Source organism: Candidatus Baltobacteraceae bacterium, from assembly GCA_036559195.1.
Taxonomy (GTDB): domain Bacteria; phylum Vulcanimicrobiota; class Vulcanimicrobiia; order Vulcanimicrobiales; family Vulcanimicrobiaceae; genus JALYTZ01.
On record DATBTN010000058.1, the window covers coordinates 1 to 57,671 of the forward strand.

The window sequence follows — 57,671 nt, forward strand, 5'->3', positions numbered from 1 at the left end:
TCGTCTCCCCCGCAATGCAAGCTTTCGCCCCGAGGAGAGACTGTGCCCAATACGCGCGAGGACGAGCAACGTATCAACGCGATCCGTTTTCTATCGGTGGATGCCGTGCAAAAGGCGAAATCCGGGCATCCCGGCATGCCGCTGGGGGCGGCGGCGACCGCCTTCACGCTCTGGAGCAAGCACCTGCGGTTCAACCCGAAGGATCCGGCCTGGTTCGATCGGGACCGGTTCGTGCTCAGCGCCGGCCATGCGTCGGCGATGCTCTATTCGCTGCTCTACCTAACCGGCTACGATCTCTCGATGGACGATTTGAAATCGTTCCGTCAACTCGGCAGCAAGACGCCCGGCCACCCCGAGGCGCATCACACGCCGGGGGTCGAGGTGACGACCGGGCCGCTCGGACAGGGCTTCGCCAACGCCGTCGGCCTGGCTATCGCCGAGGCGCATTTGGGTGCCGTCTACAACACGGGCGCGCAGCGGATCGTCGACCACCACACCTACGTGATGTGCAGCGACGGCGACATGATGGAAGGGATATCCAACGAAGCCGCGTCGCTCGCGGGTCATCTGCAGCTGGGCAAGCTGATCGCGCTCTACGACGATAACAAAGTGACGCTTGCCGCCGACACCGGGGTCACCTTTACCGAGGATGTCGGCTTGCGCTTCGAGGCGTTGGGCTGGCACATCGCACACATCCCCGACGGCAACGACGTCGCGGCGATCGACGCTGCGATAACGGCCGCCAAGGCGGTCGCGGATAAGCCCTCGCTGATTCTCGTTCGCACGCACATCGGCTACGGCTCGCCGGAGCAAGACTCGTTCAAGGCCCACGGCGAACCGCTCGGTCCCGAGAACGTGAAGAAAACCAAAGAGCGCCTCGGCTGGCCGCTCGAACCCGACTTTTACGTGCCCGACGACGTGCTCGCGTGGTATCGCACGTTCGTCGATCGCGGCGCGGAACTGCAGAACGATTGGAAGAAGACGTTCGATGCCTGGAAGGCCGGCAACACCGAAGCCGCCGCGCAACTCGAACGCGCCCTCGCGAAGCAGCCGCCGGCGCAGATTGCGTGGCCGGTCTTTACCAAAGAGAACGGCGACAACATCGCCACGCGCGATGCCGGCGGTATCGCGATCAACGCGATCGCCAAGGCCGCGCCCGAACTCGTCGGGGGTTCGGCGGATCTCGATTCGTCTACGAAAACCTATCTCAAGGACTTTGGCGACTTCCAACCCGGAACGTATGCCGGGCGCAACATTCACTACGGCGTGCGCGAGCATGCGATGGCCGCGATAAATACCGGTCTCGCGCTACACGGCGCGCTCTTGCCGTTCGGCGCGACCTTCTTGAACTTTCTCGATTACATGAAGGGCGCGGTCCGTTTGGCCGCGCTCAATAAGGTGCGCTGCTACTACGTTCTCACGCACGACTCCGTCTTTCTTGGCGAGGATGGGCCGACGCACCAGCCGATCGAACATCTCGCACACATGCGCGCGACGCCGAATCTCATGGTCGTCCGTCCGGCCGATTCGGTCGAAACGCTCGAAGCGTGGAAGCTTATGCTTGCGGCGCAGGGCGGCCCGTGGGCGCTGATCTTGAGCCGGCAGAAACTGCCGTTTCTGGGCGAGCGCACGTTCGATATGCGCAACGGCGCCTACACGCTCGTCGACACCGACGCGACCCCGGATCTCATCTTGATCGCCACCGGCTCCGAAGTCTCGCTTGCCGTGCGAGCCGCCGAGCTGCTCGCCAAACGCGGAATGAAGACGCGGGTTGTTTCGATGCCGTGCTGGGAGCTCTTCGCGGCGGCTTCGCAATCGTACCGCGATAGCGTCTTGCCGCCCGCCGTCACCGCGCGGATGTCGATCGAAGCCGCCGCAACCTTCGGCTGGCGGGAGTGGGTCGGCGATCGCGGCTATACCTACGGCATCGATCATTTCGGAACATCCGCGCCCGCCGCCGATATCGTTCGAGAGTACGGATTCACGCCCGAGCACATCGCGCAGGTCGCGCAAGACCACTTCGCTACTGCCGCCCAACACTAGGAGAATGCGTTCATGAGTAACCAATTGCAGCAATTGCTCGAAGCCGGCCAGAGCGTATGGCTCGACAACCTGCGGCGCAGCATGTTCGCTTCGGGTGAGCTGCAGGGCCTCATCGACCGAGGCCTGCGCGGCATGACGTCCAATCCGACGATCTTCGAAAAAGCGATCGGCACCGGCAACGACTACGACGAACAGCTGAAATCGCTGATCGGCAAACAGCACGATGCGAACACGCTCTTCTGGGAGCTCGCGATCGCCGACATTCAAAACGCGTGCGACCTTTTCAAACCGGTCTACGACGGAAGCGGCGGAAACGACGGATTCGTCAGTCTCGAGGTCTCGCCGTTGCTCGCGCACGACACGCAGGGCACGATCGACATGGCCAAAGATCTCTGGAAACGCGTCAACCGCGCGAATCTCATGGTGAAGATCCCGGGAACCAACGAGGGCGTACCGGCGATCGAAGCGTGCATCGCCGAGGGCATCAACATCAACGTGACGCTGATCTTCTCGATCGAAATGTACGAGAAGACCTCACAGGCCTACATTCGCGGCCTGCAGCGCCGTCTCGAAAAGGGGCAGCCGATCGACCGCATTCGATCGGTCAACAGCGTCTTCGTGAGCCGTATCGATACGGCGATCGATAAGATTCTTCAAGACCGCATCGACAAGGGCGAGAAGAATCTCGTTTCGCTGCTGGGCAAAACCGGCGTGGCGAACTTGAGACTCACCTATCAGAAATTCCTCGAACTCTTCGAGGGTGCCGGGTTTGCGGCCGTCAAGAGCAAGGGCGGACACGTGCAGCGCCCGCTCTGGGCCTCGACGTCGACCAAAAACCCCAGCTATCCCGATCTGATGTACGTGGAACCGGTCGTCGGCAAAGAGACCGTCAACACGATGCCCCCGAATACGCTCGCGGCGCTGCTCGATCACGGCAGCGTCGTACCGGAGACGGTCTTGCGCGATTTGGATGACGCTCGCGCGACGATCAAGCATCTGCAGGACGCGAAGATCTCGCTTTTCGACGTCACCCACAAGCTGCAGGTCGAAGGCGTCGCTTCGTTCAGCGACTCGTTCGCGGCGCTGCTCGGCGCGATCGTCTACAAACAGAAGCAGCTCAGCTCGGGGCAAAAACGGGTTGCGCTCTCACTCGGCACCTACGAGGAACCGTTTTCCAGCGCGCTCGAGACGTTGGCGAAGAACGATTTTCTGAAAAAGCTCTGGGCCAAAGATCCGAGCCCGTGGTCGAGCGACCCGCAGCATGCCGAGATCATCAAGCACGCACTCGGATGGCTCGAGATCCCGCAGCATATGCTGGAAAGCGTCCCCAATCTTCAGCATTTCGCGAACGACGTCGCGTCCCAGTTCTCGCATGCGGTCGTACTCGGAATGGGCGGCAGTTCGCTCGCCCCCGACATCATGCGCCTAACCTTCGGAAAGATCGACGGGCATCCCCAACTCCACGTGCTCGACTCGACCGACCCCGCGCAGATTCGCGATATCGAAGGGGCGATCGATCTGGCGCGTACGCTGTTTATCGTAGCGAGCAAGAGCGGTACTACGACCGAACCCGACGCGTTCTACCGGTATTTCCACGCGGAGGTCACCAAGGCGGTTGGCTCGGCGCACGCCGGCTCGCACTTCGTCGCCATTACCGATCCCGGAACGGCGCTCGAAGCCGAAGCGCAAGCGCAAGGCTTCCGCGCGACGTTCGTCAACGATCCGAACATCGGCGGGCGATATTCGGCCCTCTCCTTCTTCGGCATGGTTCCGGCGGCCGTCGCCGGCTACGACATCAACCTATTGCTCGATCGCGGACTTGGAGCGATGCACGCGAACGACAAGTCCGTCACGCCCGCCGACGCACCGGGCGCCCGATTCGGTGCCGCCATCGGCGCGCTCGCAACGCACGGTCGCGATAAGCTTACGATCGTTACGCATCCCTCGGTTCGCGCGTTCGGCGCCTGGGCCGAGCAGCTCGTCGCCGAATCCACCGGCAAAATGGGCAAGGGTATTCTGCCCGTCGAGGGCGAGCGGCTCGGCGAGCCGGAGGTCTACGGCGACGATCGCGTATTCGTCTACGTCGGTGCCAATCTCCCGAAGGCCGAAGCCGAGACCGACACAAAATTGCGCGCGATCGAAAAAGCCGGACATCCGGTGATTCGTCTAGCCATGAACGACGCCTACGATGTCGGCGAGCAGTTCTTCCTCTGGGAGATCGCGGTAGCCGCGGCGGGATCGATCCTGCAGATCGATGCATTCGATCAGCCGAACGTGCAAGAATCCAAAGACAACACCAAAGCGCTGCTTAAAGAATACGCCGGTAACGGCAAAATCCACGAGCCTGTAGCCGACGTCGACGGCGAACTCTTCGATATCACGTTTATGAGCGGCAGCTCCGAAGCTGGCAGCACCGATCTCACGGCCGCTCTCGTCGAATTGGTCGCGCAGATTCGGCCTCACGACTACGTCGCGTTTTGCGCGTATATCGATCGCAATGCGAAGCACGCCGAATCGATCGATCGCGCGCGGCTCGCCATTCGCGATGCCAAACGCATCGCAACCACCGTCGGCTTCGGACCGCGCTTCCTGCACTCGACGGGGCAGGAACACAAAGGCGGACCGGCTACCGGCGTTTTTATCCAAATCACCGGCGACTCGCCGTTCGATCTGCCGATCCCCGGCATGAACGTCGGATTCCGAACGCTCATCGCGGCGCAGGCGCTCGGCGATCTGCAGTCGCTCGATAAGCGCAACCGGCGCGGCGTGCGCGTGCATCTCAAGGGCGACGTCGACAAGGCGCTGCACGCATTGGTCGCGTCAATCGAAGACGCGCTTTCGCTTAAAGTTTAAAAGGAGATCCATGCAACTCGGAATGGTCGGACTCGGGCGCATGGGCGCGAACATGACGACGCGCCTGCAGCAAGGCGGCCACAGCGTCGTCGTCTACGATCGTAGCGCCGATGCCGTAAAAACCGCCGCTTCGGGCGGGGCGACCGGCGCGCAGTCGCTGGCCGACTTGTGCGGGAAGCTCAACGGTTCGCCCAAGGTCGTCTGGATTATGGTGCCCTCAGGCAAACCGACCGACGAAACGATCGACGCGCTGATCGCGCTGCTCGGCCAAGGCGATATCATCATCGATGGCGGCAACACGAACTACAAGGAAGGTCTCGCAGCCTACGAACGGTGCAAGGCCAAGGGCGTCAGCCTCGTCGACGCGGGAACCAGCGGGGGCGTTTGGGGACTCAAAGAGGGGTACTGTTTGATGGTCGGCGGCGACGACGCTGCGGTAAAAAGCTGCGAGCCGATCTTTCTAACGCTCGCACCCGAGAACGGCTACGCGCACGTCGGGCCCGCGGGTGCCGGACACTACTCGAAGATGGTGCACAACGGCGTCGAGTACGGACTCTTGCAAGCCTACGGCGAAGGATTCGAGCTGCTCGAAACGTCGCCGTACACCTACGATCTCAAACAGCTCGCCGAACTCTGGCGTCACGGCAGCGTCGTGCGCTCGTGGCTGCTCGATCTCGCCGTACTCGCGTTCGATGAGGATCCGGGCCTCGAAAAAATTCGCGGGTACGTCGACGATAACGGTGAGGGGCGCTGGACGGTGCAAGCCGCGATCGAGCAGAGCGTGCCGGCACCGGTCATCACGCTCTCGCTTATGGCACGCTTCGCATCGCGTCAAGACGAATCGTTTAGTGCGAAGGTGATCGCGGCGCTGCGAAATCAGTTCGGCGGACACGCGGTTAAGGCCGAGAAGTAATCGTGGCGGCCACCTCAACCAAAACAAAGAACGGCAAGAGCGACGGCGCGCAGCCCAAACCTGCGGCGCCGGCCGTCAACCCGCTGCGCGCGGGGCTCGATTCCGGGCGAATCAACGATCCGTGCACGATCGTCTTTTTCGGAGCGAGCGGCGACCTGTTCAAGCGGATGCTCATGCCGGCGATCTATAACCTGCGCGTCGAAGACATCTTGCCGACGAATTTCAGTCTGATCGGCTTCGCACGCAGCGAATACACCGACGACGAGTTTCGCGCGTACTGCAAGCAAGCAGTCGACGAGTTTTCACACTCCGGCAAGGCCAACCCGTCGCTCTGGAACGACATGGCCAAGCGTATCTCGTACATGGCCGCGGATTTCAGCGATACGTCGCACTTCGAAGCGCTCAAGAAACGACTCGACGAAAGCGCCGAGCAACTCGGGACCGGCGGAAACGTGCTCTTCTATCTCGCCACGCCGCCGGCGGTCTTTCCGCAGATCATCGACCAGCTCAAACGCGCGAAACTCGATCCAAAGAACAATGCCAAGGGCTGGACGCGCATCATCGTCGAGAAGCCGTTCGGTACGGATCTCGCATCCGCGCAAGCGCTGCAGGCCGAGGTCGAAAAAGTTTTCGACGAAGGCCAGGTGTACCGCATCGACCACTATTTGGGCAAAGAACCCGTGCAGGATATCATGGCCCTGCGTTTTGCCAACACGATCTTCGAGCCGATCTGGAATCGTAACTACATCCAATCGATCCAAATTACGGCGGCCGAGACGCTCGGCGTCGAACTGCGCGGCGGATATTACGACAACGCCGGCGCGCTGCGCGACATGATTCAGAACCACGTCATGAACCTGCTCGCGCTCGTTTCGATGGAGCCGCCGGCAAGCTCCGACGCCGACGCCATCCGAAACGAAAAATTCAAGGTGTTCTCGGCGATCGAACCGCCCACGCCTGAATCGGTCTTCACCATGAGCGTTCGCGGGCAATACGACGCCGGCACCATCGACGGCGAGCCCGTTCCCGCCTATCGCACGGAGCGAGACGTCAAACCGTCCTCCAATACCGAGACGTTCGCTACCCTCAAACTCTACGTCAACAATTGGCGCTGGGCAGGGGTGCCGTTCTATCTGCGCAGCGGCAAGCGTCTGTCGCGCAAGGTTTCGGAGATCGCCATTACCTTCAACTCGATCCCGCACAAGCTTTTCGGCGAGAAGAGCGATACGATCGAGCAGAACGAACTGGTCATCAAGATCCAACCCGACGAGGGCGTCTCGATTCGCTTCAACGGCAAGGTGCCGGGTCCGAAGAACCACATTCGCAGCGTGACGATGGACTTTAACTACGGCACCGGTTTCGGCGTTGCTTCGGCGCCGGCGTACGAACGGCTAATCGGCGACGCGATGCGCGGCGATGCGACGCTCTTCACGCGCTGGGACGCCGTGCAGCGGGCGTGGGAGATCGTCATGCCGATTCTCGAGGTCTGGACCTCGATCAAAGATCGCACCTTCCCCAATTATCGGGCCGGCACCGAAGGTCCGGCGGCCGCGCACGACCTTAATCCGAATTGGCGCCCGCTGTGAGCCTCGACGTCGGCGCCATCCTCGACGAACTCGCCAAGGATCGCAAAGAACGCATCGGCGTATCCGCCACCTCGCTCAACTTGGTCGCCTTCGTCGAGGATCCGCAACTGCTGGGCTGGCTTAAGGAGCGTACCGGAACCATCGCCCAACGTCATCCGTCGCGCACGCTGCTGCTCGATGCGACGCACGCCGATTCGGCTCGCAGCGTTTACTCGGCGGTAAAAGAGATCGACGATACGGTACTCACGCAGACCGAGCAAATCGAACTCGGCGTGCGGGATTTCGCTGCCGAAGAACTCGGGTCGATCGTCCGCGCGCTCACCGTTCCCAACGTGCAGACCATCCTGTGCTGGGCGGGAGCGCACATCGCGGGCGAGAGCCGTTTTACGGAGTTAACCCGGCTTGCCGACAGCGTGCTGCTCGATAGCTCGCGGGGCGACAAAACCGCCGGCACGCTTCGCGAACTGACGCAGTGGATGGCCGGCGGCTCGCATCGAGCCGTGCGCGATCTCGCCTACATGCGGCTCGCACCGTGGCAGGATATGATCGCGCAGTTCTTCGACGATGCCGATCTCGCGAGCGAGTTGCCGTCGATCGAGCGCGTCGCGATTACCTCGGGCTCCGATGCCGAAGCCTACTATTTGATCGGCTGGCTCGCGAGCCGCCTGCAGTGGAATCCATGTGGAGCGCACGAGTTCTGCAACGCGCGAGGGGAGAAGATCGGCGTTTCGTTCCGCCACCAGGGCGAAGCCCGACGGGTCGTACGCATCGTCCTGGAAAGCGCGCACTCGACCTTCACGGCGGCGCTGCAAAAAGGCACGTCGGATGTCGTCTGTTTGAGCGTCGACGGTAAGAAAGCTCGCCCGCAGCGCTGCGCGCCGATTCACGACGTCGACGTGGTTTCCTTGATGGAGCAGGCGATTCTCACGCCGGCCGGCGGCGAGCTGTTTGCCGCATCGCTCGAAGCCGCACGCGCGCTGCTCGAAGCGCAGAGCCCCGCATCGTGAGCGACTTTCCGGACAACGTCCATGTGTACGCCAATCCCGACAAGCTGGCGGCGGCGCTCGCCGATCGTTTCGTCAACTGCGCGCAGACGGCAATTACGGAACGCGGAACGTTTCACGTCGCGCTCGCCGGCGGCACGACGCCCAAAGCGGCGTACGCGCTGCTCGCTCAAGAGCCGCGCCGCACGGCAGTCAATTGGAACGACGTTTTCGTGTTCTTCGGAGACGAGCGGTGCGTGCCGCCCACCGATGAAGCCTCGAACTATCGGATGGCGATGGACACGTTTCTGCACGCCGTCAACATCCCCGGACACAACGTGCATCGCATGCGCGGCGAAGACGAGCCGGCGGCCGCCGCACGAGCCTATTCGCAACTGCTGCGCGAGGACTTGGGTGAACCGCCCCGCTTCGATCTGATTATGCTCGGAATGGGTCCCGACGGCCACACCGCCTCGCTCTTTCCCGGAACCGATCCGCTGACCGACGACGCGCAACTCGTGCGCGCTCCGTACGTCGAAACGGCTGCGATGTCGCGGCTTACGATAACGCCGCGCGTTATTAACGCGGCGCGCGACGTCGCGATCGCCGCCGAGGGCCAAGCAAAAGCCGCGATCCTCGCGGCCGTTCTGCGTGGAGTCCACGATCCGACGACCTACCCGATCCAAATCGTCGCGCCGCTCGAGGGCCGCCTCGACTGGTTAGTGGACGCCGCTGCCGCCAGCGCTCTGACCTAGCGCCCCTCGCGACGGGCTCGTCCTTCGACAGGCTCAGGATGACAGATAGGGGAGCTGAGCTTGTCGAAGCGTGGTGGCGGATGGATTAAAGGTCTTTTTCTAGCGTTCGATCCTACGTATTGCCGGCGTCGCGGACGTCGCGCTTGGCGTGGTCGAGTCCGGCCTGCACGTTGTGCTTTACCTCGTTCGCTGACGATTCGATCTTTTGCCCCGTCGTCATAGTCTCGCCGGACTCCGTGCGCCGCTCGTGTTCGGCTGCGGCCTGCGTTTTATGCGCGCTCTCCGAAACCGTATCCCGAACGTCCTTGGCGGCATCGCCGATCGTGTCGGCGGCCTTGGCTAGGTCATTTTTAATGTCCATCGTGCGCAGGGTGTACCCGCGCGCGAGGAGCTTGAAACCCGGGTTTGCCTAGGCGAGCGTTCCGCGTAGCGGGCGCGTGTTCCAGCGCTCCAACTCGCGCGAATACAGCACGGCGCTGCGCTCCTGGAGCTTCTGCTGGTTGATCTTCGAGACGCGTAGCCGTACCTCGGCGGTGCTCTTGCGTTTCATGGATTGAGTGCTCCCTCTCCCACCGTTGTGAGATTGACGTTGTTGGCGCTTAAAATTTCGCCGGTCGATCGTTCGAGTTCGACGACGGCTTTGTTGAGGTCGGTCTGAGCCTGCAGCTCGCGGCCGCGATTGTCGGCTACTTCCAACTGCCGCTGCAAAATAAGAAACGTGGTCGAAGCGCCGTTGCGGAACCGGCGCTGCTCGCTCGCAAGTACGGCTTCGGATGCCGCACGCGCGGACCGCGCGGCGATGAGACGGTACTGCGCGCTCTTGAAAGCCTGCAGCGCGTCGCGTACCTCGACGGTCACGCGCTGCACGATGCTGGCCTCCTGCAACTGCGTCGTTCGTTCGCGCTCTCGCGCGATCGCCAGATCGGCCTTGCCCGTCCGATCGCCGATCGGTATCGTGAGCCGCACGCCGGCGTTGTATACCGGGAACTTATTGCTCGTGAGATTCTTGATCGATTGATCGAGCGACCCGACGAGATACCCCGGGACCGGCGTGTTCGAGGGCATCAACGTGGGAATTTGCTGATTTGCCGGCAGCTGCTTGTCGACCGCCGCGATTAACGCGTCGATGGCCATCACCTGCTGCGCGCTACTCTGCGCGAACGGGCTCGCATTAGGATCGGTCGGCGTTCCGGCGAAGCCGTTGCTCGTATAGCCGAGCTGCAGGTCGACTTGCGGTTTGACTTGATTCTCGGCATACGCTAGATCAACGTTGGCAGAGCGCCGAGCGTCGGCAATCTGCGCCATTTCGGGACGATTTTTTAACGCTTGGGTAACCAGATCGGCAAGCGCCGGCTCCCGGGGAAGCTGCAGAACGGGGGTCGTCGGGACCAGATTGGCGCTCCAAATCGGATCGGCCGGATTCGCGAGCGTGAGTTCCTTGAGCTGGTTCTGCAGACTCGCCACGCTCTGCAATGCCGAAAAGACGTTATCTTGAAAAACGTTGACCTGGGTGTTCGACTGCACCACGTCGATCGGCGCGTTTACGCCGACCTTGGCGAGGCGCGCGTTGCTGCGCGATTGCACGAGCGCCTCTTTGAGCGCTTCTTCCTGTATCGCGACGTTGCGCCAGGCGGCAACCAAGTTCCAATACGCGTCCTGTACTTGCGCGACCGTCGTCGAAACCGATTGCAGGGTCTGGGCGTCGGTCATGTCGGCGTTGATTTTTGCCAGTTCGATGGACCGCGTGGTCGCATTTATCCCGCGATTCTTCGCTAACGGCTGCGTGAAGTTAACGGAAAATATCGTGGGATACGTCGGGTTGAACGCATTGATCGTCGTGTTGTCCTCGACGCGCTTACCCGAGACTTGGACTTGGTACTGCTGACCGCCGCGGAGCTGACCTTCGACGCCGCCTTGGAGTTGGATCGACTTCTGCACGATCGGCCCGAAGTTCGGCCCGGCAAAGAACGCGTTCTGCGGCGCCTGCGAAACGTAACTATACTGCGGCTGCACCGAAAGGCGCACGTCGTATGCGCCCCGCGCGGCGGCGATTTGGTAATTCGCGATGCGCCGGTTCGCTTGCGATACCGCCAGGTCGGGATTGTGCGCGAGCGCCATCGCGACGGCGTTGTCGAGCGTGATGCCGACGAATTGCTTCTGCGTGACCCCGACGAGATCGGCCGAGGGCGTTTCGAGATTCGGCGCCGCGTAGCCGGCGGCGACGTTCGGAACGTTCGGAAGAATCGGTATCGGCGGCGGCGGCGGCAAGCCGCCTTGCTGAATCGCCTTGGCCGCCGGCGAGGCTTGCGGGCGCGGCGTCGCGCGCGGAGCCGGCGTCTTCTGCTGCGCGCTCGCGGGTGCGGCAAACGCCGCCCCACACGCGATCGATGCGAAGAGTGCGATGGCACGACGATTCACGAAAGCTCCAATCATTTAACGGATACCGAGGCTGAGCCGATGCGCGGACGGCGCATCAGAAGGACGAGCGGCGCCAAAACGATCGTGATGACGGCCGTCAAGCGCGACGTGTCCGCATACGATAGTGCGAGCGCCTGTTGCGCCACCAACCCCGCTAAATCACGAATCGCGCGCAGCGAGTGTTCCCCGCCGTTGGCTGCCAAGAATTGAACGACCGGGTGCGCGTGCAAGGTGATGCCGGCCGAGAGCGCGTCTTGGTGCCGGGAGACGCCGCGCACGAGCACGGTGACGAGAACGGCCGTAGCGATGCTGCCGCCGACTTGGCGCGCGAGATTGAAGAACGCGGAAGTGGCCGCGACCTCCTTTGCGGGCACGGCATTGAGCACGGCCATCGAAAGCGGAACGAAGATCTGCGAGAGTCCGAGGCCGCTGATGACGAGCGACCAAAAGAACGTCCAGAAACCGGCCGTCGTGGTCGTTACGCTCGCGAGCATCCAATTTGAGATCGCTAAGAGCACGAAGCCCGAAAAGATCATCCACCGAACATCGACCTTCCCGCGGCTAGCGAGGACCGCCGTGAACGGTGTCAGCAGCGCGATCGCGACGCCGCGAATGAGCATCGTCTCGCCCGACATCGTGGCCGTGAAACCCAGCGAGTTCTGCACGTACTGCGGCAGAATCAGCACCGAGCCGTAGAGACTCACGCCGAGCACGGCTCCGAGCAGACTTCCCGCGACCACCGCGCGGTGGCGCAGCACGTGCAGATCGACGACCGGTATCTTCGAGCGCAGCGTCCAGATGACGAACGCGATGAGGCCGCCGGCGGCTAGCGCGGCGAAGAGTCGAATGTTCGGATCGGCGAACCAGTCGTATTGCTGCCCTTGATCGAGCACGTATTGCATCGATCCCAAGCCGGTCGCAAGCAGTCCCAATCCGATCCAATCGAGCTTCTTATTCTTCTGCGCCGGCGCCGGGTTACGCAGGACCAAATAGACGGCGAGCGCCGCGACGATACCGATCGGGATGTTGATGAAGAACGCCCAGCGCCAGGAGAGATTGTCGGTGATGATCCCGCCCAATAGCGGCCCGAGCGTCGGACCCACGATCACGCCGAGCGAAAAGATCCCCTGCGCTTTGCCTTGTTCGGCGAGCGGATACGTTTCGCGCAGAATCGCCTGCGAGGTGGAGATCAAACCGCCGCCGCCGACGCCTTGAACGATGCGCCAGAAGACCAGCGCCTCGAAACTGCCCGCAAAGCCGCACATGGTCGACGCGAACGTGAAGAGCGCGATCGAAGCGAGATAGTATGCGCGGCGCCCGAACCGGTCTTGCAGCCACGGGGTGATTGGAATGATCACGACGTTGGCGATGATGTACCCCGTCACGATCCAGGCGCCCTGATCGACGGCCACGCCGAAATTGCCCTGGATATTCGGCAGCGCTACGTTCACGATCGTGGTATCGACGATCTCGAGCATCGTCGCGGTTATGACCGCCAACGTCACGACGGTCCGGCGCCACCCGTATTCGATGACGTTGGACTCGAAGACCGAACGCACGCTAGCGGACTCGCACCGAGGCTTCGACGGACATTCCCGGACGCATCGGGTATTTGCTAAAGTCGACGCCGGCAAAGCCAATCTTTACCGGGATGCGCTGCGTGACTTTGACGAAGTTGCCGGTGGAGTTTTGTGCGGGAACCAACGCGTACGTGTTCTGCGACGCGGGATTGATCGAGAGAACCTTCCCGTCGAAGGTTTGGCCCTTGTAGGCATCGACTTTGATGTCTACCTGCTGGCCCGCGCGCATCGATCCGACTTGCGTTTCCTTGAAGTTTGCCGTCACGAAGACCTCGTCCGGAATCAGCGTCAGCAACGACAATCCCGACTGCACGGTCTGACCGACTTCCACGTTCTTCTCTCCGACGTAGCCGTCGATCGGAGCGTAGATTTTCGTGTACGTTACGTTTTGCTTGGCGATGTCGAGGGCCGCGCGCGCGGCGCTGATCAACGCCGGCGCTTGGGCTTGGCTGAGTTTTCCCTGCGCCGTTTGAAGGCCGCCCTGGGCGGCGCCGACGCCGGCTACCGAAGCCGAGACCTTGGATTGCGCGGCGTTAAGGTTCGCTTGCGCCACGTTGATCGAATCGAGGGCGCTGCGATACTGCGACGCGGCCGCGGCTTCCGCCGAGCGGGCGGCGTCGAGTTGCTGCGCCGGGAGATCGCCGGTCGAAACGAGCGACTGCGTGCGCCGTAGATCCGCCTGCGCTTTGGCAAGCGACGCCTGCGCCGCGGGCAACTCCGCTTGCGCCGCGCGCACTTGCGCGACGGCCGCATCTACACCGGCCTGCGAAGCCGGCACTTGCGCCTGAGCGCCGCTGATCTGCGCTTGCGCCTGCGTTATGCCGCCCGAGCCTTGCGTTACGCCGGCCCGTTGATTCTCGAGCGCGACTTGAAAGTTCGCTTCGGCCTGCGTCACTTTGGCCTGTTCGTCGGTGCTATCGAGCACGATGAGCAGTTGCCCCTTACGCACGGGTTGATCGGTCGCGACCAAGATCCGCTCGACGCGTTCGCCGATCTTGCTCGTGACGTCCACGGTGTTGGCGTCCACACGCGCGTCGTCGGTCGATTGGTGAGCGCGTGCGTAGACAAAATACTTGACGCCGAAGATCAACAAAGCGATCACCGCGATTGCCACCACCAGGAGGCCGATCGAACGCACGACCGGATTTGCGGTCTTGGCCGGAACCTCGTCTTGGGGCGGCGCTCCGTGCCCGGTGCCGTTCGAGGTCGCCCCCGTCGTCGCCGGTTTTTGGACCTCGCGCGAATCCGTCACTTGCTTCGTACTCCGTTCAGAAAGACCCCGATTTGAAATCGCGTAAGCTCGTCGGGGTCGATCGGATATTGATCCTTAAATTTCTTGCGCCCCAGCACCCGCGAAAAGATCATTCCCATAAAGAATCGCGCGAGCCAAATCGGGTTTCCGCGCAGCTCGCCGGTCTGGACGCGCCGCGACATATATTCGACGATGACTTCGTGAATGGCGTGCGGTGCGCGCCACGCCTGATCCGAGACGCCGTCCTCTTCGTCTTCTTCGGAGAGCGACATGACGATCAGATCGCGCACGTTCTCCATGCGCTCGGTCAGCGCGCGAGCGATCGCGGCCAGATCCTCGTCGATATCTCCGGAAAGCTTGCTGACGAGCCCCTGGAGTTCTACCGCGCCGCAGAAGTGCTTCGTGCACTCCATAATGAGCGCGTCCTTATTTCCGAAATGTCGAAAGAGCGTCGCTTCGTTCACCGCGGCCCGTTCGGCGATCTCGCGGGTCGTCGTCCCGCGGCGCCCCTTACGGGAGAAGAGTTCGCGGGTGGCCCACAGGATGCGCTCGCGTGTCTCCTCGGGAGAGGTCGAACGGCCCGGATCGGGTTTTGAAACGCGTTCTGTTTCGAGCATTATTTCCTTTCGAAGACCGCGTCGTCGACGGCGACGTTGGTGTGATACTGCACGTAGTTGGCGTCGGCGACTGCCCGCACGTGCGGAATATGAATATCGGCGTGCTGGGACGCAATCACGCTGTACTGTCCCTCGGTCTTAAACGTCTGCGTCATGACGATCAGGCCGCCGTTGGTGTAGTGCCATTCCATCTGCGCGACCTGATAGGTGGCCGGATCGACGTACGCGAGCGTGTAATCGAGCTGGCTGCTATGGATCTTCTTCGTGAGGCGCAATGCGATCATCGGTCGTCCGCCGAGCGCGCGGACGCCGTCGATGCTAAGCCGCTGATCCTTCTCCCACGACGCCGGATCGCCGATGTCGGCGAAGAGTTTCTGGAAGCCTTTCGCGTAGCTCGGAACGCGATCGAAGACCACTTCGTAGTTATTCGGACGCTTGAAGTACGACGTTCCATCGAGCTTCGGCGAGAGGAACGGAAAATTCAACATCCGCACGTCAACGTGAACGCGGGCTTGAAACGAACGCAGCGACGGATTGCGCGCGAGCATTTTTTCAACCACCGCATGACCGTCGGTTGCGGTGGATTGTGCGCCGGCCGGGAGCGCGACCAGAACCGCGGCGGCGATCAGGAGGGCCGACGCGAGGCGCCGGATCATGCCGCCACCCCGGTGGGCCGGACCGCAATCGTAAAGACGCGATCGAGGGCGGTAACGGCGAGCGTCCTTTTAAGATCCTCGCGAGTCACGTGCAATGCGATCTCGCCGCCGGCGTCGCGGACTCGCCGGAGGATGGTAATCAAGCCTCTGATGGCCTCGACGTCCAGCGACGGCAAGCCGTCGAGGTCGAGCAGGAGGCGGGCTCCGTCGGATTCGTGGGCCGCGACGAGAGCCCGCTGAAAGGCTTCGATCGGCGCGAGGCGGGGATGTTTGTATGAAAAAACGTGGCTATCCATGGCGATTCTGCTGCCCTACTACTCACAAAAAGCGGGTGTTTCGGCTGCAAGTGGGTACTTGCACGCAGATGGTAGCATACCGCCGAGGGCTATGCAAGTACTTACATGCATTGCGCAACCGAGCGAGCGGGCGGCAACCGAAGGCCGCACTCCGGCGAGCGGGAATATCGCTCGCGTGTTGACCCAAGAAACCGTCCTCGCCGCCGCCGCCGATGCGGGCCTCACGCCGTGCTCGATCGTCGTGCGCCGCCTCGATTCGGGCGAAGGCCCGGATATCTCGATCGAACCGCAGCGCTACCTGTACCCGGCGAGCATGCTCAAGGTTCCGCTCGCGCTCGCAACGCTCGCACTCGTCCAATCGGGCGATCTGCGCCTCGACCAACCCTTCGAGGTAACGCACGCGAACATGACGGCTAACGACAAACCGTCGCCGATGGTGCCCGGCTACGCGGCGCCACTTCGCGAAATCGTGGAACTTGCGATCACGATCTCCGACAACGTTGCGACCAACATGCTCTACGATATCGTCGGGCGCGAGCGCGCGACGGCGATCGTGCAGCAGCGTTTCGGACTTACCACTACCTCGTTTGCCCGGAAACTCTCGGGAAGCGAGCCGCTGATTCACGATGCGGAGTGGGACGGCGAACGGCGCAACCGGCATAACGCCGGGGATGCCGCCCGCCTCTACGAACTGATCGCACGCGACCGGGTGCCGTTCGCACACCTGCTGCGCGAAACGTTAGCCCGCCAGCAGTTCAACAATAAGCTCAGCGCGGGGCTGCTTCCCGGCGATCGTTTCGCGCACAAAACGGGCGATACCGACGAAGTCACGCACGACGGCGGAATCCTCGATACGTTCTTGGGCGCGTCCTACGCGATCGTCGTGTATGCCGGCCTGGAGGCGACCGACTCCAACAACGCCCGATTCGGCCCGTTCATGAACCAAATCCGGGCGCTGTTGTAAGGGTACCGGCCGTTACGGCGTCGGCGTGGGGTTCGCGTATTCCGATCCGGCCGAGGATTTTCCGCGATGATGGCCCATGGCGCCGGCGGAGCCGGCGAGATGGTAGCCCGCTGCCGTAGCGGCCGACGGACACATGTACTGGCCGTGCGCGGTCTTACCGTAATACGGATCTCCGGCTTCGTGATAGGCCTTTGACTTGAGGTTCACCCAAACCGGTTTGACCGCGCCGCAGTTGAGCGCGGCGGCGTTCATGGCGCCGCCGGTCGTCGGGGCCATCGCGCCGGCGGTCGACGGGGCTTGCGCGGAATTGGTGGTCGTGTAGGTCGAGCTGGTCGTCTTCTTACCGCCGCATCCGCTCAGCACGACTGTGGCGAGCATCGCGACGGCCGCAATGCGGGAAATCGTAGTCGTATTCACTGCCAGGCCCTCCTTAGTGTAAGGTCAACATCTCAGTCAAAGCCGAAAGTTCCTGCGCCGCGCGCCGCGCGAGCGCGCTGCGTTCGCCGGTCCAGACGAGCGCGCCGCGCACGAAGGTCTGCCGAACCCACGCCGATTCCGCACGATACACCAATCCGCTGCACGCGGGCGACCATGGGTCGAGTCCGCGCGCGTCGAGCACTGCGTAGTCGGCGTGGAACCCCGGCGCAAGATCGCCGGCGCGAACGCCGAGCGCGCGCGCCCCCTGAGCGGTTCCCAAATCGAAGGCGGCCGCGGCGCCCAGCGCGCTTCCGTCGAGGTGCGCGATCTTCTGCAAGAGTGTCGCCGCGCGCATCTCGTCGAGAATCGACGGTTTCACGTCGGCGTCGGTCCCGAGTCCCATCGTGACGCCCAGCGCCTGCAGACCGGTCACGTCGCAGATGCCGTCGCCTAAGTACTGGTTGGTCATCGGATTGTGTACGACGCGGGTCCCGCGCGCCGCAAGCAATCGCTTCTCGTCGGCGGTTAAGTAAATCGCGTGAATCGCGACCAGCCGATCGTCGAGCACGCCGAGCCGATCGAGCAGCACGATCGGCGTGGCACCAAACCGCTCGAGCGTTTGCGCACCTTCGTACGCAGCCTCGGCAACGTGCAGGTGCACGAGCACGTCCCGCTCTCGCGCGAATGACATCGCGGCGCGAATCATCTCGTGCGATGCGGCGTGCAGCGAATGCGGCGCGACGCAGATATCGACGTCTGGATGCGCGTCCATCAGCGTTCGCGTGCGGGAGGCCGCTTCGTCGATCGTCTCGCGAAACGCCGGAGGCGCGTAGTCGGCGTCCATCCACGTGCGCGCGAAGACGATGCGAATACCCGTATCCGCTGCGGCCCGCAGCGCGGCCTCCGCGCGATCGTTGCCCATGCCGTTGAGATAGAAGAATTCAGCGACCGTGGTGATACCGGCTGCCAGCATCTCGTCGAAGGCCGCTACGAAGGTCCAGTAGATCTGTTCGGGCGTCAGCGACGGAACGACCTTGTAGAGCGCGTCGCTGCGCCAGCGATCGAACGGCAGATCGTCCGCCCAACCGCGCAGTAATATCTGATAGGCGTGGCTATGTCCGTTGATAAAGCCCGGCACGACGATCGCGTCCTCACCGTGATCGTGCTGCAGGGCATCCCCGAACCGCGCGTGCAGTTCGCCGTAGCTCCCAGTCGCAACGATCGTGCCGCCCTCGATTGCAAACGCGAAGTCGCGCCGCTCGACGCCGCCAACGAGCGCCCGCGCGCAACGAACGAGATCCTTCGTCATGGTGTCATGCAACGAGCTTTCCGCGGCGGACGACGGCGGCGGCGAGGTTGCCGCCGAATTGCCAGCCGAACTCGTCGAGCGACGCGATTTGCAGGACGACGAAATCGGCGGTCGCGCCGGCGCGCAGAACCCCGGCGTCGACGCGCAGCGAACGGGCTGCGGCTCGCGTTACGGCGTAGAGTGCTTCCGCCGCCGTTAGTCCGAAGAGTTTTCGCCCGAAATATGCGACGGTCTGCAGATTGAAGCAAGGCGACGTGCCGGGATTGTAATCGCTGGCGAGCGCGACCTCGCCGCCGGCATCGAGCAGGGCGCGAACGGGCGCGCTTTGCGGTAGATCGAGATAGGCGATCGTCGCGGGGCAGGCGACGGTCACGATCTCGCGCGCGACGATCGCACGCACGTCTTCGTCGCGGATGTAGTTGCAATGATCGACGGCATCGACGCCGAGCGACGCGGCCATCTCGGCGGCGCCGCCGAAGGCCATCTCGTCGCAATGCACGCGCAGCCGCAGGCCGTGGGCGCGCGCCGCCTCGAGGTAGCGCCGCGTCTGCTCCGGCGAGAACCAGCCGGGCTCGCAAAACGCGTCGGCATAGACGGCGCCGTGCGCGCGCGCTACCGGCAGACATTGGTCGATCAAATAGTCGACGAACTCGACCTCGGTACGAAACTCCGGCGGCAGCGCATGCGCGCCCAAGAACGTGGCGATCAGGCGGGGCAGCCCAGCTTCGTCGGCGTGCGCCGCGATCAATGCGAGCAATTCGTTCTCGCCGGGGGCGTGCAGCGCGTACCCGGTCTTGGTCTCGAGCGTCGTCGTTCCGTGCGCGAGCATCAGCCGCAGACGCGATGCGATCGTCTTCCAAAACGCCTGCGGACGCTCGAGCGCTTTGCGCGTTTGCTCCACGGTGTAAAGCATGCCGAGCGGCGCCCGCTCGCCGCGTTGGCGCGCCGCGAAATCCGGTTCGCGATCGCCGGCGAAGAGCGGGTGCGCGTGCGCGTCCACGAAGCCCGGTACGATCGTGCATGCGCCGAAATCCAGCGTCTCGACATCGCGCTCGCTCGACGCTCGCGCCTCGATCTCGGCGCGCGCACCCAGCGCGAGGATCGTCTCGCCGCGCATCAGGATCGCGCCGTCCTCGATGCGGCCGAGCCGCTCAAACGTGACGCCGCTCTGCGCGGCGTCGGTATCGCAGGAGAGAATCGTCCGCACGCGGACGAGCGTCAGAGCCGCCAATCGATACCCGTTTCGTCGGCGGTTTCGATCGCGATCTCGTATCCGGCATCGGCGTGCCGCACGACGCCCATGCCGCAATCGGTTGCGAGCACGCATTCGAGCCGCTCGCGAGCAAGCTCGCTGCCGTCGGCGACCACGACCATGCCCGCGTGCAGACTGTAGCCGATACCGACGCCGCCGCCGTGATGGAACGAGACCCAGCTCGCGCCGGCGGCCGTGTTGAGCAGCGCGTTGAGGATGGGCCAATCTGCAATCGCGTCGCTGCCGTCCTTCATCGACTCCGTCTCGCGATACGGCGACGCGACGCTTCCGGTATCGAGATGATCGCGCCCGATGACGATCGGCGCCTGAAGTTCGCCGTTCTTAACGAGTTCGTTGAAACGCAGTCCCGCTTTCGCGCGATCGCCGAAACCCAGCCAGCAGATGCGCGCCGGCAGTCCTTGGAAGGCAACGCGTTCGCGTGCGAGTTCGATCCAGCGTTTGAGTTTTTCGTCGTGCGGAAAGAGCGCCAAAAGCTCGTCGTCGCAGCGTTGGATATCGGCCGGATCGCCCGAGAGCGCTGCGAAGCGAAACGGGCCAGAGCCTTTGCAAAAGAGCGGTCGTATAAACGCCGGCACGAAGCCTGGAAAGTCGAACGCCCGTTCGACGCCCGCGCGTTGCGCCATCGCGCGAATGTTGTTGCCGTAGTCGAAGACGACCGCGCCGGCATCGAGAAACCGCAGCATGGCGTTGACGTGATCGGCAACCGTCGCGAAGGCTCGGCGCTCGTACTCCTGCGGATCGCGCACGCGCAACGCAGCGGCCTCATCGAGCGAGAGTCCCGCCGGCACGTACCCGTTGATCATGTCGTGCGCGGAGGTTTGGTCCGTCACCGCATCCGGATGCAGACCCGCGGCGAACAACGCCGGGAATTCGGTGCCCGCGTTGCCTTCGTATCCGATCGAGCGCGCGGTTCCGCTCTTGCGCGCCGCTTCCACTTCGCGCAGCGCGCTTTCGCGCGAATCGACGACGACGTCGAGGTAACGCAACTCTCGACGGCGTTCCAAACGCGCGCGATCGACGTCGACTACGAGCGACACGCCCTCGTTCATGGTAATCGCGAGCGGCTGCGCCCCGCCCATGCCGCCGATTCCCGCGGTTAGACAGACGCGTCCTTTGAGCGATCCGCCGAAGTGTTGGCGGGCTAGCTCCGCAAACGTCTCGTAGGTGCCTTGCAGGATACCTTGCGTTCCGATGTAGATCCACGAGCCGGCCGTCATCTGGCCGTACATGATCAAGCCTTGCGCCTCGAGCTCGCGAAACGTCTTCCAATCGGCCCACTTCGGAACGAGGTTCGAGTTCGCGATCAGCACGCGCGGCGCGCGCGCGTGCGTTTTCCACACGGCGACGGGCTTGCCGCTCTGCACGATCATCGTCTCGTCGTTTTTCAAACGTTTGAGCGTGCGAACGATCGCGTCGAACGCCTCCCACGAACGCGCCGCGCGTCCGTTGCCGCCGTAGACGACTAAGTCGTCGGGACGCTCCGCGACGTCGGGATCGAGATTGTTCTCGAGCATGCGCAGCGCCGCTTCCTGCTCCCATCCCAAGCACGCGAGCGTCGTGCCGCGCGCGGCACGTACGGTACGAGGGCCGGCAACCGCGCTCACGCCGCACCTCCGACCAGCGGCGTACCGATCGCGCTCTCGGCGGCTCGCACGAGCGCACCGGAACGGATGAGCGCCCGCGCGGCTTCGATATCGGGGGCCGGCGAGCGGTCGTCCGTCCATGGCGCGATCCGTGCGCGAGCGACGCCGTAGGCGGCGCCGGTCCCCACGCCCGATGCGAGCGGACGGCGAAAATCGGTCGCGACCAGCGCGCCTAGCAACTCGCACGCCAGCGATGCTTCGACGTTGGTAAGCACGCGATCCAGGTTGGTAGCGGCGGTCATGCCCATGCTGACGTGATCCTCTTGTCCGGCCGAGGTTGGAATCGAATCGACCGAGTTGGGCCACGCGAGCCCCTTGTTCTCCGATACGATCGCCGCGGACGTGTATTGCACGATCATCAATCCCGATTGCAATCCGGAGCGTCCGGTCAAGAAGAGCGGCAACCCGCGTTCTTCGGCGTTGAGCAGCAGATAGAGCCGGCGTTCGCTGATTCCACCGATCTCCGCGAGCGCGATCTTCAGCAGGTCGCACGAGAGCGAGACCGGCTGACCGTGAAAATTGCCGCCGGTGAGAAATTCGTCGTCGTCGGGAAAGACCAGCGGGTTGTCGGTAACGGAGATCGCCTCGATCTCGATTACCCGGCGCGCGTGCGCCGCCGCGTCGCGCACGGCGCCGTGAACGACGGGGATGCAGCGATACGAATACGGGTCCTGCACGCGGCCGCAGTCGCGATGCGACTCCATGATTTGCGAGCCTTGGAGCAGCGCGCGCAGATTGTCGGCGACGCGCACTTGTCCGGGATGCGGACGCAGCGCGTTGATACGACGGTCGAAGACCCGATCGGTTCCCAAGAACGCCTCAAGGGACATCGCGCCGATAATATCTGCATTTGCAAGCAGACGTTCGGCTCGCAGCAGCGCGAGCGAGGCGATGCCCGTCATCACCTCGGTCCCATTAACGAGCGCTAGCCCTTCCTTCGCCCCGAGTTCGATTGGCGTTAGTCCGGCGAGCTCGAGCGCACGCGCGCTCGGCATACGCTCGTCGCGATAATACGCTTCGCCCTCACCGATGAGCGTCAGCGTCATGTGCGCGAGTGGTGCGAGATCGCCGCTCGCGCCGACCGAACCTTGGCGCGGAACGACCGGCGTGATGCCGTGATTGAGTATCGCGATCAGGAGATCGAGCGTCGACTCGCGGATCCCCGAATGGCCGGCGGCGAGCGAACTGACGCGCAGCACGCCGGCCGCACGAACGAAGGCCTCGGCGAGCGGTTCGCCGGTCCCGGCGGCGTGACTGCGCACGAGATTGACCTGCAGTGCGGCGGCGTCTTCGGGTGCGACCATAACGTTAGCCAGGCGGCCGAACCCGGTCGTTATCCCATAGATCGCGTCGCCGTTGCCGAATTTTTCATCGACGACTCGGCGCGCGTTAGCGACCCGTTTGCGAGCCTCCGGCGTGACGCGAACCTGCGCGCCGCCCTCGGCGATGTCGCGGATCGTTTCGAGCGCGAGGTGCTTGCCGTCGAGATCGACGGTGGGAAGAGCCGTGGTCGTCATAGACGGATACTTCCGGCCACGGGGTTGGTCGCCTTTCTTCGATCAGGGCCAGTTCGGGCGCACAGGCTTCGCAAGCGGCGGAGCGGCTTGAATGACGATCTGTTCGCGATCGCGCAGGACGATCGCCCGTGGATCCGCTCCGTGCCAGGGACGTCCGTTGACCACGATCGACAGGCGCGCGCCGCGCGCGGCGCGGACCGCACCCGCCCGGGTCCAACTCAATTGCGGGCCCCAGATGTCGAAGAACTCGCCAAGCGTGAACGCACGTTTGACCGGCGACTCGATATGAATGATCCCATTGGCCGAGTGCGTGTGCACCCAATACAGGCAGCCCGCATCGACCGGGATGCCGATGGCGGCCGGAATCTCGAGCGGGCGGCCGTGGTTGAAGATTTGCAGATCGGCATGGACGTGCTGCGCCGCACCCTCCGACGCGTCGCACCGAATCCCGTCGACCGGCGCGCCGCCGAACATGCTTTGCGCGACGATCGCCGCAATTCCTAAGAGCAACTGGAGCTTCATCGCAACCTCGTCAATGGTGGAAAATGGGGATAAGCGCGGGCCGCGCTGTGCATAAAAAGACTTTCTTGTGGAAACCCTGTGGGTTGCGCGAGCGCCCCCTTGAAACGTGTTTTTCGCGGTGCTACCATGCAATCACTTCGAGTCAATCAATCGAGAACATTCGAAGTGCGATGAACCTACCGTCGCGATTGGGCCATGTTGACGATGCAGTCGCACGTCGGCGATCCGAGTGGAACGATCGAACCGTCCGTGGGTGTCAGTAGGGCTTCTTCACCGGAGCCAAACAGGCCGAGACGAGATGCGTGAGTATGTATGTCAAGGGCCGTCGGTTTTACCGGCGGCCCCTGATGTTTTCCGGGAGCCTCGTCCTCTTCTCTAAAGATGAGACGGCTCACTAACGGGGAACGTCCTTTGGAACGATGCACGGCGCTCCAACGTCAACCGGCGGCGACCCTATTCTCGATGTCGAGAAAGAGCGTCTCGCGGCCGTTCGGCGATACGCCGTCCTCGATACGCCGCCCGACGGGGCCTTCGATCGCGTCACGGCGTTAGCGGCACAATTCTTCAACGTGTCGATTGCGCTGGTCACGATCGTCGACGAAGATCGGATCTGGTTTAAATCGCGCTACGGGCTCGACGACGTCTCCGAAATTCCGCGCGACCCCGGCCTCTGCGCCTCGGCGATCTGCCGCGACGAGCCCTACATCGTCGAACGCGCACTCGAAGATCCGCGAACGCTTGCCAACCCGCTGGTTGCCGGAGAATTCGGGCTGCGGTTTTACGCGGCCGTTCCGCTCAAGACGGTTGACGGCTTCAATCTCGGTACCCTCTGCATCATCGATCGGGCGCCGCGCGAGATGCGCCGTCGCGAAGAGATCGAAGCACTCGAAACGTTCGCCAAAATCGTCACCGATCAGCTGGAGATTCGTCTCGCCGCCATCCGCACGGTTGCGGCCGAGCGTGCGGTATATCGACACGTGGCAGATACATTGCAGAGGGCCTTGCTTCCCGAATCGATGCCCGCGATTGCGAACGTTGAAATCGACGCCGTCTATCAAGCCGCGGCTACGGAGGCCGCCGTGGGTGGAGATTGGTACGACGCCTTCGCTTTGAACGGGCGCGAAATCGTCCTCTCGATCGGCGACGTCGAGGGGCACGGACTGGAGTCCGCGGTCGTCATGGGAAAAGTACGGCACGCCCTGCGCAGCCTTGCCTACAAAGAGTCATCGCCGTTCGGCCTGCTTCGCGATCTCGATGCCTTTCTGCGTCGTGAAAACCCGCACGTTATGGTCACGGCCTTCATCGCGCTGCTCGACGCGGCGACCGGCACGCTCTCGTATGCGAATGCGGGCCATCCGCCGCCGTTTCTGCGCCGCGCGAACGGCGAGATCGGCACGCTGGAAATCGGGGGCTTGCCGCTGGGGATGCGCGAGGCCAACGAACCCGCGCAACGGCGAATCATCCTCACCTCGGGCGACCTGCTCGTGCTGTATACCGACGGGCTCACGGAATCTAGCCGCGACCTCACCGCCGGCGAGCAGCGCGTGCGCGATCGGCTTGGCGCCGCGGACATGGCCGCGGATGCGACGCCCGCCCAGAGTCTCGCTTCTTCCATCATTCCGAACGGCTCGCACGACGACGCCGCAATTCTCGCCGTGCGGTTTACCGGCCGGAGCGCCTAACCCGTTACTTTCGCGTGAGTTCGTATTTGCTTGCGACTTCGGAGAGCAGCATGCGCACGCGATCGCGCAGCGCCGCCGGCGCGAGAATCTCCGCCTGCGCGCCCCAGCCAAGGACCCAACGGGCCAGCTCGTCCGCATCGGCGACGCGATACGCAATCTCGACCGATCCGTCGGGTCGCCGATCGATCGCGCGGTCGGCGACGACCCGCGCCGCGACCGCAGCCTTCGCCACGCGGGGGGCGAAGCGCACGAGCACTTCGATCGTCGCATCGCTATGCAAGACGCCGCTGATCGACGCCGCAGCGTACGATTCCACGTTGAAACTCGCCGGCTTTACGAACGTCTGCGCGAGCATCGTGAGTTCGCTGACGTTATCGACGGCAAACGTTCGCTTATCGCGCCGCGCGTGATCGTAGGCAACGCAGTAGACGCGGCCGGCGCTGACGATAAATCCATAGGGATCGGCGCTGCGTTTGGTGCGCGTTCCCTCTTTGTCGTTATAGGTGAAGCTCACACTGCGCGCGCTTCGTTCGGCCGACGAAAGCAGCGCGAACGCGCGCTCGCCCTGTTCGTCGAGGCGGATCTCACCCAGCCGGAAGGCCACGGGCGAGGGCGCATCCACGCGCTCCTTGACGCCGCGCCCCGACGAACCGACGAGTTTGGCGGTCACTTCGTCCACATAGGTCCCGATCGCGCCGCCCAGACTCGCGCTGATCGCTCGTAATGCCACCAGACCGAAGAGTTCGCTGCTGTTGAGCTCCAAGCGCTTGAGGCTGTAGCCCTCGGCGAAGCGATAGGTATTGGTCGAGCGATCGAAATACCACGGAAAGCCCGCATCGGCGAGAATTGCCAGATAGCGGCGCAGGCTGCGCGTGCTCGGGCGTCGATCCCCGTCGGCGATGCGGTCCTTGAGATCCTCGAATGAAAACCGGCCCTCGTCGATCGCATTTAATAGGCGGACTAGCAGAACGATCTTCGGCTCATTCGTCCGTTCTATGGCCGTATCTCCGCAAGGAAAAGACAGAAGATTGTATACACCTAGACCCTATTGTGCCAAACCGATGGCGTCAGCGCCATCAAAACGGCATCAAAACACCGGGGCGGCCACCGGTTTAGGGAAGCACCCATCCGGCGCACCGATCGGCGGGGCCGTCGTGGCCGGTGGAGTGGCCGTCACGCCCACCTCGACCGGGTAGCTCGAACCGCCGTCGGTCATGGTCAGAACGGTGCTTGCCCGATGCTCGCCCGGACCTAGCGGTGGCAGAGCGGCGATCAAATAGCGATTGGGAACCCGCGTGCACCCGACTTCGTGCAGCGTTCCATCGACCAGAAAGCTGCTGCGCAGCACGCCTCCTTGCGGCGTTTCGTAGAGATAGAGCGAGACGGGCGCGGCAGTTGGGTTGTCCAACGTCAGGTCGATCCGGTGCAGCACGCCGTAATCGCCGTAGTCGTGCCCGGGCGCGTTCGGATCGGCGCTCGGCGGCGTCGTCGCGCCGTACCGCGCGAACACATCCTGGCCGCCGGCCCGATAGGTGAGCTGGTCGACCCCGTACCCGGCGAGCGCGAAGACGCCGGTGCGGTGATGGCCGTCGCCGGGAAGCTGCGGCTGGTCGAGGTACGGCGCAATCTGCGAGACCGGGGGAGTGAAGCCGGCCGGCAGCGGCGGTACCGCGAGCACCGTAACGGTCACCGCGCCGCCGCTCATCACGCGCAGATCGACGTTTCCGGCTACGCCGTCGAGACGCTGCATCTTCAAGTCGTGCACGAGATACGGTTCGGTCTGCGGAAGATCGACGATCGTGCCTTCGTTCTGAGGTTTCGTTAGAAGAAAATTCTTCGTGACCGCGTGCCCGACGCTTAGCACGTCGATGTTCGGCCCCGCCGTCGAGTCGATCACCTGCACCGATGTCGGGTCTTGAGAAACACCGGAAAGAACGAGCAGCAGATCGTGCGGATCCCCGCCATTCTCATGGTAGTAGTACAGCCGAGTCGGCGTACCCGGCGCGATGCGGCCGCGGTAGAGCACGCCGGCGGCGTCGACCTTCTCCGGATCGTCGTCGTAAAACAACACCGGCGGCGCAAAACCCGATGCGACGATATTTTCCACCGAAACGTTGGTCGTGCCGCTCGCGTCGTAGTACGCATCGCCGCCGGGAATTTGGACGGGCACCGCGATCGCCGCGACCGAGCCCGGCGGCAGGCTCGGCGGGAGCGCGTACCCCGCAAATTGCGCCGTCAGACCCGGCTGCACGAGCGTTGCGCGCCCGAGCGCCTGCGCGATTTGCGTTTGCAGCCATGCCGGATCGAGCGGATCGCCCGTCACCTTGAGCGTGACCGACGAGGCGATCGTTCCCGCGTCGTACGCGTTGCGCACCGGAAGATCGATCGCCGCACCGGCAGCGTCGCTGACGTGCAGTGTCGCGCGACCGGTCTGTTGCGTGCCTTGCAGCGTAATCGTGTGGTTCGTCTGATCCACGTTTGCCGTTGCCACGGCCGCATCGAGCGTCGCGCTTAGCGCACCCGTCGCATTCGAAATCGCGACGACGACCGGCGGCTGCCGCAAGCCCGCAGGGTGAAGATTCGCCAATGCCGGTTGTGCGATCAACACCGACGGCGATGCGAGCGGCGAGGGAGCCGGCGACGGCGACGCTTGCGCCGGCGTCGCTTGTGCGAGTGAAAGGACGAATGCGAGAGAGAACATCGTGGGCAGGTTCGTTTCGGCGGTCGAGAAAACCGCCGGGGATGGCACGCTACTTCGAAGACTTTGCGATCGGCGATTCGTTCGATACGGCGAGCGCGACGATCGGCGCGGACGATCTGCTTGCATTCGCTCGCACGTTCGATCCGCAGCCGTTTCATCTCGATGCGGCGGCCGCGGCGAACGGACCGTTCGGCGAACTGGTGACGAGCGGTTGGCACACGGCTGCGGTAACGATGCGCTTGCTCGTTGAAAGCCGCGTGCTCGATGCGACCGGAATCGTCGGCCTCGGTATCGACGAACTTCGCTGGCTCGCGCCGGTGCGCCCCGGCGATACGCTGCGCGCGCGCATGGAAGTCGCGTCAAAAACGCCCTCGAGCAGCGGAAAGCGGCGCGGTGTGATGCGCGTACGCATTACCGTCCGCAATCAGCGCGACGAGCCGGTTCTAAGCGAGATCGCGATTCTCACGGTCGCCGGGCGACCGATCGCGTAGGACTCCACGCGACTCGCTGTGGTATCGTAGCCTCATGACCGAATCGCCCGACGGCATCGCCGTCGAGATCCTCGCACAGATTGCCGGCGCCGGCCGGTTTGCCGCAACCCGCGGATGGGTGCCGGCAACCGGCGGCAATTTCTCGTGCCGGATCGACGAACGTTCGATTGCGATCACGCGCTCGGGTGCCCCGAAAGACGCGCTGACCGCGGCCGACATCGTACGCGTCCCGCTCGACGGGCCGCTGCCGCCGGGGATCTCCGCGGAGTCGCCGCTGCACCTCGCGCGTTACCGTTCGCGGGCCGCGATCGGGGCGGTGCTGCACGTCCATTCGGTCGCGAGCACGGTGCTCTCGCGGCTGCACGCCGATGAAGGCGAGGTCTCGTTGTACGGCTACGAAATGCACAAAGCGCTCGAAGGCTTCGCGACGCACGAAAGTTCGGTCCGCATCCCGATCTTCGGCAACCGCCAGGATACGGCGGCGCTCGCCGAAGCGATCGAGCGGCGGCTCGGGAATCGCAACGAGACGCCCGGGTATCTGCTCGCCGGGCATGGGCTGTACGTCTGGGGCGCGAGCATGACCGATGCGAGGCGTCATCTCGAGGGGCTCGAATTTTTGCTGGAATGCCACTTGGAAGAACGGAGATTGACACGATGACGTTGACGGCGACTACGACGCGACTTCGCGTTTACGACGAATCGGACGCATCGAAAACGCTGCTCGAGACGACCGACGGCGACGAGATAGCGCGCAGCTTGCAGGCGATCGGCGTGCGCTTCGAACGCTGGGCCGCCGACGCGGAGCTTCCGCCGGGGGCGAGCCACGACGCCGTCATAGCGGCGTATCAACGTTCGGTCGATCGCCTAAAGGCCGAGTGCGGCTATCGGGCCGTCGACGTCATCCGCCTCGAACGCGGCACGCCCGATACCGAACCCATGCGGATGAAATTCCTCAAAGAACACCAGCATTCGGAGGACGAGGTTCGCTTCTTCGTTGAGGGCAGAGGCGCGTTCTATCTGCGAGCCGGCGGCAACGTCTTTCAAACGATCTGCGTGCGCGGCGATCTCATCAGCGTTCCCGCCGGCACCAAGCACTGGTTCGATATGGGAGCGGATCCGCAGTTCACGGCCATCCGGCTCTTCACCAACGCCGACGGCTGGGTCGCGCAGTTTACCGGCGACCCGATCGCGGAGCGTTTTCCCCGCCTCGACGCGTGACCGAGGTCTTTCGCGCGCGCGCAGTTCTTACCGATATCGAGGGCACGACCGGGTCGATCGCGTTCGTGAAGGACGTGCTCTTTCCGTATGCCGATTCGCATCTCGACGATTACGTCGCGCGCAACGCCGGCGACCGGGCCGTTGCGGAGGTGCTGCGCGACGCCGCGCTCGAGGCCCGCATCGATCCGAACGAGCGCGACGCCGTACTCGCACAACTGCACGAATGGATCGCGCGAGACGCAAAAATCTCACCGCTCAAAACGCTGGAAGGTTTTATCTGGGCCGACGGCTATCGCGGCGGCGAGTTGCGCGGTCATATCTACGACGACGCCGCCCAAGCCTTGCGCGCGTGGCACGCGCGGGGATTAGCGCTCTACGCGTACTCCTCGGGATCCATCGCGGCGCAAGAGTTGATCTTCGCGTACAGCGTGGCCGGCGATCTGCGAGCGCTCTTTAGCGGGTTCTTCGATACGACCAGCGGCAGCAAACGCGAGCCTGCGTCCTACGCCGGCATCGCTCGCGCGATCGATCTCGCGCCGGCAGAGGTCCTCTTTCTCTCGGACAGCGCCGCCGAACTCGACGCCGCGCAAGGCGCAGGCATGCAGGCCGTTCAACTCGCCCGCCCCGAGGACGGAACGCACCCAAGCCCAACACATCGCTCGGTTACGTCCTTCGCGCAACTCCTACTCGCCGATCCGGCGCATTAACAAGGCACGCGCTTTTATTACGGCGAGCCGATCGAAGCACAAGTTCGCCGCCCTTCGACAAGCTCAGGATGACAAGAGCGCATCCTTGTCATGCTGAGCCTGTCGAAGCATGAGCCTGTCGTCCTTCGACAAGCTCAGGATGACATGGGGGCGCATCCTTGTCATGCTGAGCCTGTCGAAGCATGAGCTTGTCGAAGCATGAGCCTGTCGTCCTTCGACAAGCTCAGGATGACATGGGGGCGCCGCATCCTTTTTTTGTCATGCTGACAAGGGGGCGCCGCATCCGTTTTTGTCATGCTGAGCGGGGGGCGCACCCTCTTTTGTCAGGGTTAGGTTGTGGCGTGTTCGGTTGGCGGGGGGGCGGGGGGTGGTGGGACGGACGGGATTTTGCTGAATTTGAGTTTCTCCGGGTTGTCCGGATTGATTTCGGCGAGGATGTGATCGCCGGCTCCGAAGCGGCCGCGCAGCATCTCTTCGGCGAGTTCGTCTTCCACTTCGCGCTGAATCGCGCGACGCAGCGGACGCGCACCGTATTGCGGATCCCAGCCTTTTTTCGCCAAGAGCACCTTCGCGTCTTCGGTGACTTCGAGATACATCTCCTGAGCGCGCACTTCGCGCGTGACCTTCGCGAGTTCCAGGCTGACGATCTCTTCGATCTGCGGACGTGTGAGTTGATGGAAGACCACGACTTCGTCTACGCGGTTGAGGAACTCCGGCCGGAACGTGTGCTTGACTTCCTCTAGCACCTTGTTCTTCATCCGCTCGTAGCCTTTGGACTCGTCTTCTTCGGTGTTCTTTTGCGTTCGGAAGCCAATGTCGGTCATCGTCGTCATGCCGGTCGCGCCGACGTTGCTCGTCATGACGATCACGCAGTTTTTGAAATCGACTTGGCGGCCTTGCGAATCGGTCAAGCGCCCGTCGTCGAGGACTTGCAAGAGCAGGTTGAAGACGTCGGGATGCGCTTTCTCGATTTCGTCGAGCAGTACGACGGCGTAGGGACGGCGGCGCACCGCTTCGGTGAGCTGACCGCCCTCTTCATACCCGACGTAACCCGGAGGGGCTCCGACCAAGCGCGAGACCGCGTACTTCTCCATGTACTCCGACATATCGATGCGAATCATCGATTCCGAATCGTCGAACAAGAACTCCGCGACGCTGCGCGCCACTTCGGTCTTGCCGACACCGGTTGGACCCAGGAAGATGAACGATCCGATCGGGCGGCTCGGACTCTTCAAACCCGCTCGCGCCCGGCGGATCGCGCGCGTGATGACTTCGATCGCTTCGTCCTGGCCGATCACGCGTTTGTGCAGAGACTCCTTCATGTTGAGAAGCTTCTCGGTTTCGGCCTGCGCCAAGCGGCTGACGGGAATCTTCGTCCACGAAGAGACGATATGCGCGATATCTTCCTCGGTGACTTTGAGTACGCGGTCGCTCTGCGCGCGTTTGTCTTGCCACTCTTGCTCGAGACGCGACTTCTCGAGACGCAGCTTCTCCTCGCGATCCCGAATCGACGCGGCCTTTTCGAACTCTTGCGACTTTACGACCGACTCTTTTTCGGCGATCACTTTACGCAGCGCGGCTTCGACTTCGCGCACTTCCGGCGGCGGCAACGTGGCCTGCAAACGCACGCGCGACGAGGCTTCGTCGATCAGATCGACGGCTTTGTCGGGTAAGAAGCGATCGGTGATATAGCGATCGCCGAGCTTGGCGGCGGCCGCCAGCGCCTCATCGGTGATCGTCACCTTATGGTGCGCTTCGTACCGGTCGCGCAATCCTTTGAGAATCTCGATCGTCTCTTCGACCGTCGGTTCGCCGACCATAACCGGCTGGAAGCGGCGTTCGAGCGCCGAGTCCTTTTCGATGTGTTTGCGGAATTCGTTGAGCGTGGTCGCGCCGATGCACTGCAGCTCGCCGCGCGCGAGCGCGGGTTTGATGATGTTGCTGGCGTCGATTGCGCCCTCGGCAGCGCCCGCGCCGACGAGCGTGTGAAGTTCGTCGATGAACAGGATGATCTCGCCGGCCGCGCCGCGGATCTCGTCCATCACGCGCTTCATGCGCTCCTCGAACTCACCGCGATACTTCGTACCGGCAACCAGGCCCGCGAGATCGAGCGTGATCACGCGTTTGTCGCGCAGCGGTTCGGGGATGTCGCCCTTGATGACGCGCTGTGCCAAGCCTTCGGCGATCGCTGTCTTGCCGACGCCGGGCTCGCCGATGAGCGCGGGATTGTTTTTCGTACGGCGCGAGAGAATCTGAATGACGCGTTCGATCTCGTTAGCGCGCCCGATCACCGGGTCGAGTTTGTTCTCGCGTGCGAGCACCGTGAGGTCGCGGCCGTAGGCATCGAGCGTCGGCGTCTTCGATTTGCCCTTGGGCGCCGGCGGCTGCCCTTCGGCTCCGAGCAGCGAGGTCGTCTGGACGCGGACTTTGGCCGGGTCGACGCCGAGATTGGTCAGCACGCGCGCGGCTACGCCCTCGCCCTCGCGAATGAGGCCCAGCAGCAGATGCTCCGTGCCGATATAATTGTGATTGAGCTGACGCGCCTCTTCGAACGCGAGTTCGATGACGCGCTTCGCGCGCGGCGTGAAAACCATTTCCTGTTGAACCGTTTGGCCGCCCCGGCCCACGATCGCTTCGACCTCTTGGCGGACTTTGGCTAAGTTGACGCCGAGCGTCTCCAGCACTTTGGCCGCAAGGCTCTCGCCCTCGGAAATGATCCCGAGCAAAATATGCTCGGTCCCGATGTAGTTGTTACCGAGACGTTGAGCCTCTTCTTGCGCCAGTACGATGCTGCGGCGCGCTCGCTCGGTAAACGGTTCCCACATTGACATGGTCTACTTTAACTCCTCTTGTCCGGTCCACACCTTTACGGGATAGTACTACCTATACCCGTTTGGAGTTGCTTCGGCAGTGTAGATTCCGTATAACAACAACGTTCGCGCGACGGTTTCCAAGACACGATCCTCCGAAAATTTATAGGGAAAATCGAAGACCGAGGAAGCCGGCGGTCGCGCCGCCGTCGGATGTCGCGCGGTAGAGTCTCACCTCTATAGCGGTGTGTTTTGCGATCGATTTGCCCGCGAATACCGTGAGAATGGGTCCTTCGGTCCGGTCACCCGAGAGATCCCCGACGCCGGCACCCGCTCCAATATATGCCCCGCCGTAGCCGCCGCCGGTAAATCCGCGAATCTCGGCGGTCGCCGCGTAGCCGCCTTGCTTGGTAAGCGGTACGAGCAACGACCCTTGCAGTTCCAGCGGGAAGGCCGGGATCGAGGCGCCCGAACTCACGATGACGGCGCCGCCGGCGGTCGATGGACTGTTCTGCACGAAGCCGCCGCCGGCGACCGAGACCGTAGCGCGGGCCGGGGCGCAGAACAACATCCCGGCGAACAAAACGCCGGGGACGCCCAAACACCAGTTGGCTCGCATGGCGCATGCTTTAGCCAAAACGAGTGGAACTCTTGCGGGCAGTTACCGATTTGGAGAAGCAGGAGGTTCCCCGTGCCAACCGTCGATCAGGTGCGCGATGCGCTCAAAGATGTTAAGGATCCCGAACTCGATATGGGCGTTCTCGACCTCGGACTCATCTACGACGTCAGCGTCGAGGGCGAGGCGAGCGAGCACGTTACCGTCGTGATGACCCTCACGTCGCCGATGTGTCCGGTCGGCCCGATGTTCAAGAAGTCCGTCGAAGATAAAGTGAAGTCGGTCGACGGCGTGAAGACCGCAACGGTCGATATCACGTTCTCGCCGCCGTGGGATCCCAAAGAGATGGCTAGCGACGATGTAAAGATGGCGCTCGGCATCTGGTGAAGTCGCACGAAGAAAAGTACGCCGAACTTTTAGGCAAGCGTCGATCGGCGCTGGCGCCGGCGGGCGAAGCCGCCATCGAAAAGCAGCACGCACGCGGAAAGCGGACGGCCCGCGAACGGGTCGATGCGCTGGTCGATGCCGATTCGTTTATCGAACTTGACGGATTCGCCGTGCACCGTACCACGGCGTTCGGCCTCGCCGACAAAGAGTTTCTCGGCGACGGCGTCATTACGGGCCGCGCGACGATCGACGGCCGTCAAGTCTTTCTCTTCTCGCAAGACTTCACGGTGCTGGGCGGATCGCTCGGCGAAGTCTTCGCCGAGAAGATCTGCAAGGTGATGGATCTCGCGGTGCGGACCGGCTCACCGATGATCGGCATCAACGATTCCGGCGGCGCGCGCATTCAAGAAGGCGTGGTCAGTCTCGGCGGATATGCCGAGATATTCTGGCGCAACGTCCAAGCCTCGGGCGTGATTCCGCAATTGAGTTTGATCGCCGGTCCGTGCGCCGGCGGCGCGGTCTACTCACCCGCAATCACGGATTTCGTGATCATGGCCGAACGGATCGGCCAGATGTTCATCACCGGTCCGGAGATCATCAAGACGGTGACCGGCGAGGACGTGAGCTTTGAAGAACTCGGCGGCGCGACCACGCACGCGACGAAGAGCGGCGTCGCACATCTCACGGCGAGCGACGAAGACGAAATGGTCGAGCTGACCAAAACGCTGCTGGGCTATCTCCCGCAAAACAACCTCGAGGATCCGCCGCGCTACGCCTGCGACGACGATCCGGCGCGCCTGGTGACCGAACTCGACGATATCGTTCCCGACTCGCCCAACAAACCGTACGACATGCACGCGGTCATCCGGCCGGTGCTCGACAACGGCGATTTCTTCGAAATCGCGCCGGCGTACGCAACGAACATCATCACCGGTTTCGGTCGCGTGAACGGTCAGAGCGTGGGCATCGTCGGTAACCAGCCGAACGTTTTGGCCGGCGTGCTCGATATCAAGAGTTCGATCAAGGCCGCGCGCTTCGTACGCTTTTGCGACGCGTTCAACATTCCGTTGGTCACGTTCGTCGACGTGCCCGGCTTTCTGCCGGGGACCGATCAAGAGTATGGCGGCATCATCACGCACGGTGCCAAACTGCTCTATGCCTTCGCCGAAGCGACGGTTCCGAAGATCACGATCATCACGCGCAAGGCGTATGGCGGCGCTTACGACGTTATGGCGTCCAAACACATCCGCGCCGACGTTAACGTTGCGTGGCCCACGGCCGAGATCGCCGTCATGGGCGCCGAAGGGGCGGTTAAAACGATCTTCCGCCGGGAGATCGCCGCGGCAGCAGACCCGGCCGCGAAGATGCAGGAGCTCATCGACACGTACACCGAGCGCTTCGCCAATCCGTTCATCGCGGCGCAGCGCGGATACGTCGACGACATCGTCGAGGCGCGAATGACCCGCCGCGTCATCGCGAAATCACTCGAGATGCTCGCGACAAAACGCGTGGAGCGCCCCAAGCGCAAACACGGAAACATTCCACTCTAAGCACTCGCATCCCGGAGCGTAAGCTATGCCGAGCCGCAAGGCCTTTCTGCTCACAACCGCGCTGACCGCAGCCCTGCCCGGCGCCGCGGCGGCGGCAGCCGGCGGCCATCCGTTCGACCGAGCGCGTTTCGAAGCGCGCCTCGCGCGCGATGCGAAGCATCGCCAGTGTTTCGGCGTCACGAAACTCGAGGGCGGGACGGCGCTCGCCAACATGTACAACTCGATCTACGCCTACGAGGTCACGCTCAACGAGGGATCGGGTGCGCTGCATGCCGCGGCGGTGCTCTATCACGGCACGTCGATCGTCATGGCCTTCGATCACGCAACGTGGAACGGGCTGATCTGGCCATCAAAACTCCTCACGCAGAGCGATCTCGGTAAGGATGCTTGGCGCGCAAAACATCGCGACAATCCGTTTTACGGCAGCGCCGCGCGCGACGAGTCGTCGGTTCAAGCGCTCTCGAAGCGCCACGGCGCGTCGTTCTTCGTCTGCAACAATGCGGTGACCGGGATGGCCTCCGAGATTGCGGGCGCGTTGAAGCTGCAAGACGATGCCGTCTACGCGCGCCTGCTCGGCGGCATCGTCCCCGAAGCGATGGTGGTCCCGGCCGGCGTCATGGCGATCAACGCCTGCCAAGAGGCGAAGTTCACCTACATTCAAGCAACGCTCTAGAGGACGCGGCAGGCCGCGCTGGTATCTAGCAGGCGTGAAACTCTTAGAAGGTAAGCGAGCCCTCATCACGGGAGTCGCCAATCGCTGGTCCATCGCCACCGGGATCGCCCGGCAGCTGCACGAACACGGCGCGTCGCTCGCCTTTACCTATCAGGGGGAGCGCGTTAAAGACGAGGTTGCAAAGCTCGCGGCCGAACTCGGCGGCGGCCCGGTCCTCGAATGCGACGTCACGTCGGACGAAGCGCTCCGGACGCTCGCGCGCGACCTGCAGGCGTTTGGAAAACTCGACGCCTTGGTTCATTCGATCGCCTTCGTAAATAAGGAAGACCTCAGCGGTCGCGTGTACGACACCTCGCGCGAGGGATTCAAACTCGCGCTCGACATCTCGTCGTACTCGCTGATCGCACTCGTGCAGGCATTGCGCGAAGGGTTGAACGACGGCGCCTCGATCATGGCGCTTACCTATCTGGGTGCGACGGCGATCGTTCCGAACTATAACGTGGCCGGCATCGCCAAGGCGGCGCTCGAATCGATCGTGCGCTACCTCGCGTTCGATCTAGGCGATCGCGGCATTCGCGTCAACGCGATCTCCGCCGGACCGATCAAGACCGCGAGTTCGCGCCAGGTTGCCGGACTCTCCAAAATGCTCGACGTCGTCGGCGCAACCGCGCCGCTGCGACGCAACGTTACCGCCGACGACGTTGGCAAAACCGCCGTCTATCTCGCATCGGATCTCTCTTCTTCGATCACCGCCGACGTGCACTTCGTCGATGCCGGATTCCATGCCATGGGCATGTTCCCGCCGTCGGCATGACCCTCGGCTTCGTAGGCGCGTCACCGACCGACGACGAGGCTGCGGCGATTCTAGCCGTGCTCCTCGCGCGTGAATCAGAACCCATGGAGACGCCGCGCACGCCGGCGTGGACGCTCGCGCATCGTTTTCCCGACCTCGATCTGGATGAGGTTCGCACGTTACGGATCACGGGCAATGTTCGATAAAATCCTGATCGCGAACCGGGGCGAGATCGCCGTGCGCATCATCCGGACCGCGCACGAGATGAACGTTGCGACCGTCGCCGTGTACTCGGAGATCGACCGCGACGCGACGCACGTTCGCATGGCCGGCGAAGCGTTTTTGCTCGGCCCCGCAGCGCCTTCGCAGAGTTATCTCAACATCGAACGACTCCTCGACGCTGCAGACCGCTCGGGCGCGCAGGCTATCCACCCGGGCTACGGCTTTCTCGCCGAGAACGCCGCCTTCGCGCGCGCCGTGCTCGCGCACGGACTTGCGTGGATCGGCCCGCACCCCGATGCCATCGACGCGATGGGCGACAAAGTGCGCGCGCGACAGGCGATGGTCAAGGCCGGCGTTCCGGTCGTGCCCGGCGGAACCGAACCGATCGCCGATGCCGCCGGAGCCCGCGCCGCGGCGCAAACCTTCGGCCTTCCGCTCGCGCTCAAGGCCTCGGGTGGCGGCGGCGGCAAAGGCCTGAAAGTCGCGCGCACGATGGATGAAGTGGAGTCGGCCTTCACCACCGCACGGCGCGAAGCCGAAGCCTATTTCAAGAACGATACGGTCTACGCCGAGCGCTATCTCGACAATCCCAAGCACGTGGAGCTTCAGGTGCTCGCCGACAAGCACGGTAACGTGGTCCACGTCGGCGAACGCGACTGTTCGCTCCAGCGGCGCCATCAAAAGGTCTGGGAAGAAGCGCCGGCAACGATCTCGCAACGCGTGCGCGACGGCATGCGCGAAGCCGGGATTCGCGCGGCGCGAGCGATCGACTACGACAGTGTCGGAACGATCGAATGTCTGGTCTCCGGCGACGATTTCTTCTTTCTCGAGATGAACACGCGCATTCAAGTGGAGCACACGGTCACCGAGATGATCGCCGGAATCGATCTGATTCGCGAGCAAATCAGGGTCGCCGCAGGCGAGCCGCTCGGCTACGCGCAGGACGCGATCGTTTTCCGCGGCCACGCGATCGAGGGACGGGTCAACGCGGAAGACCCCGCGCAGAATTTCCGCCCCGCGCCCGGTACGATTACCGCGTATCGCGAACCGGCGGGTCTCGGCGTGCGAGTCGATTCCGCCGCCTATGCCGGCTGCACGATCTCACCGGACTACGACTCGATGATCGCCAAGCTCGTGGTCTGGGCGCCGACGCGCCCCGAGGCCATCGCACGATTTCGCCGCGCCATCGACGAGTACGCAATCGCGGGCGTGCCGACCACGCTCCCACTCCTGCGCGCGCTCTGCGATGAGCCTGCGGTGCGCGATGCAAGCTACGGAACCGCAACGCTCGAAGCGTTCGCCGCCGAGCGATTTGCCGGTGGCGCAAACGCGTCCGCTGCGCAGGGCCTCGCGCAAACCGGGGCGGCGCCAAACGTCGCCGCGAGCGATGAGATCGTGCGCGTCGAGATCAACGACAAACTCTACCGCGTTCGCGTGCTCGATCGGCCCGTGCAGGCTTCGCGCGGGGCGGGGAAAGTCGCGCCGCGTACCGCCTCGGCCAAACGCAATGCGGCCGCGAGCGGCAACGACGTGCGATCGCCGATGCACGGCGTGGTCGTGGAGGTGCCGGTCAACGCCGGCGATGCGGTCGTCGAGGGTCAGGTCGTGGCCATCGTCGAGGCGATGAAAATGATGAACGAGATTCGCGCGCACCGTGCGGGCACGGCAACGAAGATTCACGCTCAAAAAGGCGAGACGGTCGAAGCGGCGAGCACGCTCGTGACGATCGAGTAGAGCGTTCGCGGCAGCTGAAGGCGAATACCGTTTCCGACATGGCCCGCGACCTCAACGATTCCGGCATCCCGCTGCGACCGGTCTACGACCGCATCGGCGACGAGCCGCACGATCTCGGTACGCCCGGAACCTTTCCGTTCGCGCGCGGCGTGCGCAAGGATATGTATCGCGGCCGTTTGTGGACGATGCGTCAGTACGCGGGATTCGCCACGGCGGCGGAATCGAACGCTCGCTACCGCTACTTACTCGAGCACGGTACGACCGGCCTTTCGGTCGCATTCGATCTGCCGACCCAACTCGGCTACGATTCCGACGCGCCGCAGGCGCGCGGCGAAGTCGGCAAAGTGGGCGTCGCGATCGACAGCGTTGCCGATGTGGAGACGCTTTTCGACGGAATTCCCCTCGATGAAGTTACCGTTTCGATGACGATCAACGCGCCGGCCGCGATCGTGCTCGCGATGGTGCTCGCCGTCGCCCGGCGTCGCGGCATCGCCTTCGAGAAACTCGGCGGCACCATTCAGAACGACGTGCTCAAAGAGTACGTCGCGCGCGGCACGTATATTTATCCGCCCGCGCCGTCCATGCGCCTGGTCACCGACGTCATGGCCTACTGCGCCCGGGAAGTTCCGCAGTGGAACACGATCTCGATCTCCGGCTATCACATTCGCGAGGCCGGCTCGACCGCGCTCGAAGAGATCGCGTTCACGCTTTCGAACGGCAAAGCCTATCTGCGCGCCGCCCGAGACGCCGGCATCGATCCCGACACCATCGCGCCACGGCTTTCGTTCTTTTGGAACGCTCACAACGATTTCTTTGAAGAAGTGGCAAAGTTTCGCGCCGCCCGCTATCTCTGGGCGCACATCACGCGCGACGAATTCGGCTGCCTCGACCCGCGTTCGCAGATGCTGCGCGCACATGCCCAGACGGCCGGCTCGACGCTGACCGCGCAGGAGCCGGAGAACAACGTCGTGCGCGTGACGCTGCAGGCACTCGCGGCCGTTCTCGGCGGCACGCAGTCGCTGCATACCAACGGCAAGGACGAGGCGCTCGCGCTGCCCACGGCCGAATCGGCGAAGCTCGCACTGCGCACGCAGCAGATCATCGCTTACGAGAGCGGCGTCGCCGACGTCGTCGATCCGCTCGCCGGATCGTACTATGTGGAGAGCCTGACCAACGATTTGATCGCGCGCGCGCAAGCGCTCATCGCCGAAGTCGACGCCTTGGGCGGCGCCGTCGCCGCGATCGAGAGCGGCTGGATGCAGACGCGCATCGCCGATTCGGCGTACCGCGCGCAGCAAGCCATCGAAAGCGGCGAGGCGGTGGTGGTGGCGGTCAATCGCTTTGCCGAGAGCGGCAAAAGCGTTCGCATCCCGCTGCAGCGGATCGGCGAAGCCGTCGAACGCGATCAGAGCGCTCGCCTGCAGGCGTTTCGCGCGCACCGCGATGCGGCGCTGGTCGAGGAAAGGCTGGCGGCGGTTCGCGCCGCCGCAGCGGGCACTGAGAACCTGATGCCGCGATTCGTCGACGCCGTCGACGCCGGCGCGACGCTCGGCGAGGTCTGCAATGTTTTACGCGACGTCTTCGGCGTCTATCGCGCGCGAGAGATCGTAGCCTAAGTGCGGATCGACCACATCGCCATCGTCGTGCGCGATCTCGACGCAACGATCGAGCTCTACACGCAAACCCTCGGCTTCGAACAGATCTATCGCGAGATCGTCGCCGATCAAGGCGTCGAGGCGGTCGGTCTGAGGGCCGGTGAAAGCGTCATCGAACTGCTGCGGCCGCTCGATGAGACCTCGCCGATCGCGCGCTATCGCGGCGACGCCGCGACGAAGCTTCACCATACGGCGTATCGCGTAGACGACCTCGTCGGCGAACTCGCGCGACTAAAAGCCGCCGGCGTACGTTTACTCGACGAACATCCGCGTGCGGGCGCTCACGGAAATCGCATCGCGTTTCTCCATCCCAAGAGCACGCTGGGCGTGCTCGTCGAACTCTGCCAACCCGCTACCGCAACACCCACCGCGTGACCGTAGGAGTCCATGGCTCGCAAACGTAGACGCCGCGGCGCCGGCCGCCTCAAGCCCTTGCCCGTGTTGTTTCTTCTGCTTATCGCGGCGCTCGTGATTTGGGCGCTGCTCCCCCGCCACGCGCCCAACCATCGCACGCGCGGCACGACTGTGGCGCAGACGACCGCCGCGCCGATCGCTACACCCGCGTCCACCGTTGAAGCGACCGCAACGCCGGAGGCTTCGCCATCGGCCGAGTCGAGCGCGACGCCCGCCCCCGCCCTCACGCTCGCACCGCGCGCCACGCAGGCACCCGCCTACACGGGAAACGCGCCGGTCGTCGCCATCATCGTTGACGATTGCGGCCAGTGGCTCGATACCGAACGCGGCTACATCGCGCTGCCGATTCCGCTCACGATGTCGGTGCTGCCCCACGTGCGATACGGAACCCTCATTGCGAACGAAGCGCAAGCCGCCGGCAAAGGGGTGATGCTGCATCTTCCGATGGAACCGATTTCGCATATCAATCCGGGACCGGGCGAGATCAAGACGGCGATGGGCGATGCCGCCATCGTCGCGCAGACCGAGAACGACGTCGCGCAAGTTCCGCTGGCAACCGGCGTGAACAATCACGAAGGCAGCGAAGCAAGCGCCGATCCACGCGTGATGAACGACGTGATGGGCGTGGTCAAAGCGCACGGCCTCTTCTTCATCGACTCGATGACCTCGGCGAAATCGGTCGCCAAACAAACCGCACAGACCGACGGCGTACCGACCGCCGCTCGCGACGTCTTTCTCGACAACCAAGACGATGTGGCCTACAGCGAGTCGATGCTCGCCCGCGCCGTCGCCGTAGCAAAGGCTAACGGCTCGGCCATCGCCATCGGCCACCCGCGCCCCACGACCCTCGAAGCCCTCCGCGTTATGTACCCCAAGATGCAAGCCGAAGGCATCCACTTCGTCCTCGCCTCACAACTCGTACGTTAATGCGCGGTCGGCAAAGCGCGTAACAGGCGCCCTTCGACAAGCTCAGGATGACAAGGGTCGGACCATGCCCTATTATTTTGAGCTGACGGTGCGTTTTGTTATGTTGAGCTGGCGGTGCGTTTTGTCATGTGAGCCGACAGCGCGTTTTTGTCATGCTGAGCCTGTCGAAGCACGGGCGCTAGCAGGTCGCTCGGTGTTAGCGCGCCGGCAAACCTGGGGCGAGGCGGACTTCGATTTCGGTTTCGAAGGTGCGGTCCCATGGGAGGGTGATGCGCATGTCGGCGATGTGATAGCCCGGATAGATTTGGCCGAGGATATCGACGGCGCGGTTCCAGAGTTCGGCGTTATTTCGTTCGGTGATCGGCGTGGCTTGATCGGGCAACAGATACGTGTGATCCGTAATGCCTTGAGCCGTTAGCGTTGCGTTGAGGTCGGGGCGAACGTAGTCGTGAAAGAGATAGTCGTCCATGTAACGGTCGAAGGTGAAATCGGCGTGCGCGATCGCGTTGTAGCGGTGCGAGCGGCGGCCCACGCCGGCGGCGATCGCTTCGGCGAGCGCGGTACCCACCGTGTTGGCGTTGGTATTCCACGACGAATACGCGTCGATCTTCCCCGCAATGCCGGCTTGCATCATCGATTGAACGAACTCCGATTGGTGAACGAAGCTGCCCTCCAGGAACGTAAGGTCGGCGAGCGCCACCGATTTGCCCGCGGAAACGTCGCCCTGCATCGATGCAAGAAGCGAGGCGTCGTGTGCCGGGTCGGTCTTGGGCACGCGAACGTAGAGCGTAAGGTCGGGCGCCGTGTCGTCGCGCACGCCGCCGCAAAGTCCGATTAGCCCGTCGATCGCCGTTTCGATCGGGGCGAATTCGAGTGGATCGTTGAACGCGGCGCCGTCGGGCATCGAGTATCGCACGGCAACGTGCGGCGTCCATGCGATGCCGCGATCTAAGGCCTGCGCGATCATCGCCATTCCGAGTTCGTCGGCGCCGGGTTCGATCGCAACGCGATCGGCGATCCCGAGCTGCGCGACTTCGGCTTTCAATGCGCGCACGTCTTTGAGATGCAAGCCGACCGGGCCGGCGTCGTCCTGGCCGAGCACGGTACGATCGATCGGTCCGTTCGAAGTGAGTTGCAGAATCTTCAAATCGACCTCGAGATTTCGTGTGCGCGTGTCGAGGTAGGCTTGCAGTATCGGCTCGCCGATCAACTGCCGCAGTTCTTGCGCCCGCGCCGCTTCACTCGGGAGCGGCGGATCGTGCAGGTTCGCATACTCCTGGAGATATTTCCACGCCGGGTACGCAGCGAAGAAATCTTTCGCCGGGCCGAGCGCCGGAACGCCGGTCGGAGCCAAGCGCATCACCGTGCCGAACGCACCGAGCCACGCCTTGGGATGTTCGGCACGCAAATGCGCGAGTTCGCGCAATCGCGAGTACGCATCGGCATAGGTAACGCCGGGAATGCGCGAGGCGACCAGGCCGCCGTAGGCGAGCATGTCGGTCGAAACGACGAAGTCGCCGGCGTGCTGCCCCGCCGGGCCGTTGAGCCACGCGATGATCGCTTCGGGATTCCCAGGCGTAAGATAGTTCCCCAGATCGGCACGCGGCGGCGTCGACACCGCTCGCCCGGCGATCGCGCCCAAGAGCACGGGCAGTTGCCGCGTGACCGGCCGATCGTCGAGGGGCACGAATGCAATCGGGAGCAGAGCAAGCAAAAGCGCCGCAATTTTCATTACGGCGCTTTTTCGCCCATACCGACGCTTTAGACTGCCTGTCTCGAATTACGGGGAGATCTTAGTTCTTGGTGTAGTAGAGCGCCCGGCCGTGATGTCCGTAAACGAAGACCTTGGCGGCGTGGCGCACGCCGAGCGATTGCGTGTAGATCACGTGAACGCGCGCTCCGGGTTTAAGGTCTTTGGTTTGAACCGTCGTGCCGTCTTCGAGATCGACGAATTTCGGCCACGAAAGAAACGACACGTCGGCCGGAACGCCGTCCGTGCAATGCACGCGAACGTTCTCGAGCGACACGTGATCGATCCAACCGTGGCATTGCTTGTATTTTCCGCCCGGCGGAACCGCCGCGGCGGGTAGGAACGAGCCGAGCACTACCGCGGTGCTGAGAACAATGCCGAATACATAGCGCATAAGCGAATCCTCCGCACGGATTCTACCCGAGAACCCCCACCTTTCAAACGGATGCTAGCGCGAGAACCAGGCCAACAGCAGATGAAACACGGGCGGCAAGAGGAGCGCCGTTGCGATTGCGTTGAGTCCCAAAGCGAGGCCCGAAAACGTTCCGGCGAGCACGTCGATCGCAAGCGCGCGCGCCGTCCCGATTCCGTGCGAGGCGATGCCGATGCCGAATCCGCGAAAACGCCGATCGTGCTTCGCACCGAGAATCATCGGCGCGAACATCGCTCCGATCACGCCGCTCACGATCGCGAACGCGGCCGTAAGCGTCGGCGAACCGCCGATCTGCGCGCTCACGATCATGGCGACTGGCGTCGTCACCGACTTCGGAGCGAGCGATCGCAACACCACGTCGGGCAGTCCGAAAACGTGCGCACAGAGCACGGCGGTAAGCACGGCCGTGGCGGAGCCGCAGAGCAGCGCGACGCCCAGCGGAAGTGCGGACCGGCGTATGATAGCGGCGTTACGAAAGAGCGGAACCGCGAGCGCGATCGTCGCGGGAGTCAAAAGAAACGAGATTGGCCACGCAGCCGCCGCGTAACGCTCGTACGGAATATGCAGCGCGTAGAGCGCGGCACCGATAAGGAGCATCGAGGTTAAGACCGGATTGAGCAGCGGATGGTCTCGACCCGCGCGCGAGAGCCGCTCCATGAGCAGGTAAACGCCGATCGTTACCGCGCAGCCTACGATCATATCGAGTATATCGAGCATTACGTCCGCTCTTGCACGCGCGCGATCGCGCCTCCGACGAGCGCGGTTACGAGAATTGCGAGCGCGACGGAGAGCACCAGCGCGACGGCGAGTCCCAGCCAATATACGCGAATCAACGCGAGGTATCGGATGACGCCGACACCCGCCGGCACGAAAAAGAGCGGAAACCATCGTAAGAGCCAGCGGCTCGTAAGATCGATCGGCGGATCGACCCGGCGGCGAAGAAAGAGCAGAGCGAGCAGGGCGAGCAGACCGCCGACTGCGAGGCTCACAGGCTCGCGCGCAAATCCCCGCCGTGCGCGTCGAGCACCGCACGCGCCGCCGGCGCGTCGACGCCGTGGCTCGCCATAACGACCGCGATCTTCACGCGACCGTCGGCCGCGTCGAGCAACGCTTGCGCGCGCTCGGGATCCACATGCGCGATCCGTTCGACCAAACGTCGCGCCCGCTGGCGCAGCTTGTGATTGGTCGCGACGACGTCGACCATCAAGTTGTCGTAGACTTTCCCCAAGCGAACCATCGTCGCGGTCGAAAGCGTGTTGAGCAGTACTTTCTGCGACGTGCCGGCTTTGAGGCGCGTCGATCCGGTCAGCGGCTCGGCGCCGGTCAACAACGCGATGCCCAGATCGGCTGCCGCGAGCAGCGGTGCGCCGGCGGAGTTGGCTACCCCGAGCGTCCACGCGCCGATCGAACGTGCTTCGGCGATCGCGCGCACCACGTACGGCGCACCGCCGCTCGCCGAGATACCCACCACGGCATCGCCCGGCAGCACGTGCCCGCGCATCGCGCGCACGCCGGCTTCGCCGTCGTCCTCAGCCCCTTCCGCCGCCCGCGTGAGCGCCGGCAGATCGCCGGCGATATGCCCGCACACGAGTCGCGGATCGGTCCCGAAGGTCGGCGGCATCTCGGATGCATCCAAGAAACCGAGCCGCCCGCTCGTTCCCGCGCCGACGTAGTGCAGGTGACCGCCGGCGCGCAGACGCGGCGCGATCTCGTCAACCGCTCGGGCGATCGCGGCGCTCTGCGCGACGACCGCATCGACGGCGGCGCGATGTTCGTCGGCCAGCACGTGAACCAAGTCGGCGGTTTGCAGCGCATCGAGTCCGCTGGTTCGCGGATTGACCGCTTCGGTCTGCGGCAGGCCGTCGTGCATCACTCGCTCGCCAGTCGTTCGGCCGCGGCGAGTGCGCCAGCGTAGGGTTCCACCGCTTCTTTGCGGATCGGCATGTGTGGGAATTCGTTCTGCAAACGGGTCTCCAGCAGGTACGTGAGCATACTGTTGCGCCGCAAAAGGCCTCCGGCAAAGACGATCGGCACGCTCGGCGCGTCGAAACCCGCTTTGCGAATCACGGCTTTGAGTAACTCCGCGAGATCGAGCGCGGCCACCTGTAAGATCTTGGTCGCGGCGCGCTCGCCCGCGTTGGCGGATTCCAGCACGATTGGCGCGAGGGCGGCGATGCGCGTGACCGGGTTCGGCGAGCCGTAGATCCGATCGATCGCGGCAATGGCGTCGGCCACATCGAGCTCGGCCGCGAGTGCCTGCACGAATGCATCCTGCGGCGCGCGCCCGTCGAACGCGCGTACGAGCGTTTTGAGGGCCGCCTGTCCGATTGCAAAGCCCGAACCTTCGTCGCCCGCCAGGTAGCCGAAGCCGCCGCTGCGATACGCGCGATTGTCGCGCTCCGCATACGCGATCGAGCCGGTTCCGGCAATTACGACCGCGCCGTCACCGGCCGGCACGACCGCGCGCAGCGCGATGAACGCGTCGTCGCGCACGAGCACGCGCGCCGGCGCGAACCGCGCGCGAATTGTCCCCTCGATCGCCGACGCGACGCCCGAACGGCCGGCTCCGGCGGCGCCCACGACGATTGCATCGGGCATCGCGCCGTCGAGGACGGCGAGGATCGTCTGCACGATCGTCTCGCTCGCGGGTTCGACGCCGCGCGAACTCGCATTGGCCGCGGCTCCCTCGTGCGTTCGCTGCAGTTTACCATCGCGCGCGATCGCGGCGATCGTCGAGGTTCCCCCGGCGTCGACGCCGATCGTTACCGTCGGCATTCGGCCTCCAGCGTTTCGAGAAGGGCGCGCAGGTTGTGCGGCGCGATCGCTCCGAGCGGCACGGTGCGCGCGGCGCCGGTGACGCGCGGAACGTTGGCCGCGCGTTCGCGCAGCGTTTCGTAGCCGAGAATCGCGAACGCGATCGCTTCTTTGGCATCCGGGTCGAGCATTGCCGTCGATGGTTCGACAACGAAGCCCGTAAGCCGTTCTGCCAGCCCGCGCAGGATCGCCGCATTGCGCGCGCCGCCGCCGCTGATGAGAACGCGGGCGCCCGGCGGCGCGTGCGTTCGAATCGCATCCGCCAGCGTCGCCGCCGTGAGCGCGGTCAGCGTCGCGGCGCCGTCCTCGAGCGAAAGCGCATCCAACGCGCGGGCGTGAGCGGCGAGAAACTGCGCTCCGAAGCGCTCCCGGCCGGTCGTTTTCGGCGGAGCCTGCGCGAAGTACGCATCGTCGAGCATCGCCGCAAGAGCGGTTCGGTCGGCAACGCCGGCCGCGGCTAGCGCGCCGCCGGCGTCGTACGCGTGGGTTCCGTCGGTGCGCTCGCGCACGAACGCGTCGATCAGCATATTTCCCGGCCCGCTATCGAAGGCGATCACCTCGGGCGGTGCGACGCCGCGACGCAAGACCGTAAGATTCGCGATGCCGCCGATATTAACGGCGACGCGATCTTCAACGCCGCTCGCGAGCAGTAGCGCATCGACATAGGGCACGAGCGGCGCGCCGTGCCCGCCGGCGGCCACGTCGGCGCTGCGAAAATCGAAGCAGACCGTCACGCCCAGCGTTTCGCGAATCGCGAACGGGTCCGCGACCTGCAGCGTGAAGTGCCGATCGCCGTCGTGCCAGAGTGTCTGACCGTGCGAAGCGACGTAGTCGACGTGCCGCCCCCGCAGAAGCGTTTGCGCGGCGTGCGCGAACGCCTCACCGAGCCGGCGGTGCAGCGCGGCGACATCCTCCACCGAACCCGTATTCGGCGGGAGCGCGGCCGTCAGTTCCGCGCGCAGATCGGCTGAAAACGGCGTCGTCGTGAAATCGAGAAGCTCGACGTCGTATCCGGCGCCGTGCGGAACGATTCGGCAGAGTGCGGCGTCGATACCGTCGAGCGACGTACCGCTCATCAGCCCGACGGCGATCATGCGGCGGCGATGGCGTCGTAGAAGGCGGCGCGCAGATCGCGCGTGTCGCGACGGCCGAAATAGACGCTGTTCGTCAGCAGTACGCCCGAAATATCGCGCGCCGGATCCGCCCACACGCACGTTCCGACGAATCCCGTGTGCCCGAACGTCTGCGCCGAGAGCGTGCGGCCGCACGAGTTCTCGTCGCTCGTCTTGAGCGCCCATCCGAGTCCGCGGCGCAAAATCGGATCGAACGCGATCTCGCGAGTCGCCTCGCGCACGAGCGATTCGGGAAGGAAGCCCGGCGCGCGTCCGCAGAGCGGCCCGAGATAGTGTTCGGTGAGCCGCGCAACGTCGGCGGCCGTTCCAAAGATGCCGGCGTGACCGGCGACGCCGCCCATGAGATAGGCCTTTTCGTCGTGTACTTCGCCCTGCACGCGTCCGCGCCAGCCGTCATCTTCGGTAGCCGGGATCGCCGGCCGCTGCGTTGCGGCGGGTCGAAAGATCGCATCGAGCGCGGGCATGCGATCGCGAAGCAACGCCGGCAACGCGCGTCCCGTCGCTCGCGTCAACAGTTCGCCGAGCGCGATGAAGCCGAGATCGCTGTAGATAACGCGCTCGCCCGGCGGCGCGACGAGTTCGCGTTCGAGCGTGTAGGCAACGACGTCGTGTCCGAGCAGTTGGCGATAGTCGGCGCCGGAGTTCATGCCGGCATCGTGCGCGAGCAACATGCGCAAGCTAATGGAAGCGTGCTCGTTGCCGGCCCATTCGGGAATCCGCTTTCCAAGCGGCTCGTCGAGGTCGAGCACGCCGTCGGCAACCAGCGCGAGCGCGAGCGTCGAGACGAAGATCTTGGTAATCGACGCAAGATCGAAAGAGGTATCGACGTAGATCGGCTCGCCGAACGCGTCGTCGCGCGTACGGCCGTACGCGCGTTCGAAGACGGGTCGGCCGCCGCGCTCGACGCGCGCGACCGCCGCCGTGAATTGCGTGCCGCAGGCATCCTGCAGCAACGCCTCCACCGCAGCGAACTCCGGGGCAATAGCCGTGCGCGTCATCCTTCGACGAGCGCGGGTGCGGCGATCGGGAGCCGGCCCCGAGCCGGCACGTCACCAAAGAGCACGTCGGCGAGGCCGGCAATGCTCGGAGCGTCGTCGCCATACGTGCAGACGACCGTACGGGCCTGCGGAAACTCAAACGCATCGTACGGCTCGCGGGCCGATACGAGCAGCGCCTCGGGATATTGCGCCAGAATCCGATCGATGGCGCGAGCCTGCTCCGGATAGAGGTGCGCGCGACGCATCAGCACGACGGGCCGACGCCGCGTCTGCGCGAGTCGCGCGAGCAGTTCGTCGATCTGTGAAACCGGCGGTTCGAGCGCCGCGCGCAATTCCTCGAGATCGGTCGCATGCAATGCGAGCGAGGCGTGCTCGCTATGCGTTCCGACGACCCCCTCGGTCGTCGTGCCTTCAAAACTTACGACGATGCTTTGTGCGGCCGCGGCCCGAGCCTCGCCGCGCAAACAGGTAACGGCGGCCTGGCCAATCTCGCGACCTACGCCCGCGGCCGGCGGCGCCGCGTCGAGCGGTACGGGAGACGCGAGCGAACGCCGGAAACGCATCACGCGATCGTGCGCTTCTCGCAGACGCGCTTCGGGCAAGCTTTCATCTTCCACCGCTGCGGCGATGAGTTCGACAGCTTCCCCGGCGGTGGTAATGCTGTGCGAGATCAACGCACAATCGGCGCCGGCGATCAGCGCGAGCACGGCACCGCGAGCGGTGCCGACGGTCTTTGCGATCGCGTCCATCTGCATGCAGTCGGTAAAACAGACGCCCTTGAAGCCGATCTCGTCACGCAGCAAACCGGTGAGAATGCGCGGCGAAAGCGTGGCGGGCCGATCCGGATCGAGAGCGCGGAAAACGATATGTGCCGTCATCACCGACTGCGCTTCGGGCAGCAAGGCTTTGAACGGCAGCAGATCGCGCGCGCGTAAGGTCTCGAGCGTCTCGTCGATCGCCGGGAGCCCGAGATGCGAATCCTCCGCGGTCGAACCGTGTCCGGGAAAGTGTTTGTAGGTCGTCGCGATACCGGCACCGCGCATCCCGCGAGCGGCCGCGCCGGCAAGTTCGATGACCAGCGCCGGGTCGTCGCTAAACGCACGCGCACCGATCGCGGTGTTCGCGCTCTGCAGCGCCAAATCGAGCACCGGCGCGAAATCGAGATTGACGCCCGCGCGTCGCAGATCGAAGGCGAGCGCTTCGCCGGCCCGGCGGGCAAGCGCCGCATCCCGCGTAGCGCCGACCGCCATCATCGACGGAATCTCTTCCACGCGGTCGCGCAAACGCGCGACGCGGCCGCCTTCTTGATCGATCGCAACGATCGGCGGATGTTCCGCATCGCCGAGTATCTCGCGAATGCGATCGGTCAGCGCGCGCGTCTGCGCGAGCGATTCGACGTTGCGGCCAAAGAGAATCAGCCCGGCCACCGGCGTCGCTCGCAGCTGTGCTTCGAACGCGGCGTCGATTGTGACGCCGTCGAACCCGGTACAAAGTACGCCCGCCGCCATGCGGCGGATATCGTCGGTCATCGTCTCGCTTTCCCAGTAGAGTTATCGAACCTGCGCACGTGCGCGGTCGGAAATTCCATCGCGAGCGGCGCCCCGAGTGCGGGGCGATCGTGCCACGTTTGCGGCATACGCGCGAGCACGTCGCCGCGCGGCGTCGATACCCGCACGTACCAATCCGAGCCGCCCCGCTCGTACCCCGCGACTTCTCCTCGCACCGCACCATCGTCGCGCAGGACGACGTGCTCGGGTCGTATTCCAATCGTTTCCATCGTGTCTTGCAACAGATTCATCTGCGGCGTTCCGAAAAACCTGGCAACTCGCAGATCGACGGGCGAATCGTAGAGCGCCTGCGGCTGCCCGCACTGCACGATACGTCCGTCGATAAGGATTGCGAGTTCGTCGGCGACGGCAAACGCTTCAACGTGGTCGTGCGTGACGTAAATGGCCGGCCCTGAAAACCGCGCGCGAAACCCGACGAACTGCGAGCGGACGTGCGCTCGCAACTCGGGATCGAGATGCGCGAGGGGTTCGTCGAGCGCGAGAACTTGCGGATCGCTCAGAATCGCGCGCGCGATCGAGGCGCGCTGCCGCTCGCCGCCCGAGAGGCGGGCCGGGCGTTCGCGCAGGTGCGCCGAGATCGCCAACGCATCGGCGACTTCGCGCACGCGTCGCTCGATCTGCGATTCGCCCGCACGGCGCAACCGCATCGAGAACGCCAGATTCTCGAAGATCGTCAGATGCGGGAAGAGCGCGTCGTCTTGAAAGACGAGGGCCACACCGCGCCGTTCGGCGGGCACATCGGCGATCTCGCGTCCGCCCAGCATGATGCTCCCCGAATCGAGCGATTCGAGGCCGGCGAGCAGGCGCAGCAACGTGCTTTTCCCCGCTCCCGAGGGGCCCAACACGACCAGCGTCCGTCCTTCGGCCACAGAAAACGAAACGCCGTCGAGCACTGCTCGACGGCCCCGACGGTCCGAATACGATTTATGAAGGTTTTCCGCGACGACGGCGGCCACCAGCTAGCGGATACGGATGATTTGAGCGATCAATCGGCCGTCGACCTGGCTGACGAAAACTTGAACGCGGGCGCCCTGACGCAGGTCCGTGAGTGCGGCGTACCCGGACTTGCCGCGGAAGATGCTCGTGCTCGGCGTCACCTGCACGGTGATGCGGCCCTTCGCCGTATCCAGGGTGAACTCGCCGGAGGAATAATCGACGCTCGCAATCGTGCCCGCCACCGAGCCGCGGTCCTGCGCCTGTCCGCCGTCTTCAAAGTTGTAGACGCCATGATGCGCCCAGGCCGGCGGATCCGCGAGCGCGCGACCGTAGCCGCCGAGAGCGAGCGCGGCAATCATCGAGGCAATTCCGAGTGTGCGAAGTGAAACCATGTCAGTACCTAAACGCGTCCGTTCACAGCACCGTTCCATTTCGACGCCGTTCCCCTAGTTGCTTCTCGCGAAGTATGGTCCACCAGCCTGGCGTGCCGGGCGGCTGCTATTCCTCGCCCTCGTAGTACGGGAGTTGCGGCGTGCCGCGGACTCGAATTTCACGCGACGAGATGCTGACTTTGTCGGAGTCGGGATAGTAGACGATCTCATCCGCGCGTTCCATTCCTAGGAGCAGCAGCTTCGCCGGGCCCTCGCTTTCGTTAAGAAGCTGGTGCGCGCCGCGATCGCCGGTCGGAAAGGCGATGATGTCTCCCGGCCGCAACCGGACCGACCCCCGCATCGAGCGGATCGTCGGCTCGCCCTCTAAGACGAAGAACATCTCTTCTTCTCGATCGTGCGCGTGCAGCGGGCAGTAGCGCTTACCCGGCGGGACGATCGCCAGACGATAGCCGAGCTTCCGCGCTCCAATCAGGTCGCCGACCTCCGCGTCGCTCGCGGCGTAGACTCCGTTCGGACTCGCGTCGTCGATCCAGGTCACCTCGTCGATGTTGATGCGGTTGACGCCGATGCCGCCGCGCGCCTCGAGCAGCGTACCGATCGCATCGTCGGCGCCGGCAAAGAGCGGGGCGCCGTCGCACAGCAGGAGCGATTCCAGACGCAGGGCCCAGAGGCGGCGCAAGGCCAGCACGAACGCTTCGCGGTCCGCCAGCTTGTCGTCGGCGAGCAAGCAGAGCGACCCGGCGGGGGTGCCGATGATCGCGTCACCCACGATCGCCGTCCGAAGCTCGGGCAAATGCAGCGCCACCTCGCCGGGCGTCTTGCCGTGAGGCAGCCCGAGCGCAACGACGCCGTCGGAGACCTCCTGGCCGTCGCGAAACGTTCCGTCGAGCGGAAGCCCAAAAAGCGGCGCTTCGATCTCCGAGGCCAGAACCCGCGCGCCGAAACGGCTGCGAATCTGCGCGGCTTCCCGCTCGTGATCGCGATTGGTGAGAACCACGACGGCGATGCCGCCGAGCGATTCGAGTTCGCGAACGTCGGCCTCGTCGAGCGCGAGCGGGTCGACGGCGAGGTTTCCGCCGGCTCGTTCGATCAGGTAGCTATTGAAAAACATCCCGCGGTCGGGCTGCCAGCGCGACCAGCTCCGAACGCCGGCGATTGCTAAGCGCTGCATCATGCCAGCTCGCGATAGTACGCCTCGCGGGCGCTCGCCTCATCGACGCCTTTGGCGCGCGTCCGTTCGATAATGGAGCGAAGGCGCACGACCGTCGAGTCCTCCGCCTTCTTGCCGGCCAGCACCAGGCGCAGCGCGATGAGAGCCAGATCGGGTGACTTGGCGCCGAGCGTTTCGATGCCGGTATAAAACGCGGCGGCTCCCGGAACGTCCACCGGCGACGCGAGCAGCGCGCGGACGACCTCGCTTTTGGATGGCGTGCCGTCAAGAAGGTAGCTGTCGAGCATCTCGAATCCCATGCCATGGGATTCGCCGCCAGAGCCGCATTGCTCTGCGCGCTGTTGCTCCCGCTTTTGGGGGCATCGTCGCAGCAGGCGCCGCTCCAGACCGTGCTCGATCGAATGCGCGCGGCCTCCGGCTTGCCCGATCGAGCGCACATCGCGAGCGCCGCGCAGTATCGCGACGACACCATCCTCATCACGCGGCACGAAGATACCGATGGGTTGCGAGAACTCTCCGAGCATTGCAACGAAGCGATCTGCCTGGGCATGTATTTCGATGGGGAACGCTTCTACGCGGTCAATATGAACGGCACCGCGCTGCCCAGCTCGCACATCGACTACTATTCACGAGGATTGCGCACCATTACGAGCGACGCGTTTCTCGAACCGGCTTTCGCGCGCGACGGCGGTCACATCGAGGACCGCGGCCTCGTAACGGTCGATTCGAAATCGTATCGCCGGCTCGCCGTCGCCGCCCGCGACGCGATCCCGATGGAAGTAGATGTCGATCGGCAAACGTGGCTGGTCGCGCGGACGCGCGACGCCAACGAAGACGCCGAGTTCCGCTTCGGCGATTACCGGCGCGTCGGCAGCTATATGCTGCCGTTTGCGATCGACCGCAACGGCCAGGCGTTCGAGCGCTACAAAACGCGATCGGTTGCGACGGTACCCTTCGAGCCGCCGAAGGGACTCGTGCCGGTTTGGAACGGCTCGGCTCCAATGGCGTTAGATTCCTCGATCGTCGCGCCCATCGGTACTTGCACGATCGCGGGCATCGCGGTCCGATGCCTCATCGATACGGGGAACTCCGGCATCGCGATGAGTTTGGATCTAGCCGAACAACTGCACGCGCCGATCGTGGGAGCGTTTCGCGTCAACGGGCTGGGCGAATACGCGACCGAAGTCGTGACGGCCGGCCCGCTGCGCGTCGGCAGCGCAACGTTCGGGCAAGCGAAGTACGTCGTTCTGCACGACATTCACGCCTACGGATACGACCTCGTCTTGGGAGCCGACGTCCTCGCGAATACGTCGCTCACCCTCGACAACGACGCGCACACCGCAACGTTCGAAAATCCGTCGGGGGATGCGTCGCCGAACGGGATCGCCTTGGACTTCGAGAACTTCTTGCCCGTCGTCGCCGTAAAGCTCGGCTCGCTCAGCACGCATCTCGCGGTCGATACCGGCGATCAATCGACGATCAATCTTAGCTACGAATATTACCGCCAGCACGCGGATCTCTTCAAGGCGACGCGTTCGCAGGGCGTCGAGGGCGTCGGCGGCACGAGCGTGGAACTGCTCGGCGTCATCCCGGTCGCGCAGATCGGCGGGTTCGACGTTACCTCGCCGTCGATCGGCTCGACCCAGATTCTTCGCGGCGCGTCGCACGGCCACATCGGCGCCGGCTTGCTCGCGCATTTCCGCATGGTCCTCGACTATTCGCGCCGCCGGTTATCGCTTTTTGCCCGCCGTGGCGACAACGCCGTTCGCAAATCTCCCTGAATCGTTAGCCGCCCGGAGCCAGGAGCGCGAACGCGCCCTGCGCGGCGACTTGCGCGCCTGGGTTCAATCCGGTGATTTCGGCCGTCGTCCCGTCACTTTGAACCACCGAAACCGTGGTTTGCACGAATTGCGCGTCGCCGTTCTTCCCGCGTTTTTGTAAAAACACGACGGTCTTGCCGCTCTGTGGATCTTGCACGATCGCGGTCTGCGGCAGCAAGATGCCCGTCGAGTGGCCGACGATAATCGTCGCCGCAACCGCGCTGCCGGCCACGCTACCGGGCGGAACGCCCGATACAACCACCGTCGCGCTCTGCGTCGTTGGATCGACGGCCGGCGTTACGCCGATCACCCGTCCTTGCGCGTGCAGGTTCGTGCCGGGCACGGCTATTGAAACCGGGTCCCCGACGCGCACCCGCTGCGCGTCGCCGGCCGAAACGTTGAGCGTCAACTCGGCCTGGGCAGCGGGGCCGATCGCGATGACGGGCGTCGTCGGATCGACCGACTCTCCCGGCTGTTTGAGGATTGCGAGCACGACGCCGTCGCTCGGTGCGCGAAGTGTGGCGTTGGCGAGATCGTTTTGCGTGAGTGACGAGCGGGCGCTGGCGCTCTGTGCCTGCGCGGCCGCGGCGGTGCGCTGCGCCCCGTTCAAATTACGATCCGCGTAGTCTGCCGCGAGCACCGCACGTGCGGCTTCGATATCTTTACGGGCTCCCACGCCCGCCGCGAAAAGCGACTGGGCGCGTTCGAGCGTGCGCCGGTCGACGGCGATCTTCGTACTGAGTTTGTCGACGGCTGCGGCCTGCGCGTTGGCGGCGGCGGCGGCGGCATCGGCCTGTGCTTGCTGCGCGGTCAGCGAGAGGTTTCGCGTGTTGAGCTGCGCGAGCGTCTGCCCCGCTCCGACGTGTTCGCCGACGCGGACGTCGACGCTTTGCAAGATCCCCGGAACGGCAAAGGCCACTTTCGTTTGCGCTCCGGCCGGAGCGCCGACGCGGCCGACCGCGCTGATGCGCTCCGTAAAGTCGCCGGCGCGCGCCGTTGCGAGCGCAACTTGCGGCGCCGCCGGTGCTTGCTGCAGCGTTGGACGACGATGAAGAACGACGTACGCGACGATCGCTCCTACAACCACGACCGCGGCCACCACGCCGATCAACCTTCGATTTCGCATTACTCTCCTATTAGTACCGATAGCGTTGCCCGCGCCTGCGCCTGGTTGTATCGCGCGTTAAGTTCCGAGACGACGGCTTGATCGTACGTCCGACGAGCATCGGCCAGATCGAGGCTCGAACTCGCACCGCTGCGGTAGCCGATCTCCGTCGCGTGCAATTCGCTCTGGGCAGCTTGACGAGCGCGCGTAGCCGCGGCGGTTGCCCGAACGCTCGCATCGTACGATCGCACGGCCGCTCCGACCTCGATTTGAACACTCTGCTGTACCGACGCGAGCTTTGCCTGCGTCTGCGCGAGCCGCGCGCGTTCTTCGGCGATGAGATCCTTCGACTGGTGCGAGACCGGCAAGCTCACGAGCACGTTCGCGCTCGGCCCCTGAACGTGGATTCCCGAATCCACGCCCGTGGTATATCCGCCGCTGATGACGACCGACGGCAGCACGCCGCGCGAGGCGACCCGAACCGCCGCAGCTTCGGCCTTAACGTTTGCCTGGGCCGCTGCGACGTCGGGGCGCAACAATTCGGCTCGCCGTGCTGCCGTTTGCGGATTGTCGGGTATGGCGTTGGACGGCGGCGCGGCGGCAACGACGCCGGAGAACGCGGCTAGCGGTTCGCCGGTCTGAATTGCGAGTGCGCTGCGCGCGTTTTCGCTATCCGCTCGCGCGGTCTCCAAGTCGGCCTGAGCCTGCGCGATCGCGACGTCGCCGCGCACGACGTCCAAGCGTGGAACCTCGCCCGCCGCGTAGCGCTTGTGCGCTGCATTGCGATCGGCTTGCGCCGTTCTCAACGCCGCCTCGCGTAGCCGGACGGTCGCCGCGGTCTGTAGGGCCTTGAAGTAGGCGCCGATAATCGTGATGCGTTCGGTGCGCTGCGCGTTCTGCAGATCGAACTGGGCCGCGCGCAGGTTCGATTGCGCTTGCCGAACGAACGGATCGCGCCGGAAGTAATCGCCGAGCGTCACTTGACCGCCGAGCGTGACGAGCCGCTGCGTGATCGTCGAGGTCGTGCCGCCTTGCGGCGCCTGCGCGTATCCGAGGGTCGCCTGCGGCGCACCTAAACCGCGCGCCGCTGCCAGCGCCGCCTGCGTCTCTTCCACGCGGTATTGCGCGGCCGCAACGCCCGGCGCGTGTGCTAGAGCAGCCGATTGCGCGGCTTGGAGCGATACGCCGGCAAACGCGCCGATCGCCGGCGGACTTGGTTCTTGAGCGAGGGCGGGCAGCGCCGTCGCCGCAAGAACGAACGAGAGGACGAGTCGCGTTGAAAGACGCCGAACATCGCGTTTCATGCGGTCTTCTCTTTCCCCGCAAAGCCGGCATAAAGCACCGGGACGACCACGAGCGTGAACGCCGTTGCGG

At 64.1% G+C, this 57,671-nt stretch carries 56 protein-coding genes (1 of these 56 running past the window's edge); 22 read left to right on the plus strand and 34 right to left on the minus strand.

The genetic code is table 11. The annotated features are described in order from the left end of the window. The first annotated feature begins 42 nt into the window (after positions 1 to 42). Genes tkt through pgl form a run of 6 tightly spaced genes read left to right on the plus strand, consistent with a single transcriptional unit; the run spans position 43 to position 9,133 of the window. Positions 43 to 2,043, plus strand: coding sequence for a transketolase (gene tkt, locus VIG32_09085; protein ID HEY8298161.1), 2,001 nt, complete (start codon positions 43 to 45; stop codon positions 2,041 to 2,043). Between the two features lie 12 nt (positions 2,044 to 2,055). Continuing rightward, positions 2,056 to 4,896: a bifunctional transaldolase/phosoglucose isomerase gene (locus VIG32_09090; GenBank protein HEY8298162.1), complete on the plus strand. Its 2,841-nt coding sequence runs from the start codon at positions 2,056 to 2,058 to the stop codon at positions 4,894 to 4,896. Continuing rightward, positions 4,820 to 5,809 carry a decarboxylating 6-phosphogluconate dehydrogenase gene (gene gnd, locus VIG32_09095; protein ID HEY8298163.1) on the plus strand — a complete coding sequence of 330 codons (990 nt, stop codon included), beginning with the start codon at positions 4,820 to 4,822 and terminating at the stop codon, positions 5,807 to 5,809. The genes VIG32_09090 and gnd overlap by 77 nt, the downstream gene beginning before the upstream one ends. Before the next feature lie 2 nt (positions 5,810 to 5,811). After that, positions 5,812 to 7,395, plus strand: a complete 1,584-nt coding sequence (gene zwf / locus VIG32_09100) for a glucose-6-phosphate dehydrogenase (GenBank protein ID HEY8298164.1) — start codon at positions 5,812 to 5,814, stop codon at positions 7,393 to 7,395. After that, positions 7,392 to 8,402 (plus strand): glucose-6-phosphate dehydrogenase assembly protein OpcA, encoded by a 1,011-nt coding sequence (locus VIG32_09105; GenBank protein ID HEY8298165.1) that lies wholly within the window; start codon positions 7,392 to 7,394, stop codon positions 8,400 to 8,402. Before zwf ends, VIG32_09105 begins: the two co-directional genes overlap by 4 nt. After that, the gene (gene pgl, locus VIG32_09110; GenBank protein HEY8298166.1) at positions 8,399 to 9,133 is read left to right on the plus strand and encodes a 6-phosphogluconolactonase; all 735 of its coding nucleotides are present in this window, start codon (positions 8,399 to 8,401) and stop codon (positions 9,131 to 9,133) included. Before VIG32_09105 ends, pgl begins: the two co-directional genes overlap by 4 nt. 112 nt (positions 9,134 to 9,245) lie before the next feature. On the opposite strand, the gene VIG32_09115 is transcribed toward pgl, so the two are convergent. From VIG32_09115 to VIG32_09150, 8 genes are read right to left on the minus strand one after another with little or no spacing between them, the layout of a single operon-like run. Further along, complete coding sequence (locus tag VIG32_09115; GenBank protein HEY8298167.1) at positions 9,246 to 9,494, minus strand: hypothetical protein; 249 nt, start codon at positions 9,492 to 9,494, stop codon at positions 9,246 to 9,248. A 48-nt stretch (positions 9,495 to 9,542) separates the two neighbouring features. After that, entirely contained in the window at positions 9,543 to 9,683 is a 141-nt protein-coding gene (locus VIG32_09120; protein ID HEY8298168.1) for a hypothetical protein, read from the minus strand. Continuing rightward, positions 9,680 to 11,551: a TolC family protein gene (locus tag VIG32_09125; GenBank protein HEY8298169.1), complete on the minus strand. Its 1,872-nt coding sequence runs from the start codon at positions 11,549 to 11,551 to the stop codon at positions 9,680 to 9,682. Before VIG32_09125 ends, VIG32_09120 begins: the two co-directional genes overlap by 4 nt. Positions 11,552 to 11,562: 11 nt before the next feature. After that, on the minus strand, positions 11,563 to 13,110 hold the full coding sequence (locus VIG32_09130) for an MDR family MFS transporter (protein HEY8298170.1): 1,548 nt from the start codon (positions 13,108 to 13,110) through the stop codon (positions 11,563 to 11,565). Between the two features lies 1 nt (position 13,111). Beyond that, positions 13,112 to 14,383: an HlyD family secretion protein gene (locus VIG32_09135; GenBank protein HEY8298171.1), complete on the minus strand. Its 1,272-nt coding sequence runs from the start codon at positions 14,381 to 14,383 to the stop codon at positions 13,112 to 13,114. Then, positions 14,380 to 15,000: a TetR/AcrR family transcriptional regulator gene (locus VIG32_09140; protein ID HEY8298172.1), complete on the minus strand. Its 621-nt coding sequence runs from the start codon at positions 14,998 to 15,000 to the stop codon at positions 14,380 to 14,382. Before VIG32_09140 ends, VIG32_09135 begins: the two co-directional genes overlap by 4 nt. Further along, positions 15,000 to 15,656, minus strand: coding sequence for a hypothetical protein (locus tag VIG32_09145; protein HEY8298173.1), 657 nt, complete (start codon positions 15,654 to 15,656; stop codon positions 15,000 to 15,002). The genes VIG32_09140 and VIG32_09145 overlap by 1 nt, the downstream gene beginning before the upstream one ends. Then, entirely contained in the window at positions 15,653 to 15,952 is a 300-nt protein-coding gene (locus VIG32_09150; protein ID HEY8298174.1) for an STAS domain-containing protein, read from the minus strand. The genes VIG32_09145 and VIG32_09150 overlap by 4 nt, the downstream gene beginning before the upstream one ends. Positions 15,953 to 16,127: 175 nt before the next feature. Between VIG32_09150 and VIG32_09155 the strand changes: the two genes are divergently transcribed. Further along, positions 16,128 to 16,916, plus strand: coding sequence for a serine hydrolase (locus VIG32_09155; GenBank protein ID HEY8298175.1), 789 nt, complete (start codon positions 16,128 to 16,130; stop codon positions 16,914 to 16,916). Between the two features lie 12 nt (positions 16,917 to 16,928). On the opposite strand, the gene VIG32_09160 is transcribed toward VIG32_09155, so the two are convergent. Genes VIG32_09160 through VIG32_09185 form a run of 6 tightly spaced genes read right to left on the minus strand, consistent with a single transcriptional unit; the run spans position 16,929 to position 23,597 of the window. Then, the gene (locus VIG32_09160) at positions 16,929 to 17,333 is read right to left on the minus strand and encodes a hypothetical protein (GenBank protein ID HEY8298176.1); all 405 of its coding nucleotides are present in this window, start codon (positions 17,331 to 17,333) and stop codon (positions 16,929 to 16,931) included. Positions 17,334 to 17,346: 13 nt separating this feature from the next. After that, positions 17,347 to 18,642, minus strand: a complete 1,296-nt coding sequence (locus tag VIG32_09165) for an amidohydrolase family protein (GenBank protein HEY8298177.1) — start codon at positions 18,640 to 18,642, stop codon at positions 17,347 to 17,349. A 4-nt stretch (positions 18,643 to 18,646) separates the two neighbouring features. Continuing rightward, positions 18,647 to 19,873, minus strand: a complete 1,227-nt coding sequence (locus VIG32_09170; protein ID HEY8298178.1) for an amidohydrolase family protein — start codon at positions 19,871 to 19,873, stop codon at positions 18,647 to 18,649. Beyond that, the gene (gene hutU, locus VIG32_09175; GenBank protein HEY8298179.1) at positions 19,861 to 21,519 is read right to left on the minus strand and encodes a urocanate hydratase; all 1,659 of its coding nucleotides are present in this window, start codon (positions 21,517 to 21,519) and stop codon (positions 19,861 to 19,863) included. Before hutU ends, VIG32_09170 begins: the two co-directional genes overlap by 13 nt. Next, on the minus strand, positions 21,516 to 23,075 hold the full coding sequence (hutH, locus tag VIG32_09180; protein ID HEY8298180.1) for a histidine ammonia-lyase: 1,560 nt from the start codon (positions 23,073 to 23,075) through the stop codon (positions 21,516 to 21,518). The genes hutU and hutH overlap by 4 nt, the downstream gene beginning before the upstream one ends. A 42-nt stretch (positions 23,076 to 23,117) precedes the next feature. After that, positions 23,118 to 23,597 carry a hypothetical protein gene (locus VIG32_09185; protein ID HEY8298181.1) on the minus strand — a complete coding sequence of 160 codons (480 nt, stop codon included), beginning with the start codon at positions 23,595 to 23,597 and terminating at the stop codon, positions 23,118 to 23,120. A 419-nt stretch (positions 23,598 to 24,016) separates the two neighbouring features. On the opposite strand from VIG32_09185, the gene VIG32_09190 reads away from it, so the two are divergent. Further along, the gene (locus VIG32_09190; GenBank protein HEY8298182.1) at positions 24,017 to 25,279 is read left to right on the plus strand and encodes a GAF domain-containing SpoIIE family protein phosphatase; all 1,263 of its coding nucleotides are present in this window, start codon (positions 24,017 to 24,019) and stop codon (positions 25,277 to 25,279) included. A gap of 4 nt (positions 25,280 to 25,283) precedes the next feature. Here VIG32_09190 and VIG32_09195 read toward each other — a convergent pair whose 3' ends face one another. Beyond that, complete coding sequence (locus VIG32_09195) at positions 25,284 to 26,042, minus strand: WYL domain-containing protein (GenBank protein HEY8298183.1); 759 nt, start codon at positions 26,040 to 26,042, stop codon at positions 25,284 to 25,286. A gap of 324 nt (positions 26,043 to 26,366) precedes the next feature. Then, on the minus strand, positions 26,367 to 27,980 hold the full coding sequence (locus VIG32_09200; protein ID HEY8298184.1) for a hypothetical protein: 1,614 nt from the start codon (positions 27,978 to 27,980) through the stop codon (positions 26,367 to 26,369). 41 nt (positions 27,981 to 28,021) lie between these two features. Here VIG32_09200 and VIG32_09205 point away from each other — a divergent pair, with 41 nt between their 5' ends. Genes VIG32_09205 through mtnC form a run of 4 tightly spaced genes read left to right on the plus strand, consistent with a single transcriptional unit; the run spans position 28,022 to position 30,396 of the window. Then, on the plus strand, positions 28,022 to 28,471 hold the full coding sequence (locus VIG32_09205) for a MaoC family dehydratase (GenBank protein HEY8298185.1): 450 nt from the start codon (positions 28,022 to 28,024) through the stop codon (positions 28,469 to 28,471). Between the two features lie 34 nt (positions 28,472 to 28,505). Beyond that, positions 28,506 to 29,129: a methylthioribulose 1-phosphate dehydratase gene (locus tag VIG32_09210; protein ID HEY8298186.1), complete on the plus strand. Its 624-nt coding sequence runs from the start codon at positions 28,506 to 28,508 to the stop codon at positions 29,127 to 29,129. Beyond that, positions 29,126 to 29,689, plus strand: a complete 564-nt coding sequence (locus VIG32_09215; GenBank protein HEY8298187.1) for a hypothetical protein — start codon at positions 29,126 to 29,128, stop codon at positions 29,687 to 29,689. The genes VIG32_09210 and VIG32_09215 overlap by 4 nt, the downstream gene beginning before the upstream one ends. Further along, entirely contained in the window at positions 29,686 to 30,396 is a 711-nt protein-coding gene (gene mtnC / locus VIG32_09220; protein ID HEY8298188.1) for an acireductone synthase, read from the plus strand. Before VIG32_09215 ends, mtnC begins: the two co-directional genes overlap by 4 nt. 329 nt (positions 30,397 to 30,725) lie before the next feature. Here the strand turns inward: mtnC and VIG32_09225 are convergent, their stop codons facing one another. Together VIG32_09225 and VIG32_09230 are read right to left on the minus strand one after the other, a co-directional pair. Beyond that, positions 30,726 to 33,227 (minus strand): ATP-dependent Clp protease ATP-binding subunit, encoded by a 2,502-nt coding sequence (locus VIG32_09225; protein HEY8298189.1) that lies wholly within the window; start codon positions 33,225 to 33,227, stop codon positions 30,726 to 30,728. A gap of 142 nt (positions 33,228 to 33,369) precedes the next feature. Continuing rightward, positions 33,370 to 33,825 carry a hypothetical protein gene (locus tag VIG32_09230; GenBank protein ID HEY8298190.1) on the minus strand — a complete coding sequence of 152 codons (456 nt, stop codon included), beginning with the start codon at positions 33,823 to 33,825 and terminating at the stop codon, positions 33,370 to 33,372. A 72-nt stretch (positions 33,826 to 33,897) separates the two neighbouring features. Here VIG32_09230 and VIG32_09235 point away from each other — a divergent pair, with 72 nt between their 5' ends. The 9 genes from VIG32_09235 to VIG32_09275 are packed head-to-tail and all read left to right on the plus strand — an operon-like array spanning position 33,898 to position 42,177. Continuing rightward, positions 33,898 to 34,209, plus strand: coding sequence for an iron-sulfur cluster assembly protein (locus VIG32_09235; GenBank protein ID HEY8298191.1), 312 nt, complete (start codon positions 33,898 to 33,900; stop codon positions 34,207 to 34,209). Further along, complete coding sequence (locus VIG32_09240) at positions 34,206 to 35,759, plus strand: acyl-CoA carboxylase subunit beta (protein HEY8298192.1); 1,554 nt, start codon at positions 34,206 to 34,208, stop codon at positions 35,757 to 35,759. The genes VIG32_09235 and VIG32_09240 overlap by 4 nt, the downstream gene beginning before the upstream one ends. Before the next feature lie 25 nt (positions 35,760 to 35,784). Beyond that, a complete protein-coding gene (locus VIG32_09245) occupies positions 35,785 to 36,432 on the plus strand; it encodes a hypothetical protein (GenBank protein ID HEY8298193.1) in 648 nt (215 codons plus the stop codon). A gap of 34 nt (positions 36,433 to 36,466) precedes the next feature. Further along, a complete protein-coding gene (locus VIG32_09250) occupies positions 36,467 to 37,246 on the plus strand; it encodes an enoyl-ACP reductase (protein ID HEY8298194.1) in 780 nt (259 codons plus the stop codon). Next, on the plus strand, positions 37,243 to 37,431 hold the full coding sequence (locus tag VIG32_09255; GenBank protein ID HEY8298195.1) for a hypothetical protein: 189 nt from the start codon (positions 37,243 to 37,245) through the stop codon (positions 37,429 to 37,431). Before VIG32_09250 ends, VIG32_09255 begins: the two co-directional genes overlap by 4 nt. Further along, complete coding sequence (locus tag VIG32_09260; GenBank protein ID HEY8298196.1) at positions 37,421 to 39,181, plus strand: acetyl-CoA carboxylase biotin carboxylase subunit; 1,761 nt, start codon at positions 37,421 to 37,423, stop codon at positions 39,179 to 39,181. The genes VIG32_09255 and VIG32_09260 overlap by 11 nt, the downstream gene beginning before the upstream one ends. A gap of 38 nt (positions 39,182 to 39,219) precedes the next feature. Next, positions 39,220 to 40,797: a methylmalonyl-CoA mutase family protein gene (locus tag VIG32_09265; protein HEY8298197.1), complete on the plus strand. Its 1,578-nt coding sequence runs from the start codon at positions 39,220 to 39,222 to the stop codon at positions 40,795 to 40,797. Then, complete coding sequence (gene mce, locus VIG32_09270; protein ID HEY8298198.1) at positions 40,798 to 41,211, plus strand: methylmalonyl-CoA epimerase; 414 nt, start codon at positions 40,798 to 40,800, stop codon at positions 41,209 to 41,211. A gap of 12 nt (positions 41,212 to 41,223) precedes the next feature. Further along, positions 41,224 to 42,177: a divergent polysaccharide deacetylase family protein gene (locus VIG32_09275; protein ID HEY8298199.1), complete on the plus strand. Its 954-nt coding sequence runs from the start codon at positions 41,224 to 41,226 to the stop codon at positions 42,175 to 42,177. A 196-nt stretch (positions 42,178 to 42,373) separates the two neighbouring features. On the opposite strand, the gene VIG32_09280 is transcribed toward VIG32_09275, so the two are convergent. The 13 genes from VIG32_09280 to VIG32_09340 form a co-directional block, all read right to left on the minus strand. Further along, on the minus strand, positions 42,374 to 43,909 hold the full coding sequence (locus tag VIG32_09280; protein ID HEY8298200.1) for a DUF4127 family protein: 1,536 nt from the start codon (positions 43,907 to 43,909) through the stop codon (positions 42,374 to 42,376). A 61-nt stretch (positions 43,910 to 43,970) separates the two neighbouring features. Beyond that, entirely contained in the window at positions 43,971 to 44,321 is a 351-nt protein-coding gene (locus VIG32_09285; GenBank protein HEY8298201.1) for a hypothetical protein, read from the minus strand. A gap of 54 nt (positions 44,322 to 44,375) precedes the next feature. Next, positions 44,376 to 45,077, minus strand: coding sequence for an LrgB family protein (locus tag VIG32_09290; GenBank protein ID HEY8298202.1), 702 nt, complete (start codon positions 45,075 to 45,077; stop codon positions 44,376 to 44,378). Beyond that, entirely contained in the window at positions 45,077 to 45,349 is a 273-nt protein-coding gene (locus VIG32_09295) for a CidA/LrgA family protein (protein ID HEY8298203.1), read from the minus strand. The genes VIG32_09290 and VIG32_09295 overlap by 1 nt, the downstream gene beginning before the upstream one ends. After that, positions 45,346 to 46,230 carry an N-acetylmuramic acid 6-phosphate etherase gene (locus tag VIG32_09300; protein ID HEY8298204.1) on the minus strand — a complete coding sequence of 295 codons (885 nt, stop codon included), beginning with the start codon at positions 46,228 to 46,230 and terminating at the stop codon, positions 45,346 to 45,348. The genes VIG32_09295 and VIG32_09300 overlap by 4 nt, the downstream gene beginning before the upstream one ends. Continuing rightward, positions 46,230 to 47,135 carry a BadF/BadG/BcrA/BcrD ATPase family protein gene (locus tag VIG32_09305; GenBank protein HEY8298205.1) on the minus strand — a complete coding sequence of 302 codons (906 nt, stop codon included), beginning with the start codon at positions 47,133 to 47,135 and terminating at the stop codon, positions 46,230 to 46,232. Before VIG32_09305 ends, VIG32_09300 begins: the two co-directional genes overlap by 1 nt. Further along, the gene (locus VIG32_09310) at positions 47,123 to 48,268 is read right to left on the minus strand and encodes an anhydro-N-acetylmuramic acid kinase (GenBank protein HEY8298206.1); all 1,146 of its coding nucleotides are present in this window, start codon (positions 48,266 to 48,268) and stop codon (positions 47,123 to 47,125) included. The genes VIG32_09305 and VIG32_09310 overlap by 13 nt, the downstream gene beginning before the upstream one ends. Beyond that, entirely contained in the window at positions 48,265 to 49,305 is a 1,041-nt protein-coding gene (locus tag VIG32_09315) for a serine hydrolase domain-containing protein (protein ID HEY8298207.1), read from the minus strand. The genes VIG32_09310 and VIG32_09315 overlap by 4 nt, the downstream gene beginning before the upstream one ends. Next, on the minus strand, positions 49,302 to 50,834 hold the full coding sequence (gene nagZ, locus VIG32_09320; protein HEY8298208.1) for a beta-N-acetylhexosaminidase: 1,533 nt from the start codon (positions 50,832 to 50,834) through the stop codon (positions 49,302 to 49,304). Before nagZ ends, VIG32_09315 begins: the two co-directional genes overlap by 4 nt. Further along, positions 50,831 to 51,829 (minus strand): ABC transporter ATP-binding protein, encoded by a 999-nt coding sequence (locus VIG32_09325; GenBank protein HEY8298209.1) that lies wholly within the window; start codon positions 51,827 to 51,829, stop codon positions 50,831 to 50,833. Before VIG32_09325 ends, nagZ begins: the two co-directional genes overlap by 4 nt. A 3-nt stretch (positions 51,830 to 51,832) precedes the next feature. Next, on the minus strand, positions 51,833 to 52,168 hold the full coding sequence (locus VIG32_09330) for a DUF5666 domain-containing protein (protein HEY8298210.1): 336 nt from the start codon (positions 52,166 to 52,168) through the stop codon (positions 51,833 to 51,835). Positions 52,169 to 52,307: 139 nt separating this feature from the next. Continuing rightward, positions 52,308 to 53,375: a cupin domain-containing protein gene (locus VIG32_09335; GenBank protein ID HEY8298211.1), complete on the minus strand. Its 1,068-nt coding sequence runs from the start codon at positions 53,373 to 53,375 to the stop codon at positions 52,308 to 52,310. Further along, positions 53,372 to 53,671, minus strand: coding sequence for a hypothetical protein (locus tag VIG32_09340; protein ID HEY8298212.1), 300 nt, complete (start codon positions 53,669 to 53,671; stop codon positions 53,372 to 53,374). Before VIG32_09340 ends, VIG32_09335 begins: the two co-directional genes overlap by 4 nt. Positions 53,672 to 53,674: 3 nt before the next feature. On the opposite strand from VIG32_09340, the gene VIG32_09345 reads away from it, so the two are divergent. Continuing rightward, positions 53,675 to 55,153, plus strand: coding sequence for an aspartyl protease family protein (locus VIG32_09345; GenBank protein HEY8298213.1), 1,479 nt, complete (start codon positions 53,675 to 53,677; stop codon positions 55,151 to 55,153). A gap of 4 nt (positions 55,154 to 55,157) precedes the next feature. Here VIG32_09345 and VIG32_09350 read toward each other — a convergent pair whose 3' ends face one another. The 3 genes in view from VIG32_09350 to VIG32_09360 are tightly spaced (each overlapping or abutting the next) and all read right to left on the minus strand, a layout consistent with a single transcriptional unit that may run on beyond the window. Continuing rightward, the gene (locus VIG32_09350; protein HEY8298214.1) at positions 55,158 to 56,318 is read right to left on the minus strand and encodes an efflux RND transporter periplasmic adaptor subunit; all 1,161 of its coding nucleotides are present in this window, start codon (positions 56,316 to 56,318) and stop codon (positions 55,158 to 55,160) included. Continuing rightward, on the minus strand, positions 56,318 to 57,601 hold the full coding sequence (locus tag VIG32_09355) for a TolC family protein (GenBank protein HEY8298215.1): 1,284 nt from the start codon (positions 57,599 to 57,601) through the stop codon (positions 56,318 to 56,320). The genes VIG32_09350 and VIG32_09355 overlap by 1 nt, the downstream gene beginning before the upstream one ends. Next, a protein-coding gene (locus tag VIG32_09360; protein ID HEY8298216.1) for an efflux RND transporter permease subunit crosses the window boundary here: on the minus strand, positions 57,598 to 57,671 show its final stretch. Its footprint extends 2,941 nt past the window's final position; the window shows 74 of its 3,015 coding nt (coding positions 2,942-3,015); its start codon lies off the right edge, out of view — the gene reads right to left on this strand; it ends in the stop codon at positions 57,598 to 57,600. The genes VIG32_09355 and VIG32_09360 overlap by 4 nt, the downstream gene beginning before the upstream one ends.

Coding starts and splice junctions, on each gene's coding strand:
- VIG32_09090 (HEY8298162.1), top strand. CDS start 2,056: ATGAGTAACCAATTGCAGCAATTGCTCGAAGCCGGCCAGAGCGTATGG.
- VIG32_09115 (HEY8298167.1), bottom strand. CDS start 9,494: ATGGACATTAAAAATGACCTAGCCAAGGCCGCCGACACGATCGGCGAT.
- VIG32_09120 (HEY8298168.1), bottom strand. CDS start 9,683: ATGAAACGCAAGAGCACCGCCGAGGTACGGCTACGCGTCTCGAAGATC.
- VIG32_09140 (HEY8298172.1), bottom strand. CDS start 15,000: ATGCTCGAAACAGAACGCGTTTCAAAACCCGATCCGGGCCGTTCGACC.
- VIG32_09145 (HEY8298173.1), bottom strand. CDS start 15,656: ATGATCCGGCGCCTCGCGTCGGCCCTCCTGATCGCCGCCGCGGTTCTG.
- VIG32_09150 (HEY8298174.1), bottom strand. CDS start 15,952: ATGGATAGCCACGTTTTTTCATACAAACATCCCCGCCTCGCGCCGATC.
- VIG32_09165 (HEY8298177.1), bottom strand. CDS start 18,642: ATGACGAAGGATCTCGTTCGTTGCGCGCGGGCGCTCGTTGGCGGCGTC.
- hutH (HEY8298180.1), bottom strand. CDS start 23,075: ATGACGACCACGGCTCTTCCCACCGTCGATCTCGACGGCAAGCACCTC.
- VIG32_09185 (HEY8298181.1), bottom strand. CDS start 23,597: ATGAAGCTCCAGTTGCTCTTAGGAATTGCGGCGATCGTCGCGCAAAGC.
- VIG32_09190 (HEY8298182.1), top strand. CDS start 24,017: ATGCACGGCGCTCCAACGTCAACCGGCGGCGACCCTATTCTCGATGTC.
- VIG32_09200 (HEY8298184.1), bottom strand. CDS start 27,980: ATGTTCTCTCTCGCATTCGTCCTTTCACTCGCACAAGCGACGCCGGCG.
- VIG32_09205 (HEY8298185.1), top strand. CDS start 28,022: ATGGCACGCTACTTCGAAGACTTTGCGATCGGCGATTCGTTCGATACG.
- VIG32_09210 (HEY8298186.1), top strand. CDS start 28,506: ATGACCGAATCGCCCGACGGCATCGCCGTCGAGATCCTCGCACAGATT.
- VIG32_09215 (HEY8298187.1), top strand. CDS start 29,126: ATGACGTTGACGGCGACTACGACGCGACTTCGCGTTTACGACGAATCG.
- VIG32_09225 (HEY8298189.1), bottom strand. CDS start 33,227: ATGTCAATGTGGGAACCGTTTACCGAGCGAGCGCGCCGCAGCATCGTA.
- VIG32_09230 (HEY8298190.1), bottom strand. CDS start 33,825: ATGCGAGCCAACTGGTGTTTGGGCGTCCCCGGCGTTTTGTTCGCCGGG.
- VIG32_09245 (HEY8298193.1), top strand. CDS start 35,785: ATGCCGAGCCGCAAGGCCTTTCTGCTCACAACCGCGCTGACCGCAGCC.
- VIG32_09255 (HEY8298195.1), top strand. CDS start 37,243: ATGACCCTCGGCTTCGTAGGCGCGTCACCGACCGACGACGAGGCTGCG.
- VIG32_09260 (HEY8298196.1), top strand. CDS start 37,421: ATGTTCGATAAAATCCTGATCGCGAACCGGGGCGAGATCGCCGTGCGC.
- VIG32_09265 (HEY8298197.1), top strand. CDS start 39,220: ATGGCCCGCGACCTCAACGATTCCGGCATCCCGCTGCGACCGGTCTAC.
- VIG32_09275 (HEY8298199.1), top strand. CDS start 41,224: ATGGCTCGCAAACGTAGACGCCGCGGCGCCGGCCGCCTCAAGCCCTTG.
- VIG32_09280 (HEY8298200.1), bottom strand. CDS start 43,909: ATGAAAATTGCGGCGCTTTTGCTTGCTCTGCTCCCGATTGCATTCGTG.
- VIG32_09285 (HEY8298201.1), bottom strand. CDS start 44,321: ATGCGCTATGTATTCGGCATTGTTCTCAGCACCGCGGTAGTGCTCGGC.
- VIG32_09290 (HEY8298202.1), bottom strand. CDS start 45,077: ATGCTCGATATACTCGATATGATCGTAGGCTGCGCGGTAACGATCGGC.
- VIG32_09300 (HEY8298204.1), bottom strand. CDS start 46,230: ATGCACGACGGCCTGCCGCAGACCGAAGCGGTCAATCCGCGAACCAGC.
- VIG32_09305 (HEY8298205.1), bottom strand. CDS start 47,135: ATGCCGACGGTAACGATCGGCGTCGACGCCGGGGGAACCTCGACGATC.
- VIG32_09310 (HEY8298206.1), bottom strand. CDS start 48,268: ATGATCGCCGTCGGGCTGATGAGCGGTACGTCGCTCGACGGTATCGAC.
- VIG32_09315 (HEY8298207.1), bottom strand. CDS start 49,305: ATGACGCGCACGGCTATTGCCCCGGAGTTCGCTGCGGTGGAGGCGTTG.
- nagZ (HEY8298208.1), bottom strand. CDS start 50,834: ATGACCGACGATATCCGCCGCATGGCGGCGGGCGTACTTTGTACCGGG.
- VIG32_09330 (HEY8298210.1), bottom strand. CDS start 52,168: ATGATTGCCGCGCTCGCTCTCGGCGGCTACGGTCGCGCGCTCGCGGAT.
- VIG32_09335 (HEY8298211.1), bottom strand. CDS start 53,375: ATGATGCAGCGCTTAGCAATCGCCGGCGTTCGGAGCTGGTCGCGCTGG.
- VIG32_09340 (HEY8298212.1), bottom strand. CDS start 53,671: ATGGGATTCGAGATGCTCGACAGCTACCTTCTTGACGGCACGCCATCC.
- VIG32_09345 (HEY8298213.1), top strand. CDS start 53,675: ATGGGATTCGCCGCCAGAGCCGCATTGCTCTGCGCGCTGTTGCTCCCG.
- VIG32_09350 (HEY8298214.1), bottom strand. CDS start 56,318: ATGCGAAATCGAAGGTTGATCGGCGTGGTGGCCGCGGTCGTGGTTGTA.
- VIG32_09355 (HEY8298215.1), bottom strand. CDS start 57,601: ATGAAACGCGATGTTCGGCGTCTTTCAACGCGACTCGTCCTCTCGTTC.